This is a genomic window from Streptomyces sp. NPDC057682 (genome assembly GCF_042799575.1).
Taxonomy (GTDB): Bacteria; Actinomycetota; Actinomycetes; order Streptomycetales; family Streptomycetaceae; genus Streptomyces.
In genome coordinates this window covers 1-54,253 of the sequence record NZ_JBHVIN010000023.1, presented here as the reverse complement: position 1 = coordinate 54,253, position 54,253 = coordinate 1, and the positions used below count along the sequence as shown (strand labels likewise).

At 72.3% G+C, this 54,253-nt stretch carries 57 protein-coding genes (1 of these 57 cut by a window edge); 35 read left to right on the top strand and 22 right to left on the bottom strand.

The features are described from left to right. The 3 genes from ACFVDM_RS33485 to ACFVDM_RS33475 all read left to right on the top strand — a co-directional run. Nucleotides 1–1,069, top strand: the 3' portion of a protein-coding gene (locus ACFVDM_RS33485) for an ABC-F family ATP-binding cassette domain-containing protein (RefSeq protein ID WP_383649356.1). The gene continues 530 nt to the left of window position 1, outside the view; 1,069 of the gene's 1,599 nt are visible here — the last part of the coding sequence; its start codon lies beyond the left edge, outside the window; it ends in the stop codon at nucleotides 1,067–1,069. A gap of 373 nt (nucleotides 1,070–1,442) precedes the next feature. Continuing rightward, complete coding sequence (locus ACFVDM_RS33480) at nucleotides 1,443–1,664, top strand: helix-turn-helix domain-containing protein (RefSeq protein ID WP_018518904.1); 222 nt, start codon at nucleotides 1,443–1,445, stop codon at nucleotides 1,662–1,664. 161 nt (nucleotides 1,665–1,825) lie between these two features. Continuing rightward, nucleotides 1,826–2,617, top strand: coding sequence for an enoyl-CoA hydratase/isomerase family protein (locus ACFVDM_RS33475; RefSeq protein WP_383649352.1), 792 nt, complete (start codon nucleotides 1,826–1,828; stop codon nucleotides 2,615–2,617). Between the two features lie 147 nt (nucleotides 2,618–2,764). Here the strand turns inward: ACFVDM_RS33475 and ACFVDM_RS33470 are convergent, their stop codons facing one another. After that, complete coding sequence (locus ACFVDM_RS33470; RefSeq protein ID WP_383649350.1) at nucleotides 2,765–3,490, bottom strand: hypothetical protein; 726 nt, start codon at nucleotides 3,488–3,490, stop codon at nucleotides 2,765–2,767. A 93-nt stretch (nucleotides 3,491–3,583) separates the two neighbouring features. Here ACFVDM_RS33470 and ACFVDM_RS33465 point away from each other — a divergent pair, with 93 nt between their 5' ends. From ACFVDM_RS33465 to amaP, 5 genes are read left to right on the top strand one after another with little or no spacing between them, the layout of a single operon-like run. After that, entirely contained in the window at nucleotides 3,584–4,072 is a 489-nt protein-coding gene (locus ACFVDM_RS33465; RefSeq protein ID WP_383649347.1) for an Asp23/Gls24 family envelope stress response protein, read from the top strand. A 52-nt stretch (nucleotides 4,073–4,124) separates the two neighbouring features. Next, nucleotides 4,125–4,316 carry a hypothetical protein gene (locus tag ACFVDM_RS33460; RefSeq protein WP_383649344.1) on the top strand — a complete coding sequence of 64 codons (192 nt, stop codon included), beginning with the start codon at nucleotides 4,125–4,127 and terminating at the stop codon, nucleotides 4,314–4,316. A gap of 5 nt (nucleotides 4,317–4,321) precedes the next feature. Continuing rightward, nucleotides 4,322–4,675: an Asp23/Gls24 family envelope stress response protein gene (locus ACFVDM_RS33455; RefSeq protein ID WP_383649341.1), complete on the top strand. Its 354-nt coding sequence runs from the start codon at nucleotides 4,322–4,324 to the stop codon at nucleotides 4,673–4,675. Next, nucleotides 4,672–5,358, top strand: a complete 687-nt coding sequence (locus ACFVDM_RS33450; protein ID WP_383649338.1) for a DUF6286 domain-containing protein — start codon at nucleotides 4,672–4,674, stop codon at nucleotides 5,356–5,358. Before ACFVDM_RS33455 ends, ACFVDM_RS33450 begins: the two co-directional genes overlap by 4 nt. Further along, nucleotides 5,355–5,942, top strand: coding sequence for an alkaline shock response membrane anchor protein AmaP (gene amaP, locus ACFVDM_RS33445; protein WP_383649335.1), 588 nt, complete (start codon nucleotides 5,355–5,357; stop codon nucleotides 5,940–5,942). The genes ACFVDM_RS33450 and amaP overlap by 4 nt, the downstream gene beginning before the upstream one ends. 112 nt (nucleotides 5,943–6,054) lie before the next feature. Here amaP and ACFVDM_RS33440 read toward each other — a convergent pair whose 3' ends face one another. The 6 genes from ACFVDM_RS33440 to ACFVDM_RS33415 all read right to left on the bottom strand — a co-directional run bounded on the left by ACFVDM_RS33440 (nucleotide 6,055) and on the right by ACFVDM_RS33415 (nucleotide 11,615). Next, on the bottom strand, nucleotides 6,055–6,810 hold the full coding sequence (locus tag ACFVDM_RS33440; RefSeq protein WP_383649333.1) for an SDR family oxidoreductase: 756 nt from the start codon (nucleotides 6,808–6,810) through the stop codon (nucleotides 6,055–6,057). 4 nt (nucleotides 6,811–6,814) lie between these two features. Beyond that, nucleotides 6,815–8,626, bottom strand: a complete 1,812-nt coding sequence (locus ACFVDM_RS33435; protein WP_383649329.1) for a glycoside hydrolase family 15 protein — start codon at nucleotides 8,624–8,626, stop codon at nucleotides 6,815–6,817. Nucleotides 8,627–8,719: 93 nt separating this feature from the next. Then, a complete protein-coding gene (locus ACFVDM_RS33430) occupies nucleotides 8,720–9,523 on the bottom strand; it encodes an SURF1 family protein (protein ID WP_383649327.1) in 804 nt (267 codons plus the stop codon). A 92-nt stretch (nucleotides 9,524–9,615) separates the two neighbouring features. After that, on the bottom strand, nucleotides 9,616–9,849 hold the full coding sequence (locus tag ACFVDM_RS33425) for a hypothetical protein (protein ID WP_383649324.1): 234 nt from the start codon (nucleotides 9,847–9,849) through the stop codon (nucleotides 9,616–9,618). A gap of 63 nt (nucleotides 9,850–9,912) precedes the next feature. Continuing rightward, nucleotides 9,913–10,917 carry a DEDDh family exonuclease gene (locus ACFVDM_RS33420; RefSeq protein WP_383649321.1) on the bottom strand — a complete coding sequence of 335 codons (1,005 nt, stop codon included), beginning with the start codon at nucleotides 10,915–10,917 and terminating at the stop codon, nucleotides 9,913–9,915. A 29-nt stretch (nucleotides 10,918–10,946) separates the two neighbouring features. After that, complete coding sequence (locus ACFVDM_RS33415) at nucleotides 10,947–11,615, bottom strand: TetR/AcrR family transcriptional regulator (RefSeq protein WP_383649318.1); 669 nt, start codon at nucleotides 11,613–11,615, stop codon at nucleotides 10,947–10,949. 112 nt (nucleotides 11,616–11,727) lie between these two features. On the opposite strand from ACFVDM_RS33415, the gene ACFVDM_RS33410 reads away from it, so the two are divergent. The 5 genes from ACFVDM_RS33410 (at nucleotide 11,728) to ACFVDM_RS33390 (ending at nucleotide 16,730) form a co-directional block, all read left to right on the top strand. After that, nucleotides 11,728–12,528, top strand: coding sequence for an acetoacetate decarboxylase family protein (locus tag ACFVDM_RS33410; RefSeq protein WP_383649315.1), 801 nt, complete (start codon nucleotides 11,728–11,730; stop codon nucleotides 12,526–12,528). Next, nucleotides 12,525–13,409, top strand: coding sequence for an SDR family NAD(P)-dependent oxidoreductase (locus ACFVDM_RS33405; protein WP_383649312.1), 885 nt, complete (start codon nucleotides 12,525–12,527; stop codon nucleotides 13,407–13,409). Before ACFVDM_RS33410 ends, ACFVDM_RS33405 begins: the two co-directional genes overlap by 4 nt. A 78-nt stretch (nucleotides 13,410–13,487) precedes the next feature. Next, nucleotides 13,488–14,768: an amidohydrolase family protein gene (locus ACFVDM_RS33400; RefSeq protein WP_383649310.1), complete on the top strand. Its 1,281-nt coding sequence runs from the start codon at nucleotides 13,488–13,490 to the stop codon at nucleotides 14,766–14,768. Next, complete coding sequence (locus ACFVDM_RS33395; RefSeq protein ID WP_383649307.1) at nucleotides 14,765–15,991, top strand: amidohydrolase family protein; 1,227 nt, start codon at nucleotides 14,765–14,767, stop codon at nucleotides 15,989–15,991. The genes ACFVDM_RS33400 and ACFVDM_RS33395 overlap by 4 nt, the downstream gene beginning before the upstream one ends. Nucleotides 15,992–16,016: 25 nt before the next feature. Further along, the gene (locus ACFVDM_RS33390) at nucleotides 16,017–16,730 is read left to right on the top strand and encodes a VIT family protein (RefSeq protein WP_383649303.1); all 714 of its coding nucleotides are present in this window, start codon (nucleotides 16,017–16,019) and stop codon (nucleotides 16,728–16,730) included. Nucleotides 16,731–16,744: 14 nt separating this feature from the next. On the opposite strand, the gene ACFVDM_RS33385 is transcribed toward ACFVDM_RS33390, so the two are convergent. Then, nucleotides 16,745–19,846: an NACHT domain-containing protein gene (locus ACFVDM_RS33385; protein ID WP_383649300.1), complete on the bottom strand. Its 3,102-nt coding sequence runs from the start codon at nucleotides 19,844–19,846 to the stop codon at nucleotides 16,745–16,747. A gap of 147 nt (nucleotides 19,847–19,993) precedes the next feature. Between ACFVDM_RS33385 and ACFVDM_RS33380 the strand changes: the two genes are divergently transcribed. Genes ACFVDM_RS33380 through ACFVDM_RS33370 form a run of 3 tightly spaced genes read left to right on the top strand, consistent with a single transcriptional unit; the run spans nucleotide 19,994 to nucleotide 22,632 of the window. Continuing rightward, nucleotides 19,994–20,878, top strand: a complete 885-nt coding sequence (locus ACFVDM_RS33380; RefSeq protein WP_383649298.1) for a sterol desaturase family protein — start codon at nucleotides 19,994–19,996, stop codon at nucleotides 20,876–20,878. Then, entirely contained in the window at nucleotides 20,875–21,567 is a 693-nt protein-coding gene (locus tag ACFVDM_RS33375; RefSeq protein ID WP_383649295.1) for a lysoplasmalogenase, read from the top strand. The genes ACFVDM_RS33380 and ACFVDM_RS33375 overlap by 4 nt, the downstream gene beginning before the upstream one ends. 21 nt (nucleotides 21,568–21,588) lie before the next feature. Continuing rightward, the gene (locus tag ACFVDM_RS33370; protein ID WP_383649293.1) at nucleotides 21,589–22,632 is read left to right on the top strand and encodes a zinc-dependent alcohol dehydrogenase family protein; all 1,044 of its coding nucleotides are present in this window, start codon (nucleotides 21,589–21,591) and stop codon (nucleotides 22,630–22,632) included. A gap of 57 nt (nucleotides 22,633–22,689) precedes the next feature. Here the strand turns inward: ACFVDM_RS33370 and ACFVDM_RS33365 are convergent, their stop codons facing one another. After that, complete coding sequence (locus tag ACFVDM_RS33365) at nucleotides 22,690–24,225, bottom strand: S8 family serine peptidase (protein WP_383649290.1); 1,536 nt, start codon at nucleotides 24,223–24,225, stop codon at nucleotides 22,690–22,692. Between the two features lie 287 nt (nucleotides 24,226–24,512). Here ACFVDM_RS33365 and ACFVDM_RS33360 point away from each other — a divergent pair, with 287 nt between their 5' ends. From ACFVDM_RS33360 to moaA, 3 genes are all read left to right on the top strand, one after another. Beyond that, nucleotides 24,513–24,878: a DUF485 domain-containing protein gene (locus ACFVDM_RS33360; RefSeq protein ID WP_383649287.1), complete on the top strand. Its 366-nt coding sequence runs from the start codon at nucleotides 24,513–24,515 to the stop codon at nucleotides 24,876–24,878. After that, the gene (locus tag ACFVDM_RS33355) at nucleotides 24,875–26,515 is read left to right on the top strand and encodes a cation acetate symporter (RefSeq protein WP_383649284.1); all 1,641 of its coding nucleotides are present in this window, start codon (nucleotides 24,875–24,877) and stop codon (nucleotides 26,513–26,515) included. Before ACFVDM_RS33360 ends, ACFVDM_RS33355 begins: the two co-directional genes overlap by 4 nt. A gap of 169 nt (nucleotides 26,516–26,684) precedes the next feature. Further along, complete coding sequence (moaA, locus tag ACFVDM_RS33350) at nucleotides 26,685–27,674, top strand: GTP 3',8-cyclase MoaA (protein WP_383649282.1); 990 nt, start codon at nucleotides 26,685–26,687, stop codon at nucleotides 27,672–27,674. A 21-nt stretch (nucleotides 27,675–27,695) separates the two neighbouring features. Here the strand turns inward: moaA and ACFVDM_RS33345 are convergent, their stop codons facing one another. Together ACFVDM_RS33345 and ACFVDM_RS33340 are read right to left on the bottom strand one after the other, a co-directional pair. Further along, the gene (locus tag ACFVDM_RS33345) at nucleotides 27,696–27,944 is read right to left on the bottom strand and encodes a hypothetical protein (RefSeq protein WP_383649279.1); all 249 of its coding nucleotides are present in this window, start codon (nucleotides 27,942–27,944) and stop codon (nucleotides 27,696–27,698) included. Between the two features lie 294 nt (nucleotides 27,945–28,238). Continuing rightward, entirely contained in the window at nucleotides 28,239–28,595 is a 357-nt protein-coding gene (locus ACFVDM_RS33340; protein ID WP_383649277.1) for a DUF3099 domain-containing protein, read from the bottom strand. A gap of 200 nt (nucleotides 28,596–28,795) precedes the next feature. On the opposite strand from ACFVDM_RS33340, the gene ACFVDM_RS33335 reads away from it, so the two are divergent. Beyond that, the gene (locus ACFVDM_RS33335; protein WP_383649274.1) at nucleotides 28,796–29,071 is read left to right on the top strand and encodes a GlsB/YeaQ/YmgE family stress response membrane protein; all 276 of its coding nucleotides are present in this window, start codon (nucleotides 28,796–28,798) and stop codon (nucleotides 29,069–29,071) included. Between the two features lie 90 nt (nucleotides 29,072–29,161). Here the strand turns inward: ACFVDM_RS33335 and tyrS are convergent, their stop codons facing one another. The 3 genes from tyrS to ACFVDM_RS33320 are packed head-to-tail and all read right to left on the bottom strand — an operon-like array spanning nucleotide 29,162 to nucleotide 33,402. Next, nucleotides 29,162–30,430, bottom strand: a complete 1,269-nt coding sequence (gene tyrS / locus ACFVDM_RS33330; RefSeq protein WP_383649271.1) for a tyrosine--tRNA ligase — start codon at nucleotides 30,428–30,430, stop codon at nucleotides 29,162–29,164. A 57-nt stretch (nucleotides 30,431–30,487) separates the two neighbouring features. Then, nucleotides 30,488–31,882, bottom strand: a complete 1,395-nt coding sequence (locus tag ACFVDM_RS33325) for a metallopeptidase TldD-related protein (RefSeq protein WP_383649268.1) — start codon at nucleotides 31,880–31,882, stop codon at nucleotides 30,488–30,490. After that, complete coding sequence (locus ACFVDM_RS33320) at nucleotides 31,879–33,402, bottom strand: TldD/PmbA family protein (protein WP_383649265.1); 1,524 nt, start codon at nucleotides 33,400–33,402, stop codon at nucleotides 31,879–31,881. The genes ACFVDM_RS33325 and ACFVDM_RS33320 overlap by 4 nt, the downstream gene beginning before the upstream one ends. A gap of 228 nt (nucleotides 33,403–33,630) precedes the next feature. Between ACFVDM_RS33320 and fabG the strand changes: the two genes are divergently transcribed. From fabG to ACFVDM_RS33305, 3 genes are all read left to right on the top strand, one after another. Further along, nucleotides 33,631–34,350, top strand: a complete 720-nt coding sequence (gene fabG, locus ACFVDM_RS33315; RefSeq protein WP_383649263.1) for a 3-oxoacyl-[acyl-carrier-protein] reductase — start codon at nucleotides 33,631–33,633, stop codon at nucleotides 34,348–34,350. Between the two features lie 5 nt (nucleotides 34,351–34,355). Beyond that, nucleotides 34,356–35,123, top strand: a complete 768-nt coding sequence (fabI, locus tag ACFVDM_RS33310; protein WP_383649259.1) for an enoyl-ACP reductase FabI — start codon at nucleotides 34,356–34,358, stop codon at nucleotides 35,121–35,123. Between the two features lie 187 nt (nucleotides 35,124–35,310). Further along, nucleotides 35,311–35,688, top strand: coding sequence for a hypothetical protein (locus ACFVDM_RS33305; protein WP_383649255.1), 378 nt, complete (start codon nucleotides 35,311–35,313; stop codon nucleotides 35,686–35,688). Between the two features lie 17 nt (nucleotides 35,689–35,705). Here ACFVDM_RS33305 and ACFVDM_RS33300 read toward each other — a convergent pair whose 3' ends face one another. Beyond that, complete coding sequence (locus tag ACFVDM_RS33300; protein ID WP_383649252.1) at nucleotides 35,706–36,380, bottom strand: FadR/GntR family transcriptional regulator; 675 nt, start codon at nucleotides 36,378–36,380, stop codon at nucleotides 35,706–35,708. A 115-nt stretch (nucleotides 36,381–36,495) separates the two neighbouring features. Between ACFVDM_RS33300 and ACFVDM_RS33295 the strand changes: the two genes are divergently transcribed. From ACFVDM_RS33295 to ACFVDM_RS33280, 4 genes are all read left to right on the top strand, one after another. Further along, a complete protein-coding gene (locus ACFVDM_RS33295) occupies nucleotides 36,496–37,779 on the top strand; it encodes a CynX/NimT family MFS transporter (protein WP_383649250.1) in 1,284 nt (427 codons plus the stop codon). A 26-nt stretch (nucleotides 37,780–37,805) separates the two neighbouring features. Next, a complete protein-coding gene (locus tag ACFVDM_RS33290) occupies nucleotides 37,806–37,916 on the top strand; it encodes an SGM_5486 family transporter-associated protein (RefSeq protein ID WP_383649690.1) in 111 nt (36 codons plus the stop codon). Between the two features lie 140 nt (nucleotides 37,917–38,056). Beyond that, nucleotides 38,057–38,263, top strand: a complete 207-nt coding sequence (locus tag ACFVDM_RS33285; RefSeq protein ID WP_383649247.1) for a hypothetical protein — start codon at nucleotides 38,057–38,059, stop codon at nucleotides 38,261–38,263. A 74-nt stretch (nucleotides 38,264–38,337) separates the two neighbouring features. Then, on the top strand, nucleotides 38,338–38,856 hold the full coding sequence (locus ACFVDM_RS33280; RefSeq protein ID WP_383649243.1) for a SixA phosphatase family protein: 519 nt from the start codon (nucleotides 38,338–38,340) through the stop codon (nucleotides 38,854–38,856). A gap of 70 nt (nucleotides 38,857–38,926) precedes the next feature. Here ACFVDM_RS33280 and serB read toward each other — a convergent pair whose 3' ends face one another. After that, a complete protein-coding gene (gene serB, locus ACFVDM_RS33275; protein WP_383649240.1) occupies nucleotides 38,927–40,180 on the bottom strand; it encodes a phosphoserine phosphatase SerB in 1,254 nt (417 codons plus the stop codon). A gap of 306 nt (nucleotides 40,181–40,486) precedes the next feature. On the opposite strand from serB, the gene ACFVDM_RS33270 reads away from it, so the two are divergent. Beyond that, nucleotides 40,487–43,021, top strand: coding sequence for an FHA domain-containing protein (locus ACFVDM_RS33270; RefSeq protein WP_383649237.1), 2,535 nt, complete (start codon nucleotides 40,487–40,489; stop codon nucleotides 43,019–43,021). Nucleotides 43,022–43,096: 75 nt separating this feature from the next. On the opposite strand, the gene ACFVDM_RS33265 is transcribed toward ACFVDM_RS33270, so the two are convergent. The 3 genes from ACFVDM_RS33265 to ACFVDM_RS33255 form a co-directional block, all read right to left on the bottom strand. After that, nucleotides 43,097–43,867: a transglycosylase SLT domain-containing protein gene (locus ACFVDM_RS33265; protein WP_383649234.1), complete on the bottom strand. Its 771-nt coding sequence runs from the start codon at nucleotides 43,865–43,867 to the stop codon at nucleotides 43,097–43,099. 293 nt (nucleotides 43,868–44,160) lie between these two features. After that, nucleotides 44,161–45,267: an S-adenosylmethionine:tRNA ribosyltransferase-isomerase gene (locus ACFVDM_RS33260; RefSeq protein ID WP_383649230.1), complete on the bottom strand. Its 1,107-nt coding sequence runs from the start codon at nucleotides 45,265–45,267 to the stop codon at nucleotides 44,161–44,163. Then, the gene (locus tag ACFVDM_RS33255; RefSeq protein ID WP_383649228.1) at nucleotides 45,267–45,974 is read right to left on the bottom strand and encodes an SDR family NAD(P)-dependent oxidoreductase; all 708 of its coding nucleotides are present in this window, start codon (nucleotides 45,972–45,974) and stop codon (nucleotides 45,267–45,269) included. The genes ACFVDM_RS33260 and ACFVDM_RS33255 overlap by 1 nt, the downstream gene beginning before the upstream one ends. 197 nt (nucleotides 45,975–46,171) lie before the next feature. Between ACFVDM_RS33255 and ACFVDM_RS33250 the strand changes: the two genes are divergently transcribed. The 3 genes from ACFVDM_RS33250 (at nucleotide 46,172) to ACFVDM_RS33240 (ending at nucleotide 48,353) form a co-directional block, all read left to right on the top strand. After that, complete coding sequence (locus ACFVDM_RS33250) at nucleotides 46,172–47,317, top strand: GAF domain-containing sensor histidine kinase (RefSeq protein ID WP_383649225.1); 1,146 nt, start codon at nucleotides 46,172–46,174, stop codon at nucleotides 47,315–47,317. Further along, a complete protein-coding gene (locus ACFVDM_RS33245) occupies nucleotides 47,310–47,954 on the top strand; it encodes a response regulator (protein WP_383649223.1) in 645 nt (214 codons plus the stop codon). Before ACFVDM_RS33250 ends, ACFVDM_RS33245 begins: the two co-directional genes overlap by 8 nt. A 147-nt stretch (nucleotides 47,955–48,101) precedes the next feature. Then, a complete protein-coding gene (locus ACFVDM_RS33240; protein ID WP_383649221.1) occupies nucleotides 48,102–48,353 on the top strand; it encodes a chaplin family protein in 252 nt (83 codons plus the stop codon). Between the two features lie 168 nt (nucleotides 48,354–48,521). On the opposite strand, the gene ACFVDM_RS33235 is transcribed toward ACFVDM_RS33240, so the two are convergent. Continuing rightward, entirely contained in the window at nucleotides 48,522–49,295 is a 774-nt protein-coding gene (locus ACFVDM_RS33235) for a hypothetical protein (protein WP_383649219.1), read from the bottom strand. Nucleotides 49,296–49,503: 208 nt separating this feature from the next. Here ACFVDM_RS33235 and ACFVDM_RS33230 point away from each other — a divergent pair, with 208 nt between their 5' ends. The 4 genes from ACFVDM_RS33230 to ACFVDM_RS33215 all read left to right on the top strand — a co-directional run bounded on the left by ACFVDM_RS33230 (nucleotide 49,504) and on the right by ACFVDM_RS33215 (nucleotide 52,634). Further along, nucleotides 49,504–50,301, top strand: a complete 798-nt coding sequence (locus tag ACFVDM_RS33230) for an ABC transporter ATP-binding protein (RefSeq protein WP_383649217.1) — start codon at nucleotides 49,504–49,506, stop codon at nucleotides 50,299–50,301. 67 nt (nucleotides 50,302–50,368) lie between these two features. After that, complete coding sequence (locus ACFVDM_RS33225; protein ID WP_383649214.1) at nucleotides 50,369–50,800, top strand: NfeD family protein; 432 nt, start codon at nucleotides 50,369–50,371, stop codon at nucleotides 50,798–50,800. Between the two features lie 74 nt (nucleotides 50,801–50,874). Continuing rightward, nucleotides 50,875–51,804, top strand: a complete 930-nt coding sequence (locus ACFVDM_RS33220) for an SPFH domain-containing protein (RefSeq protein ID WP_383649210.1) — start codon at nucleotides 50,875–50,877, stop codon at nucleotides 51,802–51,804. A gap of 62 nt (nucleotides 51,805–51,866) precedes the next feature. After that, nucleotides 51,867–52,634, top strand: coding sequence for a sulfite exporter TauE/SafE family protein (locus ACFVDM_RS33215; protein ID WP_383649207.1), 768 nt, complete (start codon nucleotides 51,867–51,869; stop codon nucleotides 52,632–52,634). A gap of 60 nt (nucleotides 52,635–52,694) precedes the next feature. Here ACFVDM_RS33215 and ACFVDM_RS33210 read toward each other — a convergent pair whose 3' ends face one another. Then, complete coding sequence (locus ACFVDM_RS33210; protein ID WP_383649204.1) at nucleotides 52,695–53,201, bottom strand: HNH endonuclease; 507 nt, start codon at nucleotides 53,199–53,201, stop codon at nucleotides 52,695–52,697. Between the two features lie 147 nt (nucleotides 53,202–53,348). Further along, a complete protein-coding gene (locus ACFVDM_RS33205; protein ID WP_383649200.1) occupies nucleotides 53,349–53,888 on the bottom strand; it encodes a YbhB/YbcL family Raf kinase inhibitor-like protein in 540 nt (179 codons plus the stop codon). Nucleotides 53,889–54,253 lie beyond the last annotated feature (365 nt).

Below are 54,253 nucleotides of genomic sequence, written 5' to 3'. Positions count from 1 at the left end.
CGACACGCTCCTGCTCGACGAGCCCACCAACCACCTCGACGCCGACTCGATCGTCTGGCTGCGCGACTACCTGAAGACCTACCGGGGCGGCTTCGTCGTCATCTCCCACGACGTCGAGCTGGTCGAGACGGTCGTCAACAAGGTCTTCTACCTCGACGCCAACCGCTCCCAGATCGACATCTACAACATGGGCTGGAAGCTCTACCAGCAGCAGCGCGAGGCCGACGAGAAGCGCCGCAAGCGCGAGCGCCAGAACGCCGAGAAGAAGGCGGCCACGCTCAACGCCCAGGCCGACAAGATGCGCGCCAAGGCCACCAAGACCGTCGCCGCGCAGAACATGGCCAAGCGCGCCGACCGGCTGCTCGCCGGGCTGGAGGCCGTCCGGGTCTCCGACAAGGTCGCCAAGCTGCGCTTCCCCGACCCCTCGCCGTGCGGCAAGACCCCGCTCATGGCCGAGGGCCTCTCCAAGTCCTACGGCTCGCTGGAGATCTTCACCGACGTCGACCTCGCGATCGACAAGGGCTCCCGCGTCGTCATCCTCGGCCTCAACGGCGCCGGCAAGACCACGCTGCTCCGGCTGCTCGGCGGCGCCGAGAAGCCCGACACCGGCGAGGTCATCCAGGGCCACGGCCTCAAGCTCGGCTACTACGCCCAGGAGCACGAGACCCTCGACCCGGACCGCACGGTCCTGGAGAACATGCGCTCCGCCGCGCCCGACCTCGACCTGGTCGCGGTGCGCAAGACGCTCGGTTCGTTCCTGTTCTCCGGGGACGACGTGGACAAGCCCGCCGGGGTGCTCTCCGGCGGCGAGAAGACCCGGCTCGCCCTGGCGACGCTGGTCGTCTCCTCGGCCAATGTGCTCCTGCTCGACGAGCCCACCAACAACCTCGACCCCGCCAGCCGCGAGGAGATCCTCGGCGCGCTGCGCACGTACAAGGGCGCGGTCGTCCTCGTCACCCACGACGAGGGCGCGGTCGAGGCGCTCCAGCCCGAGCGCATCATCCTGCTGCCCGACGGCGTCGAGGACCTGTGGGGCGCGGACTACCGGGACCTGGTGGCCCTGGCCTGACCCGGCCGGCCTCCTCCGCGGACGCGTGTTCGCGGTGTCCCCGGGCCGAATGATCCACTCGCACTGGATCATTCGGCCTACGCGTGATCCTTCATCTGTGTGAGGAGGTCTCGTACCCCGGGGCGGCGCCCGGAGCGGGACCCGACAGGGGGCGCGCGCGGGCGCTCGATCCCCGTGCGGCCCTGACCTGGGCGTTCGTTCGGGCCTGTGTGCGGACCGCCTCCCCGGCCTCTCGGAATGGTGAGTTCCGGTCGTGTCGATGCCTTCAGGGGGCGTCTATCCGCTTGCACCGACCTTGCCGAATGGGTGGCCAGGACGGCCCCGAGGGGTGATCATGAGAAGTCCAGAGCGCACTTCCCATGAGGAGGCACGGGTGGCCGAGACTCTGAAGAAGGGCAGCCGGGTGACCGGCGCCGCGCGCGACAAGCTCGCGGCAGACCTGAAGAAGAAGTACGACTCCGGTGCGAGCATCCGGGCGCTGGCCGAGGAAACGGGCCGCTCCTACGGGTTCGTCCACCGGATGCTCAGCGAGTCCGGAGTGACGCTGCGCGGACGCGGCGGCGCGACACGAGGCAAGAAGGCCGCGACGGCCTGACGGCCCCGGGCGGATCGGGGCAGGTCGTGCGGCCTGTCCCGGGGCTCACCGGTTCTAGGTGGTGGCCACCCGGTCGATCGTGCGGTCGATCGGGTGGTTACTGTTCAGTCACTTAGCTCTGTGCTGACTGCACTGACCGCACCCCGATCCGGAGGCGCCCCATGACCTCGCCCGACTCCGTGCTCGACCAGGACGGCGTACGACTCACCGTCGACGACGCGGTTGCCACGGTGACCCTCACCCATCCGGCCAAGCGCAACGCCCAGTCCCCCGCTCTGTGGCGGGCGTTGACGGAGGCCGGCCGGGCCCTGCCCGGCAGTGTGCGGGTCGTCGTGCTCCGTGCCGAAGGCGTGTCGTTCTCCGCCGGGCTCGACCGGCAGGCGTTCACGCCCGAGGGCTTCGACGGCGAACCGTCGTTCCTCGACATGGGGCGCGGCCCGCAGGAGGAGCTCGACGCCCTGATCGCCGGGTACCAGGAGGCGTTCACCTGGTGGCGCCGCCACGACATCGTGACGATCGCCGCCGTCCAGGGGCACGCCATCGGCGCGGGCTTCCAGCTCGCCCTCGCCTGCGATCTGCGGATCGTGGCCGACGACGTGCAGTTCGCCATGCGCGAGACCAGCCTCGGCCTCGTCCCCGACCTCACCGGCACGCACCCCCTGGTGCACCTGGTGGGGTACGCACGCGCGCTCGAAATCTGCGCCACCGGCCGCTTCGTGCACGCCGAGGAGGCCGAGCGCACCGGCCTCGCCAACCTCGTGGTGCCCGCCGCCGAGCTGGAGGCCGCCGCGCGGGATCTGGCCGGCGCCCTGATCGCCGCACCGCGCGACGCCGTCATCGAGACCAAGGCGCTGCTGAGCGGTGCCGTCTCCCGGGGGTACGAGGAGCAGCGCGCCGCCGAGCGCGCCGCCCAGGGCCGCCGGCTGCGGGACCTCGCGGGCGCCGGCGACTGACTCCTCGCCGTCACCGCCGATACGGCACCGCACGGACGCACCCCGGCGTCGTGGCGGCGGTGACGACGGCTCCCCGGTCCGCGTTCTCCGTGTCCCCGCGAGCGGCCGGCCCCTCACGAGGACCCGCAGGGTGGTCGACGCGGACCTTCAGACAGGCCCCGGACCCCCGGTGTCCGCTCCCGGTGCCACCGCCGTGACCAGCACCGCGACCGGGGGAGCCCCGTCCACCGCCGCGCCCACCGCGGCCCGCACCGCGCGGGTCACGTCGAGCGTGCGCCCGCCGCCCTCCACCGCCAGCTCGACCCGGACGGACCCGCCGCCGGTGTGCACGGCCGGGCCGAGCACACCGGTCAGCGCCGCCACCCCCGTCACTCCGGCGGCCGCACGCTCCGCCGCGCTCCGCGCCGGGACCCCGCGCACCTCCACCGGCTCCGGCGCGACCCGCCCCGGCGCCTCGTCCAGCAGCTCCGTCACCCGCAGGTCCACCTCGGCCACTCGCAGCCCCAGCCGCTCCCGGGCCGCCGTCAGCAGGGCCGCGCGCAGGGCGTCGGCCGAGGCGGGAAGCGGCCGGTCGGCCGGTGCCGCCAGTGTGCCCTCGATCCGCAGCGGGCCCGGGGGCAGCGCGCTCGGCGGCGGCTCCACACCCGGCGCGGGCGCCGCCTCCGGATCGGCCACCGAGAGCCGCAGCTCCCCGAGCACCGGCGCCGGCCAGGCCCCCGCCACCGCCTCGCGCAGCACGGCGACCGCGGCCCGTTCCGCGATCCACGCCCCGTCGTCCGGACCGCCCAGCGGCAGCAGCCGGCCGAGCCGCACCCGCCGCCGGACCGCCGCCGTCCAACCCTCGGCCCGCTGCGAGCCGTCCGCCGTGTCCATGTCCCCACCCTGCCGCATCCACGGCGCGAGACGGGGCAAGCGGACCTAATGTGGGCAAGGAAGTCCCCATCTGCCCCGAAGGGAAGAACGGCGATGACCGAGACTCCACAGCGGAACCGGCCCGAGAACCCCGACAAGGACGCCTCGGGCGGCGACAGCAGGAGCACGTTGACCAAGCGCGGCGGGGGAGCCCCGGCGACCCGCGGCCGGACCACCATCGCGGACGGCGTCGTCGAGAAGATCGCCGGAATGGCGGCACGCGACGTGGTCGGTGTGCACGCGATGGGCAGCGGGCTCTCGCGGACCTTCGGAGCGGTGCGCGACCGGGTGCCCGGCGGCTCGAAGTCCGTCACCCGGGGCGTGAAGGCGGAGGTGGGCGAGTCCCAGACCGCCCTCGACCTGGAGATCGTCGTCGACTACGGCGTGTCGATCGCCGATGTGGCCCGCGATGTGCGGGAGAACGTGGTCGCGGCCGTCGAGCGGATGACGGGCCTAGAAGTCGTCGAGGTCAACATCGCGGTGAGCGATGTGAAGCTCCCCGACGACGACGATGACGACGAACCCGAGCCGCGTCTCCAGTAGTTCTTCCCGTCCCGCAGTTCTCCTTCGTCCACGGCAGTTGAGGAGCGCACAGATGAGCATGGCGGTGGTCGGCATGGTGGCCGGCATGGCGCTCGGGTTCGCCGGGTACTTCGGCGGATTCGGGGCGTTCCTGCTGGTCGCCGCGTTGGGAGCGGTCGGCTTCGTGGCCGGCCGCTTCCTGGAGGGCGATCTGGAGTTCGGCGACTTCTTCCGGAGTCGCGAGCGCGGCGACCGACGGCGGTGACGGGCATGCCGGGGGCCGGCGGCCGGGTGGCCGCGGCGGAGCGCGGCGAGACCCGGATCGCCGACCGGGTCGTGGCGAAGATCGCCGCGCAGGCGGCGAAGGAGGCCGTCGACGCGCCGGCGAAGGAGGCCGCGGCGCCGCGTGCCACGGTCACGGTGCACCGTGACACCGCCCGCGTCCGGGTGAGCCTGGAGCTGGCGTATCCCAGCGACATCGGACGCCAGTGCGGTGCGGTGCGTCGCCGGGTCGCGGAGCGGGTAGAGGCGTTGGCGGGGATGGAGGTGCCCGAAGTGGCCGTACAGGTCGAGCGCCTGCACCCCTCAGGAGCGAGCCTCGCGGCGCAGGGGAGGATCCGATGACCGAACCCCGCAGTCCCGGCCACGACGGCCAGGGACCGCCCACCACCGCACCGCGCGAGCACGGCGGCGTGCTCGAACTGGACCAGTCCGCGTCCTCCGCGGCCTACGACCCGGTCCCGGCCAAGGACCGCCCGGACGGCCCGGCGGGCCGCTTCTGGTCCGCCCGCCGCGTCCCTGCCGGTCTCACGGCCCTGGTGATCCTGGGCGGTGCCGGGCTGCTCCTCTACGACGTCGCGGCGGTCCGCGCCGACCACCCGGCGATGAGCTGGCGCCGCTCGCTGGCCGACCAGCTCGCCGAACGCCGCCTGGACGACGTGTGGGTGCTGACCGGCGCCGGGGTCGCCGTCGCCCTCGGCCTCTGGCTGATCGTCCTCGCGCTCACCCCCGGACTGCGCGATCTGCTCCCGATGCGCCGCGACCGGCCGGACGTACGGGCCGCCCTGGACCGCACCGCGGCCGCCATGGTGCTGCGCGACCGGGCCGTCGAGGTGGCCGGGGTGCAGTCCGTCCGGGTCCGGATGGGCCGGAGCAAGGTGGGGGTGCGGGCCGTCTCGCACTTCCGCGAACTCGACGACGTACGGGCCGATCTGGACACCGTGCTCTCCACCGGCATCAAGGACCTGGGGCTGTCCCGGCCTCCGAGTCTCTCCGTCCATGTCCGCCGGCCGGCGCGGAAGGGGTGAGCGGCGTGCTCAGAACCGTCAACCGGGTGCTTCTGGGGCTCGTCGGACTGGTCCTGGTCTGCGTGGGCGGCGGGGTGCTGGCCGCCGGCCTCGGACTCTCCGTGCCGTCCTGGTGGCCCTGGTACGGGAAGAAGGACGTGCTGCTCAGCGACGCCGACCGGGAGCGCTGGCGCTCCGAGGGCTGGTGGTGGCCGGTCGTGATCGCCGTGCTCGCGGTCGTCGTGGTGCTCGCCCTGTGGTGGCTGCTGGCCCAGCTGCGCCGGGCCCGGCTCTCCGAGGTCCTGGTGGACAGCGGCGACGGCGAGGGCGCGCTGCTGCGCGGACGCGCGCTGGAGGGGGTGCTCGCGGGAGAGGCGGGCGCCCTGGACGGCGTGGCCCGCGCCCAGGCCGTGCTGACCGGCCGGCGCAGTACGCCCGAGGCCCGGATCCGGCTCCTGATGGAACCGCACGCCGCCCCCGACGAGGCGCTGGGCCGGCTCAGCGACGAGGCCATCGCCCACGCCCGGGACTCGGCCGGACTGGCCCGGCTGCCCGCCGAGGTGCGGCTCAAGGCCGTCAAGCACCGCGCGGAACGCGTGAGCTGAGACACGGCGGCGCGACGCGCCGGAGGGGCCGGACGACGACATCGCCCGGCCCCTCCGCCGTACCGGATCCCGGCCCCAGGCCGTGGCCGCCCTCGCCGTACCGGATCTTGGATCAGAAACCGTGCCCGGCCCCGCCGTCGATCGGCAGCATGATGCCCGTCAGGTACGAGGCGGCCGGGGAGAGCAGGAACGCGGTGGTGCGGCCGAACTCCTCAGGGGTGCCGTAGCGGCGCAGCGGGATGGCCGCCTCGTTGGCCGTACGGGAGGCCTCCGCGTCGCCGGAGAGCGCGTCCAGCTCCCGGACCCGGTCCGTGTCGATGCGCGACGGCAGGACGCCCACGACCCGGATGCCGCGCGGGCCCAGTTCGTCGGCGAGCGACTTGGCGAAACCGGCCAGCCCCGGGCGCAGCCCGTTGGAGATGGTCAGCCCGGCGATCGGCTCGTGGACGGAGGCGGAGAGCACGAAACCGATGACGCCGCCCTCGCCCAGGGCGGCGGCCGCCGCGCGGGCCAGGCGCACCGCGCCCAGGAACACCGAGGCGAAGGCCGACTGCCACTGCTCGTCGGTGTTGTCCGCGAGGAAGCCCGGCGGCGGGCCGCCGACGCTGACGAGGATGCCGTCGAGCCGGCCGAAGCCCTCCTGCGCGGCTTCCACGAGGCGCTGCGCCACCTCCGGGTCGGCGTTGTCGGCGGCGAGCCCGACCGCGTCGGGGCCCAGTTCGTCGGCGGCCTCCCGCACGCTTTTCTCGTCGCGGCCGGTGATGATCACGCGTGCCCCGTCCGCGACCAGCGCGCGGGCCGTGGCGTTGCCCAGCCCACGGGTGGCGCCGGTGACGATGTACACGCGGTCCTTCAGTCCAAGATCCATGGTCCTATCCTGCCGTCTCCTCGCGGGCCGCGTCCTCGGCGGCCCGTGACCGGGCGAGCGCGACCGCCGTGCCGACGAGCCCGATGTGGCTGAAGGCCTGGGGGAAGTTGCCGAGCTGCCGGCCGCCGGCGGTGTCGTACTCCTCGGCCAGCAGCCCCACGTCGTTGCGGAGGGACAGCAGGCGTTCGAAGAGTTCGGCGGCCTCCCGGGGGCGGTCCGTCAGCAGCAGCGCGTCCGCCAGCCAGAACGAGCAGGCCAGGAACGCGCCCTCGCCGCCGGGCAGTCCGTCGATGGAGGCGCCGTCGGTGCTGTAGCGGCGCACCAGTCCTCCGCTGCCCAGCTCCTCGCGGACCGCGTCGACCGTGCCGATCACCCGGGGGTCGTCGGGCGGCAGGAAGCCGGTGCGGGCGATGAGCAGGGTGGCGGCGTCCAGGTCCCGTGATCCGTACGACTGGGTGAAGGTGTTGCGGACGGGGTCGTAGCCCTTCTCGCAGACCTCCTTGTGGACGGCGTCGCGCATCGCCCGCCAGCGCTCGGCGTCCCCGGAGAGCGAGGGGTCCTCCTCCAGGCTGCGGACGGCGCGGTCGGCGGCCACCCAGGCCATCACCTTGGAGTGCACGAAGTGGCGGCGCTGGCCGCGGATCTCCCACAGCCCCTCGTCGGGTTCGCGCCAGGTGGACTCCAGGAAGCCCAGCAGGCTGAGCTGGAGGCTCCAGGCGTGCGGTTTGTCGCTCAGCCCGGCGTCCCGGGCCAGCCGGAGCGAGTCGATGACCTCGCCGTACACATCGAGCTGGCGCTGGCGGACGGCGGCGTTGCCGATCCGGACCGGGGCGGAGTTCTCGTAGCCGCGCAGCCACGGCAGTTCCGATTCGGGCAGCCGGCGCTCCCCGGCCAGCCCGTACATGATCTGCAGGTCGGCCGGGTCCCCGGCGACCGCGCGCAGCAGCCAGTCCCGCCAGGCGGCCGCCTCCTCCAGATAGCCGGCCGAGACCAGCGCGCCGAGGGTCAGTGTGGAGTCGCGCAGCCAGCAGAAGCGGTAGTCCCAGTTCCGTACGCCGCCGATCTCCTCCGGCAGCGAGGCCGTGGGGGCGGCGACGATGCCGCCGGTGGGGCCGAAGGTGAGCGCCTTGAGGGTGATCAGCGAACGGATCACCGCCTCCCGGTAGGGCCCCTCGTACGTGCAGCGGGCGGACCACTCCGCCCAGTCGGCCAGGGTGTTCTCCAGCGCCTCGAAGGGGTCCACCAGATCGGGGCGCGGCGAGTGCGAGGGGTGCCAGGTCAGGACGAAGGCCACCCGTTCGCCCTCGGCGACGGTGAACGAGGAGCAGGTGGAGAACTGCTGGCCCCAGGTCTTCACCGGCGGCTCGCTGCGCAGCCAGGCGGAGTCGGGTCCGGCGACGGCCACCCGGTGCCCGTCGGCCCGGCGCATCCACGGCACGACCGAGCCGAAGTCGAAGCGCAGCCGGATCACGGAGGCCATGTCCACGGTGCCGCTGACGCCCTCGACGATCCGCATCAGATCCGGTTCGTGGTCGCGCTGCGGCATGAAGTCGATGACCTTGACCGTGCCGGTGCGGGTCTCCCAGTAGGTCTCCAGGACGAGGGAGTCGCCCGCGTACGCGCGCCGGGTGCAGGTCTCGGCGCCCTTGGGGGCGATCCGCCAGTGCCCGTTCTCCTCGTTGCCCACCAGCGCGGCGAAACAGGCGCCCGAGTCGAAACGGGGCAGGCAGAGCCAGTCCACAGAACCGTTTTTGCCGACCAGGGCCGCGGTCTGGAGATCGCCGATCAGGGCGTAGTCCTCGATACGTGGAGTCACGTTCAGGCGTGTTCCCGAACCTGGCCTCCGCTAAGCAGGGACGGTACGAGGAGAACCGGGAGTCACCCCGGCGGAGGCCGGGCGGAGGAGGGGTCAGGCCTGGGCCGGCTCGGGTTCGGCCGTCTCGGACGGGGCCGCGGCCTCGGCGGCGGCCGCCGTCCGGTCGCGCTTCTCCCGCCGGGCCAGCACCACGAAGCCGACCGGCACACCGGCCGCGAACAGCCACCACTGCACGGCGTACGCCATGTGCGGGCCGATCGAGCTGTCGTCCGGGGCCTCGATCAGCTCGGGGCGGTCGGCCTCGGGCTCCGGCGCGGTCTGCTCGATGTAGCCGCCCAGCACCGGACGGGAGAGCAGCTTCGCCTGCTGGACGCTGTTGATCAGCATCACCTGGCGGTCCGGCAGGTCCGCGAGGTCCTTGATGCCGCTGCTGCCCGTCGTCTCGTCGGCCTTGAGCCGTCCGGTGACGGTCACCTCGCCCGCGGGCACCGGCGGCACCGCGGGGAAGGCGTGCTGGTCGGAGGCGGCCGGCACCCAGCCGCGGTTGATCATGACCGTGCCGCCGCCCCTGAGGTCGAAGGGGATCAGCACATGGACGCCGATGCTGCCGTCCGTCGCCGTCCTGCGGCGCACCACGACCTGGTGCTTCGTGTCGTACGTCCCGGTGGCCGTCACCGTGCGCCAGTAGTCCGCGCGCGGCACGGTGTGGCCGGGGGAGGTGAGCGAGGAGACCGGCACCGGCGGCGCCTTGAGGTTCCGTGTGATCAGCGCGTTCTGCGCGACCTTGTGCTCATGCCGGTGCAGCTGCCAGAAACCCAGCTCGACCATGGTGGGGATCAGCACGAGGGCGATCAGGGCCAGGATCAGCCACTGCCGGGTCAACAGGAAGCGGTACACCCCATGACCGTACAACTGCGGCATGGGGTGCATCGCGGAGGGGTGGGGGAAGGGGAGTGGATGAAGGGGGAACGCGGCCGGACGGCCGGTGCTCAGACTTTGTCGACGATGCCCGCCTTCCCCTCGGCGCGGGCGCAGTGACCGCCGCAGAACCAGTGCCCGTCGACCTCGACGCCCTGGCCGATGATCTGGACCCGGCAGTGCTCACAGATGGGTGCCATGCGGTGGATGGCGCAGGAGAAGCAGTCGAAGACATGAATCGCGCCCTGCGCGTGCACCTCGAAGGACATCCCGTAGTCGTTTCCGCAAACCTCACAACGTGCCATGCGCCACAGGGTGGGACGCGCGGGGGCGGCGGGCGAGCGGCGGGCGGGCGCGTCGCCCCCGGTTCACTCCGATGACGGCGTCGGTCCCGGCACCTTCGGCGCCGGGACCACGTCCCGCAGCAGATGGGTGAAGGCGCTCTCGTCGAGGATCGGGGTGCCGAAGGACTTGGCCTTCACCGTCTTGGACGTCGCCGCGTCGGGGTCGTTGGTCACCAGCAGGCTCGTCAGCCGGGAGACGCTGGTCGCCACGTGCAGTCCCGCCTCGACGGCCCGGTCCTCCAGCAGTTCGCGGTCGACGGAGGTGTCTCCGGAGAACGCCACCCGCATGCCCTGCATCAGGGGCTTGTCCTTCTCGTACCGCCCCGGATTCGGATAGGGGCAGGCCGGGCGCTTGCGCGCGGGGCGCCAGCTGGTGCGCGCGCCGTACGCCGGCTGGTAGCCGACCTTCGGGGTGACGGGGGAGTCGGACCACTCGGTCAGCGGGCGGCACTCCAGCAGCGGCAGCCGCACTCCGCCGCGCGCCGCCGCGTGCAGGCTCGGGCGGAACGCCTCGGCCAGCACCCGGGCGTCGTCCAGCGCGTGGTGCGCGTGCTGCTGGACCACGCCGAAGTGCGCGGCCAGCGACTCCAGCTTGTGGTTGGGCAGCGGCAGCCGCAGCTCCTTGGAGAGCGCGATGGTGCACAGCCGCTGGCGCACCGGGGCGACCACCGCCGCGCGCGCGTACTCCCGGGCGAGCATCGACCAGTCGAAGGCGGCGTTGTGCGCGACGAGCACCCGGTCCGCCAGCCGCTCGGACAGTTCGGCGGCGATCTCCGGGAAGAGCGGGGCGCCTTCCAGGACGTCGCTGGTCAGCCCGTGGATCCAGACCGGGCCGGGATCGCGCTCCGGGTTGACCAGGGTGTACCAGTGGTCCTCGACGTCGCCCTGGGCGTCCAGGCGGTAGACCGCGGCGGACACTATCCGGTCGTCCCGGGCGAGTCCGGTGGTCTCCACGTCGACGACCGCGTACCCCTGCGGGTAGGCGGTCGGCCACGGTGCTGCGGTCTGGCGGTCGTCGAGCATGGTCACAGAGAATACGGGCCGCCACCGACACTCCCCTATTCGGCCGTCGCCCCCGCCCCCGGCCCGGACGGCCCGGCCGCCTCCGGCGCACCGGCCAGCAGCCCCTCCACCAGGGCCCGCAGGGAGGCCGTGAACAGCCGGTCCGGGTCGGCCGGGCGGGCCAGGGCGCGGGCCAGCGCCGGGTCTCCGTCCGCCGACGAGGCCCCCCACAGCGCGCCCTCGTCCGGGGACTGGACGGGGGACCGCTCCCGGTTGCGCTCCACCAGCAGGAAGCCCACGGTGTGGAACTGCACCGCCCGGACGGCCTGGGCCGCCCGCGCGCCGCGCAGCCCCGCGGCATGCGTCTCGTGGACGAGCGCCCGCTGGGCCGGCAGGAACATCCGTTCCGTCAGTCCCCGTTCGTGGACCATCGCGATCAGATGCGGACGGGCGCGCAGCTCGCGGCGGAGCGCTCGGGCCACCGACACGATCCGGGCGGCCGGGGTGCGGCCGGCCGGGCGCAGGGTGCCCAGCTCCCGCACGGTCCGTTCGACCAGCGCGTCCAGCAGCGACTCCCGGTTGCCCACGTGCCAGTAGATCGAGGTCACCGCCGTGCCCAGTTCGGACGCCAGCCCGCGCATGGTGAGTGCCTGCGGACCGCCGCGCCGCACCAGGTCCGACGCGGCGGCCAGCACCTCCTCACGGGTCAGTGACGATCGCCCCACGGTCTCTCCTGTCCTTCGAAGTCCATTGCGCGCACGGCTCTTTACCCTTCACGGACTCCGGTGTAACTGTGTTACAGAACCCGGTACGGACAACCGAGAAGGGTGGCACCGCATGGCACGTGTACGGTACGGCGCGCGCACCGAGGCCGAGATCGCGGCGGCCCGCGAGGCCCGGTCCGCGCTGCCCGACATCTGGTCGACCGGTGTCACCGCCGTCTGGGAGAGCGACCCCGACGCCGTGGCGGCCGTCCTCCCGCCGCCGCTGAAACCCTCCGGCCGCCCGCTCGTCCGGGCGAGCATCAGCAAGGTCGACCTGCCCGGCTACCCCCTCGGCGCCGGATCCGTCTCCGTCGCCGCCGTGCACGACGGGCAGGAGGGCTGGTATCCGCTGGTCATGCCGATGACCCACGAACGGGCCCTGACCGGCGGGCGCGAGGTCTTCGGCGAACCGAAGAAGCTCGGCCGGGTGGAGGTCGAGCGCGACGGCCTCGTCGTCCGCGCCGTGCTCGGCCGCCACGGCATCGACTTCGTCGAGGTGCGCGGCGCCGTCGGCGAGCCCCTGCCGCTGCCCGGACCCACCGTCAAGCTCGACTTCTACTTCAAGTTCCTGCCCGCGGTGGACGGCGACGGCTTCGAGTCCGACCCCGTCCTCGTCCACTGCACCCGCCACGAGAAGGTCCGCCGGCTGGAGCGGATCAGCGGCGACGTGGTGCTGCGCGACTCGGTGTACGACCCGGTCGCCGACCTCCCCGTGCACCGCGTCGTCGCCCTCACCCTCGGCGAGAAGACCAGCGACCAGCGCGGCCGCGCCGTGGAGCGGGTCGCCGCCGAGGCGCTGCTGCCGTACGTCCACCAGCGCTACGACGACCCCCAGCAGATCCACGACGGCCCGCCGCGAGGGAGTGTCCGATGAGGCTCGAAGCCGGACAGACCGCCGTCGTCACCGGCGCCGCGAGCGGGATCGGCCTCGCGATGGCCCGGCGGTTCGCCGCCGAGGGGCTCTCCGTCGTCCTCGCCGACGTCGAGGAGGGCGCCCTGCGCAAGGCCGCCGACGCCCTGGGTGCCGAGGGCGCCCGAGTGCTGGCCCACCCGACGGACGTCGGGGAACGCGACTCCGTCACCGCCCTCGCCGACGCCGCGTACGACGCCTTCGGCGCCGTGCACGTGCTCTGCAACAACGCGGGCGTCGGCTCCGGGGCCGAGGGCCGGATCTGGGAGCACGAACCCAACGACTGGAAGTGGGCGTTCGCCGTCAACGTCTGGGGCGTCTTCCACGGCGTCCAGGCCTTCGTCCCGCGCATGCTGGCTGGCGGCGGCCCCGGACACGTCGTCAACACCTCCTCCGGCGACGGCGGGATCGCCCCGCTGCCCACCGCCTCCGTCTACGCGGTCACCAAGTCCGCCGTCGTCACCCTGACCGAATCGCTCTACGCCCATCTGCGGGCGGAGGACGCCCCCGTCGGCGCCTCGGTCCTCTTCCCCGGCCCGCACATGCTGCGCACCGGCCTGTGGGAGTCGTACCGCAACCGCCCCGAGCGCTACGCCAAGGAGCGCCCGCGCCGCACCCCGTACCGCAGCCTCGACCAGTGGGAGACCGCCATGCGCGCGGCGGGCCACGAGGTCGAGTTCACCCCCGTGGAGGACGTCGCCCGGACCGTCGTCGACGGGATCCGCGCCGACCGCTTCTGGATGCTGCCGGACAGCGAGCACAGCGACCGGCAGATCCGGGCCAGGTCGCAGTCGATGCTCGACCGGTCGAACCCGTCCTATCTGGAGCGTTTCGTACTCGACTGATCCGAACGAAAGGGCCGGGGGCCGTTCGCCCGGACCGGGCCCGGCCGACCGACCCACCGACCGACCGAGGAGCGTGCGATGAGCGACGACGACCCGTACCTGATCATCTCCTCCGACTGCCACGCCGGACTGCCCACCGAGGAGTACCGGCCCTACCTCGACCGCCGCTTCCACCGCGCCTTCGACGACTTCCTGGCCGGCCGCGACCGCCGCCGCGAGGAGATGACCCGGCTCGGCGTACGCAACGAGGCCTTCGCCGAGAAGTGGTTCCGGGACAACGAGGAAGGGCTCAGGGGCGGCTGGGACAGCGCCCGGCGGATCAAGGAACTCGACGCCGACGGGGTGGCCGCCGAGGTCGTCTTCCCCGACGCGGACGCCGTCGACAGCCGCACCGCCGCCCCCTTCGGCGTCGGTCTCGGCCTCTCCGGCGACCAGGACCCCGAGCTGGGCATGGCCGGCGCGCAGGCCCACAACCGCTGGCTCGCCGAGTTCGTCTCCGCGCACCCCGAGCGCCACTGCGGGGTCGCCCTGCTGCCCGTCACCGGCGAGGTGGACCGGGTCGTCGCCGAGATCCACCGCGCCAAGGAGTCCGGCCTCGGCGCCCTGATGATCCCCTCCATGTGGGTGGACAAGGCCCCCTACCACGACCGCCGTTACGACCCCGTCTGGGCGGCCGCCGCCGAGACCGGCATGCCCGTCGTCACCCATTCCGGCGCCGCGCCCCGCCACGAGTACGGCGACCACCTCGGCATCTACGTCTCCGAGGTCACCTGGTGGCCCTCCCGCCCCCTCTGGTTCCTCCTCTGGTCCGGGGCCTTCGAACGCCACCCCGGGCTGAGGTTCGGCGTCGCCGAGTCCGGCTGCTGGTGGCTGCCGAACCTCCTGTGGTTCATGGACCGCCTCTACCTCGGCGCCCACGGCGGCAAGAAGCTCTCCCCGTTCGCCGAACTGAAGCGACCGCCCCACGAGTACCTGGACCGCCAGGTGTTCGTCTGCGCCACCAACACCAAACGCCGCGAACTCGCCCAGCGCTACGAGATCGGCGTCCGCAACATCCTCTGGGGCAGCGACTTCCCGCACCCCGAGGGCACCTGGCCGCACACCGCGACCTGGCTGCGCGACACCTTCCACGACATCCCCGTCGCCGAGACCCGGCAGATGCTGGGCCTGGCCGCCGCCGAGGTCTTCGGCTTCGACACCGACCGGCTCGCCCCGCTGGCCGCCCGGATCGGCCCCACCCCCGCCGACCTCGGCCAGAGCCCCGACCAGAGCGCCGTCGAGGCCTCCTGGGCCCGCTCCCGCGAGACCGGCCGGCACTGGCTGACCGGCCACGACTTCCCCGTCCTGGGGGCGTCATGACCGCCCGGTACACCGTCATCTCCGCCGACTGCCACGCCGGCGCCGACCTCCTCGACTACCGGTCCTACCTGGAGTCCGCGTACCACGACGACTTCGACGCCTGGGCCGCCACCTACGTCAACCCGTACGAGGACCTGGTCGCCGACACGGCCGACCGCAACTGGAACTCCGCCCGCCGCCTCGCCGAACTGGAGGCCGACGGCATCGTCGCCGAGGTCGTCTTCCCCAACACCATCCCGCCCTTCTTCCCCTCCGCCTCGCTGATGGCCCCCGCCCCCACCCGGCAGGAGTACGCACAGCGCTGGGCCGGACTGCGCGCCCACAACCGCTGGCTCGCCGACTTCTGCGCGGACGCGCCCGGCCGCCGGGCCGGAGTCGCCCAGATCCTCCTCAACGACCCGGCGGAGGCGGCCCGCGAGATCCGCCGCACCCGGAAGGCCGGCCTCACCGGAGGCATCCTGCTCCCCGGCGCCCCGCCCGGCTCCGGCCTGCCCGAACTGCACTCCCCGGTCTACGACCCCATCTGGGCGGCCTGCGCGGAACTGGACGTCCCCGTCAACCACCACGGCGGCTCCGCCTCCCCGCCGCTCGGCGACGAACCGGCGGCCCGCGCCGTCTTCATGGTGGAGACCACCTGGTTCTCCCACCGCGCCCTGTGGCACCTGGTCTTCGGCGGGGCGTTCCGCCGCCACCCCGGGCTCAGGCTCGTCCTCACCGAACAGGGCTCCGGCTGGATCCCCGGCGTCGTCGAGATGCTGGACTACTACCACGGACGCCTCGTCGCGGCCGCCTCCCGAACGGCCACCGCCGAAGCGAAGTTCGGTGCGGGCCTCGCCGGTTCCATGGGCGCCCGCCCCAGCGAGGTCTGGCGCGAGCACTGCTTCGTCGGCGCCAGCTTCATGCGCCCCCACGAGGTCCCGCTGCGCGACCGCATCGGCCTCGACAAGATCATGTGGGGCAGCGACTACCCCCACGACGAGGGCACCGCCCCCCACACCCGCGAGGCCCTGCGGATCGCCTACGCCGGACTCCCGCCCGAGGAGATCGCCGCCATGACCGGCGGCAACGCCGCCCGCGTCTACGGCTTCGACCTCACCGCCCTCGACCGGATCGCCGCCCGCGTCGGCCCCACCGTCGAGGAGATCGCCCAGCCCCTGAAGGAGATCCCGGCCGGCGCGACCAGCCCCGCCTTCGCTCCGGGTGGGTCGGTGCGTGTCTGGTGACCGGGGTGGGTGAGACCATCCCCGGGTGACTCAGACCCGCGACCACGACGAACCGCACGGCAACGAGCTGGGCGTACGCCTGAACTGGCTGCGCGCCGCCGTTCTCGGGGCCAACGACGGTGTCGTCTCCACCGCCGGCCTCGTCGTCGGCGTCGCCGGGGCCACCGGCGACCGGGGAGCCCTGCTGACCGCCGGGCTCGCCGGGCTGCTGGCCGGTTCCATGTCCATGGCGGCGGGGGAGTACGTCTCCGTCTCCACCCAGCGCGATTCGGAGAAGGCCGCCCTCGCGACGGAGAAACGGGAACTCCAGGAGACCCCCGAGGCGGAACTCGCCGAACTCACCGGTCTGCTCCAGGGCAAGGGCCTCAGCCACGACGTGGCCCGCGAGGCCGCCCTCCAGCTCACCGAGCGCGACGCGCTGCGCGCCCACGCCGAGGTCGAACTCGGCATCGACCCCGACGACCTCACCAACCCCTGGCACGCCGCCGGCGCCAGCTTCCTCGCCTTCACGGTGGGCGCCCTGCTCCCCCTCCTGGCGATCGTCCTCCCGCCCTCCTCCCTGCGCCTCCTGATCACCGTCCTCTCCGTCCTCGCCGCCCTCGCCCTCACCGGCTGGTGGAGCGCCCGCCTCGGCGAGGCCAAGGCCGGCCCGGCGGTGCTGCGGAACATGGGCGGGGGAGCGGTGGCGATGGCGGTGACGTACGCGGCGGGGGAGTTGCTGGGGGCGGCGGGGGTGTAGGAGGCGACCGGCGCTCAGTGCAGGCGGGTGAGGCGTTCGGGCGGGAAGAGCTCGTCCCCGACGGTCCGGGTGTCGCGGCCGATGGTGAGGGTGAGGTGGTCGAGGCCGGCCAGGGGCGTCAGGTCCTGGGGGGCCTCCGAACGGCTGTAGAGGGTCAGCTCCGTGAGCGCGGGCAGATCCTTCAGGGCGGCCAGACCGCCGGACGCCGGGCAGTTGTAGAGGCGCAGCTCGCGCACCGTGGGCAGCGCGCCGAGCCAGGAGAGGTCCAGGGTGTCGAGCCCGTCGAGGGAGAGCCGGCGGAGGCGGGGGAGTGACTCGTTCCTGCACACGTACCGCAGCTGCGAGGTGGTCTCGACCCGGAACTCCTCCAGCCCCGTCCACTCCTCGATCCCCTCCAGGCTCATCTCCCCGGCCGGACCGATCACGTAGAGCAGGTCGAGAGCGCGGCTGAGCGGCAGCTCACCGAGGGACGCGACGGGGAAGCGGTGCCCGAGGACCATCTCGCGCAGTTCGGTGAACGGCGCCAGCTGCTCCTGCGGCAGTCCCGGATGGAGCCGGTTCAGGGAGAGCCAGGTCAGCGGGAGGCCGTGCAGGGGGCTCACATCACGGACCCCGGGGCACAGACTGAGCCCCACCTCCGTGAGCGAGCGCGCGGAGGCGAGCGGGGAGACGTCGGTGAGCGTCCCGTTGTCGAAGGTGAAGAACCGCCGCACCTCCCGGCGGCCGGGCAGCCAGGACAGATCGGCATGGTCGCCCTGGAGGCGGATCGCGCGCGCCCCGGGCACGTACCGCAGGGCCTCCACCTGTTCGGGGCTCTCCGCGGAGACGTACGACCGGTCCCAGGTCCTCCCCGCGAGCACGTCACGGGCGTAGGCGTCCGTGTCGAACGCGCACCACGCGTGGCACAACTGCGAGCCCACCCAGGAGCGTTCGTCCCCCCGGTACCTCCGGATCACCTCGTAGGCGGCGGCGCCCCCCACCAGCCCCGCCGTCATCACCACATAGCCCGCCTCGGACTCGCCCGCGACGTCCTCCGGCCCCGGCAGCAGTTCCAGCACCAGTTCGCCGACGCCGGCCAGTTCCTCCGCCTCCTCGCGGCTGCGCGGCGGCAGCAGCTCCTCCGTGCGCCGCCGGACCTCCGCCCGGACCTCCGCGTCCAGCTCCGGGGCCTGTTCGACGCTCGCGGCGGCGAGGAGGACGAGCCGGTTGCGGTAGGTGGGGGTGCGGTCGGCGCGCTTGAGGAGCTGCCGCAGGAGCCGGTCGCGTTCGTCGCGGCGGGCGTGGCCCACGGCCATCTGGACGACGTCGTGCCACTGGTCGTCGTGGGCGTGCTTGACGAGCACGCCGAAGTCGCGGGCCTCCACGGCCGCCTTCGAGCCCAGGTAGTCCTGGAAGGTGCGGTGCACGAACCCGACGGAACCGGGGGCGGGTTCGCGCAGGAGACCGCTGCGGATGAGGAGGTGCGAGAAGACCTCCTGGGGGCTCTCGCGGACCTGGGACATGGCCGACAGCCACTCCGTGACCATCTCCAGGGCCTCGTCGCGGTCGGCCTCCGCCTGGCCGTTGCGGATCAGCCAGTACGCGAGCCGCTGGAGCAGGGCCGTCTGCTCCTCGCGGGTCAGGTCGACGCCCTCGACGCCGACGATGTCGCGCTCGGTGTCGCGGCGGACCAGGAGCATGTCGAGCGCGGCGTCGTACAGCTCCTTGCGGGCCCGGGGCAGCTGCATGCGGCGGTCGCGGTTCAGCGCGCAGAGCAGGGCGCACATCAGCGGGTTCGTCGCCAGCCGGCCCAGGTCCCGGCGGGTGGTGACGGCGCGGCGCAGCGCCTCCTCGTACGTGTCGAGCCGGGCGCGCTCCTCGTCCGAGGCGCACTCCGACCGGGCGGCGCCGTGCCAGTGCGCGAGGAAGGAGAGGATGTCCTTGTCGTTCATCGCCAGCAGCGAGTGCGCCCGGAATCCGGAGCCGGACAGCCAGCTCTCCGGCACGGCGGACGGCCGGGTCGTCACCACGTAACGGGAGCGGGGGTAGGCGGTGATCAGGTCCTTCAGCCAGCGCTCGGTCCGCTGCCGCAGCCGGGCCGGGACCTCGTCGACGCCGTCCACCAGCACCAGGCCGCGCCCTTGGCTGAGCACCCGGTCCGCCCAGCCGGCGGGCGCCGCGCCGTGCAGCGGGACGCCCGTCGCGCGCAGGAAGTCCTCCGGGCCGGGCGGCGCCCCGTCGGAGGTGAAGGCGCGCAGCCGCAGGACGAAGGGGACGCAGCGGTTCCAGTCCGCCAGTTCGGGACCGAAGGACTGCCGGGCCGCGTTCACCGCCAGCCACTGGACCAGCGTGCTTTTGCCCGAACCGGCCGGCCCCCGCAGCAGCAGCCGTTCCGACCCGGCCAGGGCCTGCTCGGCCCGGACGGTCGTCCGCTCCGGAGCCGACTGCTCCCACCACTCGGGGGCGCTGTCGTGCGAGCTGACCGACAGGCTCAGATAGGCCGTCTCCAGCGGCCAGTCGCCCGCCGACCTCCCCAGCGTCAGCCCGAACAGCTCGACCCGGCCGTGCGCCCGCGCCACGAAGTCCGCGTACCGCTCCTCGAACTCCAGCGCCGCCGCGTCCGGGCGCGGGCCGAGCCGGTCCCGTACGTCCTCCACCAGCGCCCGGGTCCGGCCCGCCGTCCGGGTCTGCTCCACCGCCGCCCGCGCCGCGAACGACGGTTCGGCGGTCAGCTGCTCCACGACATGCGCGCAGCACCGGACCAGCAGCTCCGCGTACAGCTCCGCCGCCCGCCGCGAGAGTCCGGCGGCCTCGGGCGGCGGGAAGCCGGCGGCCAGCGCCTCCGGGTCCAGGCCGCTGGCGAACAGCCGCTCCGGGGTCAGCTCGCCCGCCGCCGCGAACGTGTCCTGTACGGCGGCGACGGCGGCCAGCCGTTCGTGCTCCGGCAGCTCGGCGTACGCCTCCTCCAGCCGGCCGCCGAGCACCTTCGCCAGCCGGTCCGGTTTCGCCGGGCGGGGGAGCGGGCGGACGGGATCCGGGACCAGACCGGCCCCCGGCTTCGGTGCGAGCAGCGACCTGGCCACCGTGCCCAGCACCGTCGTGGCCAGCCGGACGAGCGCAACTTCCAGACCCTGCACCGCAGTTCCTCCCCCGTTCTGGACCGTCAACGGATCGTACGACGCCCCGGCCTGTCGGAAGGTGCCAAAGACCGCTGACACCCTGTCTCGCATACTTGTTGGTAACAACGTCTGGTCCCGGCCGACCAGCGGCTCTACCGTGCAGTCATGCCGACGAACCTGCCCGATGTAGTGCTCTGGTCCATACCGGCCTTCGTCCTGCTCACGCTCGTGGAAATGGCGCTCCACCACTTCCACCCCGACGAGGAGGCCGCCGGTTACGAGGCGAAGGACGCCGCCACCAGCATCACCATGGGCCTGGGGAGCCTGGGCTTCGACCTGATGTGGAAAGTGCCCGTCGTGGCGGTCTACACCGCCGTGTACGAGCTGACGCCGCTGCGCGTGCCCGTGCTGTGGTGGACGGTCCTGCTGATGCTGCTGGCCCAGGACTTCTTCTACTACTGGTCGCACCGGGGGCACCACGTCGTCCGGATCCTCTGGGCCTGCCACGTGGTCCACCACTCCAGCCGGAAGTTCAACCTCTCCACCGCGCTGCGCCAGCCCTGGACCTCGCTGACCTCCTGGCCGTTCTACCTCCCGATGATCGCCTGCGGCGTCCACCCGGCGGCGCTCGCCTTCTGCTCGTCGGCCAACCTCGTCTACCAGTTCTGGGTGCACACCGAGCGCATCGACAAGCTGCCCCGGCCCTTCGAGTACGTCCTGAACACGCCCTCCCACCACCGGGTGCACCACGCCTCCCAGGGCGGCTACCTCGACCGGAACTTCGGCGGCATCCTGATCGTGTGGGACCGCTGGTTCGGCTCCTTCGCCGCGGAGCGGGAACGGCCCGTGTTCGGGCTCACCAAGAACATCGACACCTACAACCCGCTGCGCGTCGCCACCCACGAGTACGCCGCCATCGCCCGCGACGTCCGGGCGGCCGGCAGCTGGGGCGAACGGGCCGGACGGATCTTCCGCGGCCCCGGCTGGCAGCCCGCCCCCTCGCCCGCCGCGGCCGCGTCCGCCGTCCCCGCCCCGGAGCACGCCCCATGAGCACCGCCACCCCGCCCCCCGGCCGCCGGGAGCGCTGGGCGCGCCCGCTGCTCGCCGCCTTCCTCGTCGCCTGCGCCGCCGACCTCGTCGGGGTCCTCGCCGGCGTCGACGTCCTCCACCTCGTCGCCAAACCGCTGCTGATGCCGCTGCTCGCCGGATACGCCTTCGCGCGGCGCGGGCCCCGGCTGCTGATCGCGGCACTGCTCTGCGGCTGGGCCGGCGACGTGTTCCTGCTGGTGGACGCCGATCCGGCCTTCCTCGTCGGCATGGGCGCCTTCGCCGCCGGTCACGTCTGCTACCTGGTCCTCTTCGGCCGGGCGCGGGGCCCGCTGCTGCCCGCGCTCGTCTACGCGGCCGTGCTGGCCGGGTTCCTCGCCCTGCTCTGGGGCGGGCTCCCGGCCGGGCTGCGGATCCCGATGGCCGCGTACAGCCTGCTTCTGACCTCCGTCGCCTACCGCTCCGGCGTGTACGGCCGGTACGCGGCGGTGGGCGGCGGGCTCTTCCTGCTCTCCGACGCCCTGATCGCCACCGGGATCGCCGACCGCCCCGAGCCGCCCGCACCCGCCTTCTGGGTCATGCTCACCTACGTGGCGGCCCAGCTCCTGCTCACCCTGGGGATCCTCGGCCCGGGGGCGCGGGACGCCGTGCCGGCGCGCGGGGCGTACCGTGAACGGAGTACCACCATCTGAGACCGGCAAGGACCCCCACGCATGCGCGCCACCGTCATCCAGGCCCCCCACGACATCCGGGTGCGGGAGGTGCCCGACCCGGTCATCCAGCAGCCCACCGACGTGGTCCTGCGGGTTCTGCGCGCCTGTATCTGCGGCAGCGACCTGTGGGCCTACCGGGGCGAGTCCGCCCGGCAGCCGGGCCAGCGCATCGGCCACGAGTTCCTCGGGATCGTCGAGGAGACCGGCTCCGAGGTCAACGGCTTCACGGCCGGTGACCTCGTCGTCGCCCCCTTCGTCTGGTCCGACGGCAGCTGCGCCTACTGCGCCGAGGGACTGACGACCTCCTGCCCGCAGGGCGGCTTCTGGGGCTCGGTGGGCTCCGACGGCGGGCAGGGCGAGGCCGTCAGGGTCCCCTTCGCCGACGGCACCCTGGTCAAGCTGCCCGCCGCCGCGGCCTCCGACGACCGGCTGCTCACCGCGCTCCTGGCCCTGTCCGACGTCCTCGGCACCGGGCACCACGCCGCCGTCGGCGCCGGGGTGAAGCCCGGCTCCACCGTCGCCGTCGTCGGGGACGGGGCCGTCGGGCTGTGCGGCGTCATGGCCGCCAAGCGGCTCGGCGCCGAGCGGATCGTCGCGCTCGGCCGCCACGAGGCCCGGACCGACATCGCCCGCGCCTTCGGTGCCACCGACGTCGTCGCCGAACGCGGCGAGGCCGCCGTCGCCGCCGTGCGCGAGCTGCTCGGCGGCGAGGGCGCCCACGCGGTGATCGAGGCCGTCGGCACCGAGCAGTCGATGCGCACCGCCGTCGGCATCGCCCGGGACGGCGGGGCCGTCGGCTACGTCGGCGTGCCGCACGGCAGCGGCACCGGACTGGACCTCGGCATCATGTTCGACCGGAACATCGCCCTGCGCGGCGGCGTCGCCCCCGTCCGCACGTACATCCCGGAACTGCTCCCGGACGTGCTCTCCGGCACCATCGACCCCTCGCCGGTCTTCGACATGACCGTCGGGCTCGACGAGGTGCCCGACGGCTACAAGGCGATGGACGGGCGCACCGCCCTGAAGGTCCTCATCAAGCCGTGAGACGAGCGGTCCGGGGCACCGGCGCCGGGCGCCGGCCCCCGGACCGCGAACGGGTGACTACCAGCGCACCGCGTTCAGCGCGTTGACCACACCGGCCCCGTAGAAGCCGTTGTACCTCTTGCCGCCCTCGCAGACCGCGTCGATGGTGCCGTCGCCGTCGATGTCGTACGGCTCACCGCACGCGGTGGCGTCGGCCTCCGCGACCAGCAGAGCCTTCACCGCGGCGGCCGAGGCGTACGGGTGCTTCGACTTGATCAGCGCCACGACCCCCGCGACATGCGGCGAGGCCATCGACGTACCGGCCTTGTAGCCGAACTTGCCGCCCGGCAGCGTCGACAGGATCAGACCGCTGGTGGCCGGCGGGGCGGGCGTCTGGTAGACCGTCGAGTCGCCGCCCGGCGCCGCGACGTCGATGACGCCGTTGCCGTAGTTCGAGTACGAGGCCTTCAGCCCCTTGGCACCGGTCGCCGAGACCGTCACCACGCCCGGCAGCATCGTCGGGATGTCGAGGCACTGCTTCGGGTCGATGGTGCGGTCGACCGTCTCGGTGTCGTTCGGGCTGGTCGAGTCCTCGATGGTGTCGGCCGCCAGGTCCTCGGCGGAGTTGCCCGCCGCCGCGACGTTGACCGTGCCCCGGCTCTCCGCGTACCGCGAGGCCCGGGTGACGGCCTCGACGAGCGCCGCCTGGTCCGGGTCGTTCTTGCAGTTGTACATCCACGGGTCGGTGTAATAGCTGTTGTTGGTGACGTCCACCCCGTGCTCGGCCGCCCAGACGAAACCGCAGACGACGGACTCGGTGTAGAAGAACCCGGACGGGTTCGCCACCTTGATCCCGGCGACCTTCACACCCGGCGCCACACCCGTGACCCCGACCCCGTTCTTCGCGGCGGCGATGGTCCCGGCGACATGCGTCCCGTGGTCGCTCTCGCCCGCAGCGGGCCGCCAGGAGCCCTCCGTGGTGTCCGGAGCGCCCGAGACGCAGTTCGCCGAGGCCGAACGGTCGAAGTTCGGCGCCAGGTCCGGATGGGTGTCGTCGACCCCCGTGTCGATGACCGCGACGGTCACCTTCGAACTGCCCAGCGTCTTCTTGTGCGCCTCGTCCGCCTTGATGGCCGACAGGTCCCACTGCAGGGGCTCCAGCGGGTCCTGGCCGTCGGCCGCCTCGGCCGCCGCGGCCCGCTCCTGCGCCGCCGTCAGCGGCTGCTCCACCCCGATGTCCTTGGTGGCCTGCGGCACGATCGGGTTGGTGCGGGTGGCCCCCGCGGAATCGACGCCCTTGACCTTCCGGATCGTCCGGGCGAACTCCGGGTTCTGGGAATGGGCGACGATGACCCCGATGCGGTCGTAGGCGATCACCACCGTGCCGCCGGCCCGCTCGACCGCCTTGACGACCTGCTTCACCTGGCCGCGATTGGCCCGGGTGTTGATCACGTACGACAGCTTCGGGCCGTCCGCCGACGCGGTCGCCGAGGGCGAACCGTCCGCCGGCGCGGCGGAGGCGATGCTCGTCGGCAGGAAGCCGAGCGATGCGGTCAGGGCCAGTCCGACGGGCAGCGTCAGTGCGCGCGTCCGTCTGCTTCCCAGATGAGCCATGGGGTCTCCACTTCATCCGTGCCGTGGGCCGGACACGTCGTGTGCCCGGTCGCGTACATGACCAGTGAAGCTACCGGCGATCATCCCCGCTGATCAACGGGTTCGTCCGAACCCGTTCCCGCCGGAGCGCCCGAAGGGGTGATCCGGAGAAGTGGCGATCCCGGGTGAACCGCTTCGGCACGCGCCGCGTGCCGTTGTCTGGGGAGGCGCACCATCCCTCCCCGACATCGAGGTCCCCAGTGAAATCGACCGTCCCCACCACCGCACCCGCGTCGCGAGGAGATTCCGTGGCTACCGATGCACCGCCGCCCGAGGGCGGAACGGCGACCGGCCCCGCCCAGCCCACGACCGAGGCGTTCATCGCGGAGCAGGAAAGCGCGGAATTCGGCGAACTCCGCCGCTCCTACCGCTCGTTCGCCTTCCCGCTCACCGTCGCCTTCGTCCTCTGGTACCTGCTGTACGTGCTGCTCTCGAACTACGCGGGCGGCTTCATGGGCACCAAGGTCTTCAGCAACATCAACGTGGCCTTCGTCTTCGGCCTCGCCCAGTTCCTGACCACCTTCCTCATCGCCTGGTTCTACTCGCGGCACGCCAACGCGAAGCTCGACCCCAAGGCCGAGGCCATCAAGTCCCGTATGGAGGCCGACGCATGAGCGCCGCGTACCACTCCCACACCGCCGTGACGCTGGCCGCCTCGTCCACCAGCGAGCACCGGCCGCTGATCATCACCCTTTTCGCGGTCTTCGTCGCCGCCACCCTCGGGATCACCGTCTGGGCCGGCCGCCAGACCAGGAGCGCCAGCGACTTCTACGCGGGCGGCCGCCAGTTCACCGCCTTCCAGAACGGCCTCGCGGTCTCCGGCGACTACATGTCCGCCGCCTCGTTCCTCGGCATCGCCGGAGCCATCGCGCTCTTCGGCTACGACGGCTTCCTCTACTCCATCGGCTTCCTCGTCGCCTGGCTGGTCGCCCTGCTCCTGGTCGCCGAGCCGCTGCGCAACTCCGGCCGCTACACCATGGGCGACGTCCTCGCCTACCGGATGCGCCAGCGCCCGGTCCGCACCGCCGCGGGCGTCTCCACCATCATCGTCTCCATCTTCTACCTGCTGGCCCAGATGGCGGGCGCGGGCGTCCTCGTCTCGCTGCTCCTCGGCATCACCAGCGACACCGGAAAGATCCTCATCGTTGCGCTGGTCGGCGTACTGATGATCGTCTACGTCACCATCGGCGGCATGAAGGGCACCACCTGGGTGCAGATGGTCAAGGCCGTCCTGCTCATCGCGGGCGCCATCCTGATGACCCTCATGGTGCTGTGGAAGTTCGACTTCAACGTCTCCGACCTGCTGGGCACCGCCGCCGAGAAGAGCGGCCACGGCTCCGCGTTCCTGGAGCCCGGCCTCAAGTACGGCGCGACCGGCACCTCCAAGCTCGACTTCCTCTCCCTCGGCATCGCCCTGGTGCTCGGCACCGCGGGCCTGCCGCACATCCTGATCCGCTTCTACACGGTGCCGACCGCCAAGGCCGCCCGTAAGTCCGTCAACTGGGCCATCGGCATCATCGGCGCCTTCTACCTGATGACGATCGCCCTGGGCTTCGGCGCCGCCGCCCTCATCGGCCCGGACGAGATCAAGGCGAAGAACCCGGCGGGCAACGCCGCCGCCCCGCAGCTCGCCGAATACCTCGGCGGGGTCGGCTCCACCGGCGGCGCCGTGCTCCTCGCCGTCATCTCCGCCGTCGCCTTCGCCACCATCCTCGCGGTCGTCGCCGGACTGACCCTGGCCTCCTCGTCGTCGTTCGCCCACGACATCTACGCCAACGTCATCCGCAAGGGAGAGGCCACCGAGAAGGAGGAGATGAAGGCCGCCCGCTGGTCCACCGTCTTCATCGGCGCCGCCGCCATCGTCCTGGGCGTCTTCGCCCGCGACATGAACGTCGCCGGCCTGGTCGCCCTGGCCTTCGCCGTCGCCGCCTCCGCCAACCTGCCCACCATCCTCTACAGCCTCTTCTGGAAGCGCTTCACCACCCAGGGCGCGCTGTGGTCGATCTACGGCGGGCTGGCCTCCTCCGTCCTCCTGGTGCTGTTCTCGCCGGTCGTCTCCGGCAACGAGAAGACCTCGATGTTCAAGGGCGTCGACTTCGCCTGGTTCCCGCTGGAGAACCCCGGCCTCATCTCCATCCCGCTCGGCTTCCTGCTCGGCTGGGTCGGCTCCCTCCTCTCCAAGGAGGAGCCGGACAAGGGCAAGTACGCCGAACTGGAGGTCAAGTCCCTCACCGGCATCGGTGCCCACTGAGGCATCCCACCGGGGCGGGAGCCCCGCATCCGCGGCCGCGTCGTAGAGTCCTACGACGCGGCCGCACCGCTCCCGTGCCAAACGGGCCCCGCCCGCGACCCCGTCCTCGCGTAGGCTCGACAGCGACAGATTCCGCGACCGGAGGAACCGCCGGGGGACGGGGCCCACCATGCTCATCGACACCTACGACCGGGTCGCCACCGACCTGCGCGTCTCGCTCACCGACCGCTGCAACCTCCGCTGCACCTACTGCATGCCGGAGGAAGGCCTCCAGTGGCTGGCCAAGCCCGACCTCCTCACCGACGAGGAGATCGTCCGGCTCGTCCGGCTCGCCGTCACCCGCCTCGGCATCACCGAGGTCCGCTTCACCGGCGGCGAACCGCTGCTGCGCCCCGGACTCGTCGGCATCGTCCAGGAGTGCGCCGCCCTGGAACCCCGCCCCCAGCTCTCCCTCACCACCAACGGCATCGGCCTGGAGCGGACCGCCGCCGCACTCCGGGACGCCGGCCTCGACCGGGTCAACGTCTCGCTCGACACCCTGCGCCCCGAGGTCTTCAAGACGCTCACCCGCCGCAACCGCCACCACGACGTCCTGGCCGGACTCGAAGCCGCCCGCGACGCCGGACTCACCCCCGTCAAGGTCAACAGCGTCCTGATGCCCGGCCTCAACGAGGACGAGGCCCCCGACCTGCTGGCCTGGGCCGTCGCGCACGACTACGAACTGCGCTTCATCGAGCAGATGCCCCTCGACGCCCAGCACGGCTGGAAGCGCGACGGCATGATCACCGCGGGCGACATCCTCGCCTCGCTGCGCACCCGCTTCGCCCTCACCCCCGAGGGCGAGACCACCCGGGGCTCCGCCCCCGCCGAGCGCTGGCTCGTCGACGGCGGCCCCCACCGGGTCGGCGTCATCGCCTCCGTCACCCGGCCCTTCTGCCGGGCCTGCGACCGCACCCGGCTCACCGCCGACGGACAGGTCCGCACCTGCCTCTTCGCCCGCGAGGAGACCGATCTGCGCGGCGCGCTGCGCTCCGGCGCACCCGACGAGGAGATCGCCGCGATCTGGCAGCGGGCGATGTGGGGCAAGAAGGCCGGATCAGGCCTCGACGACCCCTCGTTCCTCCAGCCCGACCGCCCCATGTCCGCGATCGGCGGCTGACCGGCCCCGGGCGAAGGGGTCCTAGGAGGAAGGCGCTTCCCACTCCGCCAACGTCACCACGTCCTTGAGGAAGCCCCGCACCCCGAGGAACGACGACAGGTGCTCCCGGTGCTCCTCACAGGCCAGCCAGGTCTTGCGGCGCTCCGGGGTGTGCAGCTTCGGGTTGTTCCACGCGAGCACCCACACGGCATCGGCGCGGCAGCCCTTGGCCGAACAGACGGGGGCCGCGAGCGCGTTCTCGGCCGCGGAGGCGGTGTCAGGGGAGTTCACACCCTCAACCCTAGAGCCTGCCCCGTACGCCCTGCTCCGCGGCATCCCCGCCGGAGAAATGGCGACGCCGGGCAGCCACGGGGGGAGCTGCCCGGCGTCGGTCCGTCGCTCCGACGGGGGATGCGGAGCGCTCTCGAAGTATGTCACGCACACCCCGGTGCGGTGCACTGGAACTTCATGATTGATCTGAGCTTTTCTTGAGCTTCCGCGCGCACCGCGCCCCCTCCGTCCTCCCTGCGGACCGGGAGTCCGGAATCCGGATGACCGGCCGGAATCAGCGGCGGGAAGGGCGGCTCACGCCCCGGGCGCGGCCCGCCCGGACCCGTCGGACGGCTCCGCCGGACCGGCCACCGGAGCCGGGTCCAGCGCGGGCCGCACCGGAGCCGGTACGAACGTCGAGGGCAGCGCCGGACTCGTCTCCCGGCCCGCGTTGGCGATGACGACGGCGACGTAGGGGAGCAGCACCCCCAGCGCGAGCGCCACCATCGCGACCACGCGTTCCACGTTCCACAGGGTCGCCGCCGCGACCACCGACACCGTGCGCACGGACATCGAGATCACATAGCGCCGCTGCCGGCCGCGCACGTCGTCCGCGAGCCCCTGCCGGGCCCCCGTGATCCGGAAGACCTCACCGCTCCGCTTCCGCGACACCGCTCCACCCACCTTCCCCGGGTCCACGACGGACCGGAAACACGGTACGCCCGCGCTCCGGCCGCTTCGATGGCGGGGCGCGCCGTATGCGTGCATTGCGCCGCCCCGTCGCGCGTACGGACCCGTCCGACATGCGGCGTACCGCCCCAGGGCCGAAACTGGGCGGGCATGTGCGACACCGCGTCGTACGAGGAGGCGGCATGGGCTGGCTGTGGGCAATCATCGTGGGGTTCGTGCTCGGTCTGATCGCCAAGGCGATCCTGCCGGGCAAGCAGGAGATCCCCCTCTGGCTGACGACCATCTTCGGCATCATCGGCAGTGTGCTCGGCAACTCCGTCGCCACCTGGATCGGGGTCAACGACACCCGCGGCATCGACTGGACCCGCCATGTGCTCCAGCTGATCGGGGCCGTCGTGGTGGTCGGCGTCGGCGACATGCTCTGGACCACCTACCGGGGCAGCCGCCGCAAGGCCTGACCCGGGGCGGAGCACGCACAGCGGCGGCCGGACACGCGCGATGCGTGTCCGGCCGCCGCTGTCTGTCCTCCAGGGCCGGTCCGGTACGGCTCAGCCTGCCGTGACCTCGACCGCCGCGAGGTTCTTCTTGCCCCGGCGCAGCACCAGCCAGCGCCCGTGCAGCAGCTCCTCGCGGGAGGGCGCCGCCTCGCCGTCGACGGCCTTCACGTTGTTCACGTAGGCACCGCCCTCCTTGACCGTGCGGCGGGCACCCGACTTGCTCGGGGCCAGACCGACCTCCACCAGCAGGTCGACCAGCGGGCCCAGCTCCGTGACCCGGGCGTGCGGAACCTCGGACAGCGCGGCGCTCAGCGTCGCCTCGTCCAGCTCCGCCAGCTCGCCCTGGCCGAACAGCGCCTTCGACGCGGCGACGACGGCGGCGCACTGGTCCGCGCCGTGCACCAGCGTCGTCAGCTCCTCGGCCAGCGCCCGCTGCGCGGTCCGGGCCTGCGGACGCTCCTCGGTGACCTTCTCCATCTCCTCCAGCTCCGCCGGGGAGCGGAAGCTGAGGATGCGCATGTAGCGCGAGACGTCGCGGTCGTCCACGTTCAGCCAGAACTGGTAGAACGCGTACGGCGTGGTCATCTCCGGGTCGAGCCAGACCGCGCCGCTCTCCGACTTGCCGAACTTGGTGCCGTCCGCCTTCGTCATCAGCGGCGTCGCCAGCGCGTGCACCTCGGCGCCCGGCTCCAGCCGGTGGATCAGGTCGAGACCCGCGGTGAGGTTGCCCCACTGGTCGCTGCCGCCCTGCTGGAGGGTGCAGCCGTGGCGCCGGTACAGCTCCAGGAAGTCCATGCTCTGGAGCAGCTGGTAGCTGAACTCGGTGTAGCTGATGCCCTCGTCGGACTCCAGCCGCCGGGCGATGGACTCCTTGGTCAGCATCTTGTTGACCCGGAAGTGCTTGCCGATGTCCCGGAGGAACTCGATCGCGGACAGGCCCGCGGTCCAGTCCAGGTTGTTCACCATGACCGCCGCGTTCTCGCCCTCGAAGGACAGGAACGGCTCGATCTGGGAGCGCAGCCGCGCCACCCAGGCCGCGATCGTCTCCGGGTCGTTCAGCGTGCGCTCGGCGGTGGGGCGCGGGTCACCGATCTGGCCGGTGGCCCCGCCCACCAGGGCGAGCGGCTTCAGCCCCGCGCGCTGGAGCCGGCGCATGGTGAGCACCTGCACCAGATGGCCCACGTGGAGACTGGCCGCCGTCGGGTCGTAACCGCAATAGAAGGTGACGGGACCGTCCGCGAGCGCCTTGCGCAATGCGTCCTCGTCGGTGGACTGGGCGAACAGCCCGCGCCACTTCAGCTCGTCGACGATGTCCGTCACGGTTCCATGCTCCTTAAGAGACCGGTCAAGTGCGATGTGTCAGTCAGTCTAGGCCGGTCAGACCCCCGGACTGACCGAGCTCATGTTGAAGTCCGGGACGCGCATCGCCGGCATCGCCGCCCGGGTGAACCAGTCGCCCCACTCGCGCGGCAGCGTCCGCTCGGTGCGCCCGGCCTCGGTGGCCCGGGACAGCAGGTCCACCGGCGACTCGTTGAACCGGAAGTTGTTCACCTCGCCGACGACCTCGCCGTCCTCCACCAGGTACACCCCGTCGCGGGTCAGCCCGGTCAGCAGCAGCGTCGCCGGATCGACCTCCCGGATGTACCAGAGGCTGGTCAGCAGCAGGGCCCGGCCGGTCGTCGCCGCGACCATCTCCTCCAGCGAGCGGTCACCGCCGCCCTCCAGCAGCAGGTTGTCGATCGCCGGGGCGACCGGCAGCCCGGTCAGGCCCGCCGTGTGCCGGGTCGTCGTCAGCCGCTCCAGCCGGCCGCCGCCGATCCAGTCGGTCCGGCCGAGCGGCAGCCCGTTGTCGAAGACGGAGGCGCCGTCCCCGGAGCTGTGCGCCAGGACGAACGGGGCGGACTCCAGGCCCGGCGCGTGCGGATCGCTGTACAGGGTCAGCGGCAGCGGCGACAGGGTCTCGCCCAGCCGGGTGCCGCCCCCGGGCTTGGAGAACACCGTCCGGCCCTCCGCGGCGTCCCGCGCGGTCGCCGACCACAGCTGGTAGACCAGCAGGTCCGCCACGGCCGTCGGCGGCAGCAGCGTCTCGTAGCGCCCGGCGGGCAGCTCGATGCGGCGCTCCGCCCAGGCCAGCCGGCGGGCCAGCGCGGCGTCCGTCTCCACCGGGTCGACGTCCTTGAAGTCCCGGGTCGAGTGCCCCGCCCAGGCCGAGCGCGTGCGGTCCGGCGACTTGGCGTTCACCTCCAGCGTCCCGTTCGGCTGGTCGTGGCGCAGCCGCAGCCCCGTGGACGTGCCCAGGTAGCTCGACGTCATCTCGTGGTTCGCGAAGCCGTACAGCTCACGGCCGCCGGACCGGGCCCGCGCGAAGGCCTCGCCGAGGGCCGGGGCGAACGCCGCGAAGACGTCCGAGTCCGTCTCGGCCGGCGCGTCGGTGAAGTCGGGCGACTGCGGCACCCCGGTGACCAGCGGCTGGGCGTCCTCCGCCGGACCGGCCGCCCGCGCGGCGGCCTCGGCGGCCCGGACCAGCGGCTCCAGGTCGTCGGCGGTGACCGCGGCCCGCGACACCACGCCGGAGGCGGCCCCCTCGCCGCCGTCGACCGTGGCGATCACGGTCACGGTCCGGCCCCGTGTCACCCCGTTCGTGGTGAGCGCGTTCCCGGCCCAGCGCAGATTGGCCGACGACTCCTCGTCGGCGATGACCACACAGCCGTCGGCGGTGGACAGGCCGAGCGCGCGCTCGACGATCTCGTGCGGCTTGCTCACGCGGCTCATCGCCCGGCCTCCTGCGTCGTATTGAGGATGTTCACGCCCCGGAAGAGGGCGGAGGGGCAGCCGTGGGAGACGGCCGCGACCTGGCCGGGCTGGGCCTTGCCGCAGTTGAAGGCGCCGCCCAGCACGTAGGTCTGGGGGCCGCCCACCTTCTCCATCGAGCCCCAGAAGTCCGTGGTGGTCGCCTGGTAGGCGACATCGCGCAGCTGACCGGCCAGCCGGCCGTTCTCGATGCGGAAGAAGCGCTGCCCGGTGAACTGGAAGTTGTACCGCTGCATGTCGATGGACCACGACCGGTCCCCGACGACATAGATCCCGCGCTCCACCCCGCCGATCAGATCCTCCGTGGAGAGCCCGCCGGGATCCGGCCGCAGCGACACATTGGCCATGCGCTGGACGGGGACACGGCCGGGCGAGTCCGCGAAGGCGCAGCCGTTGGAGCGGCCGAGGCCGGTGAGCCGGGCCATCCGGCGGTCCAGCTGGTAGCCGACCAGCGTGCCGTCCTTCACCAGGTCCCAGGACTGCGCCTCGACGCCCTCGTCGTCGTAGCCGATCGTCGCGAGCCCGTGCTCCACCGTGCGGTCGCCGGTCACGTTCATCACGGGCGAGCCGTACGCCAGCTTGCCCAGTTGGTCGAAGGTGGCGAAGGAGGTCCCGGCGTAGGCCGCCTCGTAGCCGAGCGCCCGGTCCAGCTCCGTGGCGTGGCCGATCGACTCGTGGATGGTCAGCCAGAGGTTCGACGGGTCGACGACCAGGTCGTACCGCCCGGCCTCGACGCTCGGGGCCCGCATCTTCTCGGCGAGCAGGCCCGGGACGGACTCCAATTCCGCGTCCCAGTCCCAGCCGGTCCCGGTCAGGTACTCCCAGCCGCGCCCGGCCGGCGGGGCGATGGTGCGCATCGAGTCGAACTCGCCGGTCGCCGCGTCCACCGCGACCGCGGTGAACTGCGGATGGATCCGGACCCGCTGCTGCGTGGTGACGGTGCCCGCCGTGTCCGCGTAGAACTTGTTCTCGTGGACGGTCATCAGGGAGGCGTCCACGTGCGCGACGCCGTCCGCCGCGAGGAGCCGGCCGCTCCACTCGGCGAGGAGCCCCGCCTTCTCCTCGGCGGGGACGGAGAAGGGGTCGGTCTCGTACGAGGAGATCCAGGTCCGCTCGCCGTGGACCGGCTCGTCGGCCAGCTCCACCACCTCGCCGGAGCCCGCCGCCGCGGTCACCTTCGCCGACAGCTTCGCCAGGGCGACGGCCTGCGAGGCCACCTTGGCCGCGGCGTCCATCGTCAGATCGACCCCGGAGGCGAAGCCCCAGGCCCCGCCGTGCACGACCCGCACCGCGTATCCGAGGTCGGTGGTGTCCGAGGACCCGGCCGGGCGCGCGTCCCGCAGCCGCCAGGTGGCACTGCGCACCCGCTCCAGCCGGAAGTCGGCGTGGGTGGCCCCGAGCGCGCGGGCACGGGCCAGCGCGGCGTCCGCGAGGGCCCGTAGCGGAAGGTTCAGGAACGACGGATCTACCTCATGGGGCACGGGTGGCCACTCCTCTGTGTCACATACCCATGGATCGGTTACGAGGCAGTGAAGCACGGCCGCGGCGGCCCCGCGGCCGAATTCCCCGGGCACCGGACGGGCCGGGCGGTCCGACTGTAGGAACCCCACAGTGCCCGGGGGGAGGCCCTGTCAGGGGCCGATTGCTCGCGGGGCGGACGGTACCGATAGGTTTTCGACGTACCAGACCGCTAGGGAAAGGGTGATCCGTTGAGCCGCTCGGTTCTCGTCACCGGAGGAAACCGGGGCATCGGCCTCGCCATCGCCCGCGCTTTCGCCGACAACGGCGACAAGGTCGCGGTCACCTACCGTTCCGGCGAGCCGCCCGCCGAGCTCACCGAGGCCGGGGTTCTCGCGGTCCGATGCGACATCACCGACCCCGAGCAGGTGGAGCAGGCCTACAAGGAGATCGAGGAGAAGCACGGCAATGTGGAGGTGCTGGTCGCCAACGCCGGTATCACCAAAGACCAGTTGCTGATGCGGATGTCCGAGGACGACTTCACCTCGGTCCTCGACACCAACCTCACCGGCACCTTCCGCGTCGTCAAGCGCGCCAACCGCGGCATGCTGCGGGCCAAGAAGGGCCGCGTCGTCCTCATCTCCTCCGTCGTCGGCCTCCTCGGCTCGGCCGGACAGGCCAACTACGCCGCGTCCAAGGCCGGTCTGGTCGGTTTCGCCAGGTCCCTGGCGCGCGAGCTCGGCTCGCGGAACATCACGTTCAACGTCGTCGCGCCCGGCTTCGTCGACACCGACATGACGCAGGTCCTCACCGAGGAACAGCGCAAGGGCATCGTCGCCCAGGTCCCGCTCGCGCGTTACGCGCAGCCGGAGGAGATCGCCGCCGCGGTGCGCTTCCTGGCCTCCGACGACGCTTCGTACATCACTGGAGCCGTCATCCCCGTTGACGGCGGATTGGGCATGGGTCACTGATCACCATGAGCGGAATTCTCGACGGCAAGCGCATCCTCATCACCGGGGTGCTGATGGAGTCGTCCATCGCGTTCCACGCCGCCAAGGTGGCCCAGGAGCAGGGTGCCGAGGTCATCCTGACCGCGTTCCCGCGGCCCACGCTCACCGAGCGCATCGCCAAGAAGCTGCCCAAGCCCGCCAAGGTCATCGAGCTGGACGTGACCAACGACGAGCACCTGGACCGGCTGGCCGGTCTGGTCCGTGACGAGCTGGGCTCGCTCGACGGCGTCGTCCACTCCATCGGCTTCGCGCCGCAGGACGCGCTCGGCGGCAACTTCCTCAACACCCCCTTCGAGTCGGTCGCCACCGCGATGCACGTCTCGGCGTTCTCGCTGAAGTCGCTCGCCATGGCCTGCAAGCCGCTGATGAGCGAGGGCGGCTCGATCGTCGGCCTGACCTTCGACGCGCAGTTCGCCTGGCCGCAGTACGACTGGATGGGCCCGGCCAAGGCCGCGCTGGAGGCCACCTCCCGCTACCTCGCCCGCGACCTGGGCCCGGACGGCATCCGCTGCAACCTGATCTCGGCCGGACCGCTGGGCTCCATGGCCGCCAAGTCCATCCCGGGCTTCGACGGGCTCGCCGACGTGTGGAACACCCGCGCGCCGCTGGCCTGGGACATGACCGACCCCGAGCCGGCCGGCCGCGGCATCGTCGCGCTGCTCTCGGACTTCTTCCCGCGCACCACGGGCGAGATCATCCACGTCGACAGTGGCGTGCACATGATGGGCGCCTGACCCCGACCCCGTACGCACCGGCCGCGCACCGTCTCCCCGGAGGCGGTGCGCGGCCGTGTGCCGGGGGTCCTCCGGGCCCCTTCCCTTGTCCCGCACGGCCTCCCGCCGCTCAGGTCGAAAAGCCGGACGATCCACCGCAGAATGTGGAGGAACCGGACTTCTGGTCAGGCGAGGGGAGGAGATCGCTGTGCGACGTACACCTCACCGAACCAAGGCCCTGCTGGCGTCCGGCGCCGTCGTCGTCGGACTCCTCGTCCCGGCCGGGCTGTACGCCGCCGGGCACGTCGGCGCCACCGGCGCCGCCGCGCCCCCGGCCCCCAGCCCCGAACCCTCGGGCGCCGAATGCCGTACGTCGGTGAAGGGCTCCCGGGTCGTCGCCTACTGCCACAACCCGTACCCCTCCACCGACCGCGTCCAGCTGCACACCGAGTGCGCCCAGTGGTGGGACATCGACGCCGACGGCCGCGCCGTCGACGTGCCGCCGGGCCGGACCGTGCGTCTGGACGACCGCTGCTGGAAGGACGTCGCCTCGGCGTGGGTCACCCACGCCACGGCCCGGACCTGAGCCTTCCGGCCCCCGCCTCAGACCGGGTCGGCCAGACAGGTCAGCGCGTGGCTCGCGGCCTCCGTCGCCGCCGTCTCCGCGTCGCCCGCCCGGATCGCCTCGACCAGCCGGCCGTGGTCCATGTGGTTCTCCGGCCGCAGCTCGGCGCCCACGTCGCCCCGCAGATAGTCCCGCAGCAGATCGCCGAGGTCGGCGTAGAGGCCGGTCAGCACGTCGTTGTGGGAGGCCGCCACCACCGCCAGGTGCAGCGTCGCGTCCGCCGCCACGAACGCCTCCACGTCCCCGGCCGCCCAGGTCTCCTCGCGCCGCCGCATCAGCGTGTCCAGCTGCTTCAGGTCCCGGTCGGTGCGCCGGACGGCCGCCAGCCGCGCCGCGGACGACTCCAGGGTCGAGCGCAGCTCCGCCACATGGCGCGGATCGGCCGAGGCGAACCTGCGGTGCATCACCCCCGCCAGCTCGCTGGTGGCCACGACATAGGTGCCCGAGCCCTGGCGGATGTCGAGCAGTCCGTTGTGCGCCAGGGCGCGCACCGCCTCGCGCACCGTGTTGCGCGCCACCCCCAGCTGCTCGACCAGCTCGGGCTCGGTGGGGATGCGCGATCCCACGGGCCACTCGCCGGACGTGATCTGGTTCCTCAGCTGGGCAATCACCTGGTCGGCGAGAGCCGAACGCCGCGGGGTCGTCAGCGTCATGGTGCTCCTTGCTCGGGTGGGCGGCGGACGGCGGGCGGGCCGTCGTCTCGCGGAGGTGTCCGCATCTTCTCAGAGGATTGGACAACCAATCATCCCATGATTCTATGATGGCCCCATGCGTGACGACGAGACCCCGACCGGCACCCCCGCCGGGACCCTGAACCCCGCCGCCCCGGCGGCCCCCCGCACCGAGGCCCCCACCCGGTCCGGGGCCCCCTCCGCGTGGACCCTGCGGCTGGTCGCCGTGGGGCTCGTCCTCACCGCGCTCAACCTCCGCCCGGCCATCACCAGCCTCGGCGCCCTCCTGGAGGAGGTGCGCGACGGACTCCACATGAGCGGCAGCGTCGCCGGGGTCCTCACCTCGGTGCCCCCGCTCTGCTTCGCGGTCTTCGGCGTCATGGCGCCGCGCCTGGCCCGCCGCTTCGGACCCGGCGCGGTCGTCTGCGCGGGCATGGCCGCCATCACCGCGGGCCTGGTCCTCCGGCCGCTCGTCGGCGGCACCGCCGGCTTCCTCGCGGCGAGCGCCCTGGCCCTCATGGGCATCGCCGTCAGCAACGTCCTGATGCCGGTGATCGTCAAGCGCTGGTTCCCCGACCGCGTCGGCACCATGACCGGCCTCTACTCCATGGCCCTGGCGCTGGGCACCGCCCTGGCCGCCGCCGTCACCGTGCCGCTGACCGACGCGCTCGGCGGCGGCTGGCGGGCCGGCCTCGGCATCTGGGCGGTCCTCGCCGCCGCCGCGATCCTGCCCTGGCTCCCGCTGGTGCGGGGCGGCGGCACCGCCGGACAGCCCGCGGCCGCCCAGGCCCCCGCCCCCGAGCTGCGGATCACCCGCAGCCGCACCGCCTGGGGCCTCGCCTGCTTCTTCGGCCTCCAGGCCACCGCCGCCTACATCACCATGGGCTGGATGCCGCAGATCTTCCGCGACGCCGGGGTCTCGGCCGGCACCGCGGGCGTGCTGCTCGCCGTCACCATGGCCATGGGCGTCCCGCTCGCCTTCGTCATCCCCCGGGTCGCCGGCCGGATGCGGAACCAGGGCCCGATCGTCCTCTTCCTCGGCTCCTGCGGCCTCATCGGCTACGCCGGGCTCTTCCTCGCCCCGGCCGGCGGGGCCTGGGCCTGGGCGGTGCTCCTGGGCATCTCGAACTGCTCCTTCCCGCTCGCCCTCACCATGATCGGCATGCGCGCCCGCAGCGGCGCCGGCGTCGTCCGGCTCTCCGCGTTCGCCCAGTCCACCGGCTACCTCATCTCCATCCCCGGCCCGCTCCTGGTCGGCGTCCTCTACCAGCACAGCGGCGGCTGGGGCGTGCCGATCGCGCTGATGGCGGCCCTGATGGTGCCCCAGATGGCGGCGGGCTTCCTCGCCGGCCGGGACCGGACGATCGAGGACGAATGCTGAGATGCGAGACTGGGGCCATGTCTCCTGTGCTCGACCCCCATCCCCAGAACGGTCAGAAGAAGCTGCTCCTCGTCCTCGGGGCCATGCTGCTGATCACGGTCGTCATCGGCGTGATCGCCTCGGTCTTCTCGCCCTGAGGCCCGCCGATGGTGGGGCTGGCCCCACCATCCCCTAGGGGGCCAGGGGCAGGGTGAAGTGGGTGGGTCACCGGATGGGACCGGCGCCGCCGCATCCGTAGGTTCGTGGGTGTCGAGAACCAGCACCCACGGAGGCGGTCATGCAGGCCCGTACGGACATCCGCTCCACCCGCCCGGACACGGCCGGCGTCGAGGTCCGGCTGCCGTGGTGGGCCGTCGTGCTGCCCTCCCTCGCCTTCGCCGCGCTCCTGCTGCTCGTCGTCGGACCCGGCGAGGCGCACGCCGCCTCCGGCGATCCGGCGATCGGCCGGCTGCTGGGGCACCTCGTCGCGCTCCTGGGCCGCTGACGTCCGGCGAACGGGGCGCGGGAGCCCGTCAACACCCTGCGCCGGGCCGCGCGTTTCATGCGAAGCTGAGGTGTATGAGCGTCGATACACCTCGCAGGATCGTCCTTCTCAGGCATGCCAAGGCGGAATGGTCGAACGACTCCGACCACGAGCGTCCGCTCGCGGAACGGGGGAACAACGAGGCCCGGGTGGCCGGCCGCAAGCTCGCCGACACCGGCATCGCCTTCGACCTGGCCCTCTGCTCCACCGCCGCCCGGACGCGGGAGACCTGGAAGCTGGCCGTGCACGAGATGCCGGAACGCCCCAGGACCGTGTACGAGGAGCGGATCTACGAGGCCTCGACCGGCGAGCTGATCGCCCTGCTCGACGAGACCCCCGACGAGGTCCGCGATCTGCTCGTGATCGGCCACAATCCCGGGATGCACGCCGTCGCCGACGCCCTCTCCGGCGCCGCCGAGGGCGACGCCCTGGCCCGGATGAGCCGCGGCGGCTTCCCGACCGCCGCCTTCGCCGTGGTCGCGTTCACCGGCGGCTGGAAGTCCGTGGAGCACGGCGTCGGCACGCTCGTCGAGTACTGGACCCCGAACGACTGACCCCCCGCCCGGCACACCCGAGGGCCCCGGTACGCGATGTGCGTACCGGGGCCCTCGGGCGTACGCGGGCCTACTCGACGAGACCGTCGGCGGCCTCGACCTCCTCGCGCGTGATGCCCAGCAGATAGAGCACGGTGTCCAGGAACGGCACGTTCACCGCCGTGTGCGCGGCCTCGCGCACCACCGGCTTGGCGTTGAAGGCGACCCCGAGCCCCGCCGTGTTCAGCATGTCCAGATCGTTCGCCCCGTCGCCGATCGCCACCGTCTGCGCCAGCGGCACCCCGGCCTCCTCGGCGAACCGGCGCAGCAGCCGGGCCTTGCCCGCCCGGTCCACGATCTCCCCGGTCACCCGTCCGGTGAGCTTCCCGTCGACGATCTCCAGCGTGTTGGCGGAGGCGAAATCGAGCCCCAGCCGCTCCTTGAGATCGTCCGTCACCTGCGTGAAGCCCCCGGAGACGACGCCCACTTGGTAGCCGAGCCGCTTGAGCGTACGGATCAGGGTGCGGGCCCCCGGCGTCAGCCGCACATCGGCGCGGACCTTCTCCACCACCGAGGCGTCCAGCCCGGCCAGCAGCGCCACCCGGGCGTGCAGCGACTGCTCGAAGTCGAGCTCGCCGCGCATCGCCCGCTCGGTCACCTCCGCGACCTGGGCCTCGCAGCCGGCGTGGGCCGCGAAGAGCTCGATCACCTCGTCCTGGATGAGCGTCGAGTCGACGTCCATCACCACCAGCCGCTGCGCCCGGCGGCTCAGCCCGGCCGAGACCACGGCCACGTCCACCCCGATCTTGGTGGACTGGGTGGCCAGCGCGGTGCGCAGCGCCTCCGTACCCGTACCGGACACCGCGAACTCCACGGCCGTCACCGGATACTTCGCCAGCCGGAAGATACGGTCGATGTTCCCGCCGGTCGACGTGATGCTGGCCGCTATGGCGGCGGTCGACTCCGCCGTCAGCGGGTGCCCCAGCACCGTCACATGGGAACGGCCGTCGCCGCGCGGGCGGTTGTCGCCCGTGCCGGAGATGATCTCGGCCTGGAGTTTCAGCGACTCGGCCCAGCTGTGCACGGTGGCGCGCAGATCGCCCTCCGTGGTCCCGCCCGCGGTCGGCGCGGTGACCAGGGCGCACAGGACGATCCGGCCCCGCGTGACGACCTGCTCGATGTCGACGACGTCCACGGAGTAGGCGGCGAGGGTGTCGAAGAGCCCGGCCGTGATGCCGGGCCGGTCCTTCCCGAAGATCTTCACGAGAAGCGTCGGGGTGGCGGAGCCCGGTGACGCGGGGGGCTCGGGAGACAGGGCGGGCTGCGGGGGCTGAGGTGCGCTCATGGTGCTCCCACCGTATCGGTCCCGGCCGTGCGCCCGACGGCCCGTCCCGAGGACCGGACAGCGCGTCCGATGTCCGTGATCATGCTCTTGGAAGCGTTCCGCCCCGGTGTGCGGGGGGCTGCCGGGAAGCATGAGGTTTGCCCCGGAGCGGTCGCAACAGCGCGGTCTCGGTTCGGTCACCGTCCCGCCCGGCTTTGGCATCGCCCTCCGCCCGGCTTTCGTATCCGGGACTGCTCCTGGAATAGTTCCCCACGATGTTCAGCATCCCTAGACTCCCTGCAACGGGGGTAACTCGGGGGACAACTAGTGGGGCGCGGAGTGCCGGAACTCGTACTGGAATTGAATGGCAGGACCTGGACGCTCGATCCGTCCAGGTCGTACACCCTCGGACGTGATCCGCAGGGCGACATGACGATCGACGACGCCAGGGTGTCGTGGCGGCACGCCACGATCAGCTGGAACGGCCGCGCCTGGTCCATCGAGGACCACGGCAGCACCAACGGCACGTACGTGCAGGGGCAGCGGATCCAGCAGATGGAGATCGGCCCCGGATCCACGGTGAACCTGGGCAACGCCACCGACGGCCCCCGGCTCGGCCTCAGCGCCGCCGGGGTGTACAGCGGCCAGGCCGCCGCGGGGGCGCAGGCCCCCGCCCCGCAGCAGCACGCCCCTGCGCCGCAGCAGCCGGGACCCGGCATGCCGCACCAGCAGGCCCCGCAGCAGCACGCCCCGCAGCAGGGCTGGCAGCAGCAGGCCCCGCAGCAGCAGCCCCGGGTGCCGCAGCAGGGCATGGGCGCCGGCGGTCCGGCGGGCGGCCCGCCCGTCTACGGCGACCGGAGCCCGACCACGTTCCACCAGCTGGCCCTCGACCGTGTGATGCGGATCGGCCGTGCGCTGGAGAACGAACTGGTCGTCTCCGACCTCCAGGTCTCGCGCCACCACGCCGAGTTCCACGCGACGCCCGACGGCCGCTTCTCGATCCGCGACCTGGGCTCCCACAACGGCACGTACGTCAACGGCCAGCCGCTCTCCAAGTCCGGCTCGGCGCTGATCGGCCCGAACGACATCGTCGGCGTCGGTCACTCGACCTTCCGGCTGGTCGGCGACCGTCTCGAGGAGTTCGTCGACACCGGTGAGGTCTCCTTCGCCGCCCGCCACCTCACGGTGACCGTGGACGGCGGGAAGCAGATCCTCAAGGACGTCTCCTTCGGTGTCCCGGAGAAGTCGCTCATCGGCGTCATCGGCCCGTCCGGATCCGGTAAGTCCACCCTGCTCAAGGCGCTGACCGGCTACCGGCCCGCCGACCAGGGCGACGTCCTGTACGACAACCGGAACCTGTACAAGCAGTTCGCCGAGCTGCGGCAGCGCATCGGTCTGGTCCCGCAGGACGACATCCTGCACAAGGAACTGACCGTCGCCCGCGCCCTCAAGTACGCGGCCAAGCTCCGCTTCCCCGCGGACACCACGGAGCACGAGCGCCAGGCGCGGATACACGAGGTCCTCGCCGAGCTGAAGCTCGACATCCACAAGGACAAGAAGGTCACCTCGCTCTCCGGCGGCCAGCGCAAGCGCGTCTCGGTGGCCCTGGAGCTGCTGACCAAGCCGTCGCTGATCTTCCTGGACGAGCCGACCTCCGGTCTCGACCCGGGCATGGACCGCGATGTGATGCAGCTGCTGCGCGGACTGGCCGACGACGGACGCACCGTCCTGGTCGTCACCCACTCCGTCGCCGAGCTGGCCATCTGCGACAAGCTCCTGGTCATGGCGCCGGGCGGCTCGGTGGCCTACTTCGGTCCGCCGGACGAGGCGCTGAACTTCTTCGGCTACAGCACCTGGGCCGATGTCTTCTCGGCGTTCGAGAACTACCGCGACTACGACTGGTCGGGCCGCTGGCGCGGTTCGCAGCACTACCAGCTGTACGCGGCCGACATCGACGCGGTCGCCGCGCAGTCCGTCCACATGCCGCCGCCGCAGCAGATGCGCCCGCCGAAGCCGCAGGGCTGGTCGGCGCAGCTGTGGACGCTGATGCGCCGCTATGTGTCGGTGATCGCGTCCGACAAGGGCTTCATGGGGCTGATGGTGATCCTGCCCGCGGTGCTGGGCGTGGTCAGCGTGGTCATCCCCGCCGACTTCGGACTGGCACCGCCCAAGCCGCCGTCCCGGTTCAACGGGGACGCCGGAACGATCATGCTGATCCTGGTGATCGGCATGACCTTCTCGGCCGCCGCCAACTCCGTACGAGAACTGATCAAGGAACGGGTCATCTACGAACGGGAACGGGCCACCGGCCTCTCCCGCTCGGCCTATCTGATGTCCAAGGTGATCGTGCTCGGCGTGATCACGGCCATCCAGGGCGTCATCATCTGCGGGATCGGCTTCGCGACCCGCGATCTGCCCGAGGAGGGGCTGATCATGCCGCCGGCCGTGGAGCTGTGCGTCACGATCATCGCCCTCGGCTTCACCTCGATGATGTTCGGCCTGGTGATCTCCTCGCTGGTGAAGACCGCCGAGAAGACCATGCCGCTGCTGGTCATGTTCGCCATCGTCCAGGTCGTCTTCACCGGCATCCTCTTCCAGGTCTACGGTTCGCCCGGCCTGGAGCAGTTCGCCTGGCTGATGCCCTCGCGCTGGGCCATCGCCGGCGCCGGTTCCACGCTCGACCTGGCCCACCTGATGCCGCCGTGGGACGCCAAGAACCCCACGGACCTGGACCCGCTGTGGGAGCACTCGGCCGGCCAGTGGGGCGTCAACATCACCGTGCTGCTGGTCCTCGGGATCATCTGCGGAGTGGCCGTCGCCCGGCTGCTGCGCCGCCACGAGCCCGAGGTCATGCGCAAGTAGCGCCGAAGCGCGCCACCGTACGACGCCGGAGGGCGGCACCCCGTGGGGTGCCGCCCTCCGGCGTGTTCACAGCCGTCAGTACGCGCTGTTGACGTTGTCGATCGAGCCGTACTTGTCGGCGGCGTAGTTGGCCGACGCGGTGATGTTGGCGACCGGGTCGTACTGCGTGTGCGGGGTGCCGGACACGTGGTAGTAGTCGAAGGTCGGCTTGATGATCTGGAGCAGACCGATCGAGGGCACACCGTTCTGGGCGTTGATGTCCCAGTCGTTGATGGCGTTCGGGTTGCCGCTGGACTCGCGGATGATGTTGCGGTGCAGCCCCTCGTACGTACCGGGGATGCCCTTCTCCTTCATGATCGCGAGCGACTCCTTGATCCAGCCGTCCAGGTTGTTCGCGTAGACGGGGGTGCGGGACTCGGAGCGGCTGGACTTGTGGTGTCCGCCGCGCTCGGAGGCGGCCTTCTTGGCCTTCGCCTTCTTGACCTTGGCCTTGACCTGCGCCTCGCTCTTGACCTTCTCGGCCTTCGCGACGGCCTCGATCTTCGACTTCTCGGCCTTCGCGGCGGCGGCCTTCTCGGCCTTGGCGGCGTCGACGGCCTTGACCAGCTGCTCGGCGGAGGCGTGCTGCTCCAGCAGGCTGTTCTGGATGGTCCTGGCCTGCGGGGCGGTCGAGTCGAAGACGACGGGGGACGCGGAGAGGGCCTGCGGCTCGGTCTCGGCCGCGGCGTTACCGGGCACCAGGGACAAGGAGAGTGCAGCGGCGGCGACGGCGGAGACACCGGCGGCGGAGAGCTTCTGGGTCTTGTTCAGGTTACGGAGACGGGCGGGAATGCGGGACGCGGACATACAGGCATTACCTCTTCGAATCGCGGGAGTCCTCACGGAGGACGAAGACGGGAGCGACTGCGCATCTCCGTCGGGGACAACAGCAATTCTTAGCGGCGGCAAAATGGCCTGGCAAAGGTGTGACGTACGAAGCCGGATAGTGGAACACGGGGTTGTTTGTCCGTTATGGCCCACACGTGACGCCGAGCAAATCGCCCTTTTCCACCCACTAGGGAACTTCGTAAGTGACCTGGGCCCTATGCCCGGCCTCACACCGCACCCCGTCCCGTTTCACCATCCGTTGCTCCTGCAACTCATAGCGTGAGGCTCTGGAGCCCCTCCCGGGGCGCCGGACCGGACCCGGACCCCCGCTCCCCGGGCAGCAGCAGGTGCACATCCCCGAACTCGTGCCACAGGTACCGGTGCTCCAGCGCCTGCGCGTACCCCCGGCCCAGCGCCGCGCCGCCCGCGACGGCCTCCAGCATCAGCAGATGGGAGGCGCGCGGCTCGTGCAGCCCGGTCAGCAGCCCGTCCACCGCCCGCACCCCGCGCCGAGGCGTCACCACCAGATCCGTCCACCCCGACGCGGCCCGCACCACCCCGTCCGGCCCCGCCGACGACTCCAGCGCCCGCACCGCCGTCGTCCCCACCGCGATCACCCGCCCGCCGCCCGCACGCGCGGCGTTCACCAGCCACGCCGTCGACGCCGGCACCGCGAAGCGCTCCGGGTACGGCGGCTCGTGCACCTCCGCCGAGGCCACCCCCGTGTGCAGGGTCAGCGGCGCGAACTGCACGCCCCGGCTCACCAGCGCCGCCACCAGCCCCGCAGTGAACGGCCGGGCCGCGCTCGGCATCTCCGCCGACCCGCTCCCGTCGGCCGACGGCAGCGCGAACACCGTCTGATAGGCGGACAGCGGCTGGTCCCGCTCCGTGTACCCGTAGCGGATCGGCCGCCCGTACCGCCGCAGCAGCTCCGGCACCCCCTCCGGCACCCGCGCCCACCACAGCCGCGCCCCCGGGCCCCCGCCGGCCACCGGCTCCGCCAGGACCAGCTCCGCACCGCCCGGCAGCCGCACCACCGCGCCCGCCGGCCCGCCCGGACGCGGCACCGTCGCACCCGCCCCGTCCGGCCGCCGCAGCTCCACCGCCCAGCGGCCGTCCTCGCCCCGGGTCGAGAAGTGCACCACCACCCGCTCCCCGCCGGCCCGCCCGTTCACCGCGGCGGCCAGCGTCGGGGAGGTGTTCACCACCAGCACGTCACCGGCCCGCAGCTGCTCCGGCAACTCCCGGAACGCGTGGTGCGACACCGCCGTCCCCCGCGAGACCAGCAGCCGTACGTCGTCCCGCCCCGCACCCCGCTGCTCGGCGGGCACCCGCGCCAGCAGCTCGTCGGGCACCCGCAGCGCGTCCAGCGCCGTCATCACCGCTCACCCGCCCCGGACAGCAGGGCCCCGGCCGTCCACCGCCCGCTCGCCGGACGCCGGTCCAGCAGCTCCAGGAACGCGGGCACCACGCTCTCCGGACGCGGCCGCGGGGCGAGGTCCTCCGGCACCGCCGCCGCGTACAGCTCCGTCCCCAGGTCGCCCGGATCCACCGACCACACCCGCAGCCCCGGCTCCTCCACCCCCAGCACCGCGGCCAGCTGGTCGAGCGCCGCCTTCGACGCCCCGTAACCGCCCCAGTTCGCGTACGGCTCCACCGCAGCATCGGAACTCACCACCACGACCGAGCCCGCCGCCGAGGCCCGCAGCGACGGCAGGGTCTCCCGCACCAGCCCCAGCGCCGCCACCACATTCGTCTCCAGCGCCCGCCGCAGCCCCTCCTCGGGCAGCTCCGCCAGGCGTACGAGCGGCTCGGCGCCCAGCGCACTGGCATTGCTCACCAGCAGATCGAGCCCGCCGAGCTCCCGTGCGGCGGCGGCCAGCTCCGCCCGGTGCCCGGCCTTCGCGACATCACCGGCGACGGCGGTCACCCGGACCCCGAACCGGCTCCGCAGCTCCCCGGCGGCCTCCCGCAGGGGACCGTCCGACCTGGCGTCCAGCACCAGGTCCCAGCCCCGTTCCGCGAGTCCGGCGGCCAGCGCCCGGCCCAGCCCCTTCGACCCGCCCGTGATCAGTGCGACAGACATGACAGACGTCCCCTCGGCAGTCGGTCCCGGACCGGCAGGAGACCGGTCCGGACGCCTCCACCGTAGGAACGGGCCCCCGTCCCACGCCTCGGCCCGCGGGCGGGCCCGCAGGGCACTTCGCCCTAGTTCCCACGGCCTAGTCCGCGGCCGTCCACAGGCCGATACGGGACCGTCGGGCCGCCGGTACCGTGAGCCCCATGAGCCACCGCCCCGCCTCGGGTCTCGCCGCCGTGAGCGCCGCTCTGCTCGCCATGAGCAGGCACCTCGAAATGCGCGACGTCCTCAAGACGATCGTCGCCTCGGCCCGCGACCTGCTGAACGCGCAGTACGCGGCGCTCGGCGTCCCGGACGACCACGGGGGCTTCGCCCAGTTCGTCGTGGACGGCGTGAGCGACGAGCAGTGGAAGGCCATCGGCCCGCTCCCGCGCCAGCACGGCATCCTCGCCGCGATGCTCCACGAGGCGAAGCCCGAGCGCCTGGCCGACGTCCGCAAGGACCCCCGCTTCGAGGGCTGGCCGGCCGCCCACCCCGACATGTCCGACTTCCTCGGCCTGCCGATCCGGGACGGCGACGACGTCATCGGCGCCCTCTTCCTCGCCAACAAGCTCTGCCCGAAGCCCGAGGGCAGCTGCGGATTCACCGCCGAGGACGAGGAACTGCTGTCGATCCTCGCCCAGCACGCGGCGATCGCCCTCACCAACGCCCGGCTCTACGAACGCAGCCGCGAGCTGACGATCGCCGAGGAGCGCTCCCGGCTCGCCCACGAACTGCACGACGCGGTCAGCCAGAAGCTCTTCTCGCTCCGCCTCACCGCCCAGGCCGCCGCCGCCCTCGTCGACCGCGACCCCGCCCGCGCCAAGGGCGAGCTGCACCAGGTCGCCGCCCTGGCGGCCGAGGCCGCCGACGAACTGCGCGCCGCCGTCGTCGAACTGCGCCCCGCCGCCCTGGACGAGGACGGCCTCGTCGCCACCCTCCGCACCCAGATCCAGGTCATGGACCGGGCCCACACGGCCCGGGTCACCTTCACCAGCGCCGGAGTCCGGGCGCTGCCCGCCTCCCAGGAGGAGGCCCTGCTGCGGGTCTCCCAGGAGGCCCTGCACAACGCCCTGCGCCACTCGGACGCGGACCACGTCGACGTCACCCTCGCCCGCCGCGACGGCGGCACCGTGCTCCGCGTCACCGACGACGGCCGCGGTTTCGAACCGGCGGCCACCCGGCGGGCCGGACGCCATCTGGGCCTGGTCTCCATGCGGGACCGCGCCGCCGGGGTCGGCGGCACACTCAGCGTTGAATCGGCGCCCGGCAAGGGCACCACGATCGAGATGGAGGTGCCCTGTGGCTGACGGGACCATCAAGGTGCTGCTGGTCGACGACCACCAGGTGGTCCGCAGGGGCCTGCGCACCTTCCTGGAGATCCAGGACGACATAGAGGTCGTCGGCGAGGCGTCGGACGGCGCCGAGGGCGTGGCCAGGGCCGAGGAGCTGCGGCCCGACGTGGTGCTGATGGACATCAAGATGCCCGGCACCGACGGCATAGAGGCCCTGCGCCGCCTGCGCGAGCTGGAGAACCCCGCGAAGGTCCTCATCGTCACCAGCTTCACCGAACAGCGCACGGTGGTCCCCGCCCTGCGCGCCGGAGCCTCCGGTTACGTGTACAAGGACGTCGACCCCGACGCCCTGGCCGGTGCCATCCGCTCGGTCCACGCGGGCCACGTCCTCCTCCAGCCCGAGGTGGCCGGGGCGCTGCTCGCCCAGGACGAGCCCGGTGCGGGGACGGGCCGGGGGAGCACCCTGACCGAACGGGAGCGCGAGGTCCTCGGCCTGATCGCCGACGGCCGCTCCAACCGGGAGATCGCGCGGGCCCTCGTCCTGTCCGAGAAGACCGTCAAGACACACGTCTCGAACATCCTGATGAAGCTCGACCTGGCGGACCGCACCCAGGCCGCCCTGTGGGCCGTGCGGCACGGGGCCGCGGGCTGATCAGGCCTCCGCCCCGGCGTCAGCCGCGATCCAGAGATTCACCCTCACTGGTATACGTCACCCGAACGGCGCATCCTCTTCCGGCCACGAACGTTCTCCAGGACGTGCCGCGGCGAACCGCCGCGGCGACGCTAGGAGGAACCTGAAGTGAAGAACCTGAAGAAGGCTGCCGCCGTCACCATGATCGCCGGCGGGCTCATCGCGGCCGGAGCCGGCGCGGCGTCCGCCACCGGCCACAGCGGCTCCGGCGCGCACGGCGTCGCAGCCCACTCCCCGGGTGTGATCAGCGGCAACCTCGTCCAGGTCCCGGTCCACGTCCCGGTGAACGTGGTGGGCAACACCGTCAACGTCATCGGCCTCCTGAACCCGGCCTTCGGCAACCTCGGCCTGAACCGCTGACCCGCGCCACTCCCGTACGGCGATGCCGCCGGCCCGTCCTCCGAGGACGGGCCGGCGGCATCGTGCGTCGGGAGGGAACCCACAGGGCGCCCCGCGCCGCCCACCCGGCGGAGCCCCTGCCGGGTGGGGGAGGGGGAGAAGCGCCCGCGGCGTCCGCTGGGACAGGCCCTACCGCGCCCGCTCCTCCACGTACGCGTTGTACGCGGCGACCTGCGCCCGCCGGGCCACTCGCTCCACCGGCCGCAGCGCCTCGCCCCGCGCCGCGATCTCGGAGGAGCTCACCGCACCGCCGTGCCCGTCGTAGGCCAGCGAGACCAGCAGCCCGATCCGCTGCGCGAGCGCGAGCACCCGTGCCGCACGCGGCGGATAGCCGGGCGCCAGGACCTCGCCCCCCGCGGCCCGCGCCCGGTACGCGTCCAGCGCCGCCTCCGCCACCGGCCCGGAGGCCGCCACGTCGAGCCGCGACAGCACCGCCGTCGCCTCCCGCATCGCCTCGGCCAGCTCCCGCTCCGCCTCGCCCAGCGACGGCACGTCCGCCGGGGGCGCCTCGCGCACCGTCAGACAGTGCCAGACGCACTCGACGTGCTGGTCCCCGGTGTGCCCCGCCGCCCGCACCTCGGGCACCAGCCCGTACGGCGCACCGAAGGTGACGACCGCCTCCTCCGCCTCCAGCGCACGGGCGTTGAACTCCGCCGGGCCGCTCAGCCCCAGCGGATGCCCGGGAACCGGCAGCGCCACCCGGAAACCCGTCGCCCCCAGCCGCCGCAGCCGCCCCAGCGCGAGGGTCAGCCCGACCGGCCCGGCCTCGCCCGGCAGTCCCTCGACGCGGTGCACCGCGTCCTCCCCGACGATGGCCGCCGCCGCGTCGTCGGGCGACACGAGCCCGGCCAGCAGCGCGTTGCCCCAGGCGGCCAGCAGCCCTGAACGTGGTTCCGAAAGCATGGGCACAGCCTAAGGGCTGGCCCGCCGTCCCCGGTGGGCGTGCGACGACACCCCTCGGGCCGCCCCGCCGGTCACGGCCGATCCGCGGGACGGGCCCCTCGGCAGCCCCCTGGGACCCCCGCACTCGCGCGGTGGCGTAGGTTTTCCCTGGGAGCTGTGCCCACAGGCACGCGACGATCTCGACACTGCATGGGGAGACAACGCGCTCATGAGCGATGTACTGGAGCTGGTGGACGTATCCGTGGTCCGCGACGGACGCGCTCTGGTGGACGACGTCTCCTGGTCGGTCAAGGAGGGGGAGCGCTGGGTCATCCTCGGCCCGAACGGCGCCGGCAAGACCACCCTCCTCAACATCGCGTCCAGCTACCTCTTCCCGACCAGGGGGACGGTCTCGGTCCTCGGCGAGCGCCTCGGCGGCGTCGGCACCGACGTCTTCGACCTCCGCCCCCGCATCGGCATCGCGGGCGTCGCCATGGCCGAGAAGCTGCCCCGCCGCCAGACCGTCCTGCAGACGGTCCTCACCGCCGCGTACGGCATGACCGCCACCTGGAACGAGGACTACGACCAGGTCGACGAGGACCGCGCCCGCGCCTTCCTCGACCGCCTCGGCATGACCGAGTACCTCGACCGGAAGTTCGGCACCCTCTCCGAGGGCGAGCGCAAGCGCACCCTGATCGCCCGCGCCATGATGACCGACCCCGAGCTGCTCCTCCTCGACGAACCGGCCGCGGGTCTCGACCTCGGCGGCCGCGAGGACCTGGTGCGCCGCCTCGGCCGGCTGGCCCGCGATCCGTACGCCCCCTCCATGATCATGGTGACCCACCACGTCGAGGAGATCGCCCCCGGCTTCACCCATGTCCTGATGATTCGTCAGGGCAAGGTGCTCGCCGCCGGCCCCATGGAGACCGAGCTCACCTCCCGCAACCTCTCCCTCTGCTTCGGCCTGCCCCTCGTCGTCGAGCACCAGGGCGACCGCTACACGGCCCGCGGACTCCCCCTCGGCTAAAGGGTGTTGCCGGTCCTGCCCGGTTGTGCCCTGTCCGTGAGGGCGCCCGCGGTCCTACCATGACCCCGTGGACATCGACGCGTGGGTGTGGTGGCTGATCGGTGCGGTGGGACTGGGCATTCCGCTCGTCCTCACCGCGATGCCCGAATTCGGCATGTTCGCCGTGGGGGCGGTCGCCGCCGCGGTCGTCGCGGCCCTCGGCGGCGGGATCGTCGCCCAGGTCCTCGTCTTCGTCATCGTCTCGGTGGCGCTGACGGCCGTGGTGCGCGTGATCGCCGGCAGGCAGCGCGGGGACCGCGCGCCCCAGCACGCCACCGGCATCGATGCACTGAAGGGCCGTCAGGCCGTCGTCCTGGAACGGGTGGACGGCGCGGGCGGCCGCATCAAGCTGGCCGGCGAGATCTGGTCGGCCCGCTCACTCGACGCCGGACTCAGCTTCGAGCCCGGCCAGCAGGTCGACGTCGTCGACATCGACGGGGCGACGGCCGTCGTCATGTGACCGAACTGCCCCCACGCCAAGGCGCGTTCTGTCAGACTCGGTGACGATCATCAACCGAAGGGCACGAGGAAACGATGCAACCGATCATCATCGTCCTGATCATTCTGGTGGTGCTCGTCTTCATCGCTCTGATCAAGACGATCCAGGTCATTCCCCAGGCCAGCGCCGCCATCGTCGAACGTTTCGGCCGGTACACCCGCACGCTCAACGCGGGCCTGAACATCGTCGTCCCGTTCATCGACTCGATCCGCAACCGGATCGACCTGCGCGAGCAGGTCGTGCCCTTCCCGCCGCAGCCCGTCATCACCCAGGACAACCTGGTCGTCAACATCGACACCGTCATCTACTACCAGGTGACCGACGCCAGGGCCGCGACGTACGAGGTCGCCAGCTACATCCAGGCCATCGAGCAGCTCACCGTCACCACGCTCCGCAACATCATCGGCGGCATGGACCTGGAACGGACCCTGACCTCCCGCGAGGAGATCAACGCCGCCCTGCGCGGCGTCCTCGACGAGGCGACCGGCAAGTGGGGCATCCGCGTCAACCGCGTCGAGCTCAAGGCGATCGAACCGCCCACCTCCATCCAGGACTCGATGGAGAAGCAGATGCGCGCCGACCGTGACAAGCGCGCCGCCATCCTCCAGGCCGAAGGAACCCGGCAGTCCGCGATCCTCACCGCGGAGGGCGAGAAGCAGTCCGCGATCCTGCGGGCCGAGGGCGAGGCCAAGGCCGCCGCCCTGCGCGCGGAGGGCGAGGCCCAGGCGATCCGCACCGTCTTCGAGTCGATCCACGCCGGCGACCCGGACCAGAAGCTCCTCTCGTACCAGTACCTCCAGATGCTCCCGAAGATCGCCGAGGGCGACGCCAACAAGCTCTGGATCGTCCCGAGCGAGATCGGCGACGCTCTCAAGGGCCTCAGCGGCGCCTTCGGCAACATCGGCGGCGGGGTCCCCGGCTTCAACACCGGCGCGGAGCGCCGCGAGGAACCCCCCGTCGACTGACGCCCGCCGCCCCTCGTGCATGATCGGTGCACCAAGCACCGATCATGCACGGGGGATGAGCCATGACCATCTGGGAGATGCTCGCCGTATTCGCGGCGGGGATCAGCGCGGGCACGATCAACACGATCGTCGGATCCGGCACGCTGATCACCTTCCCGGTGCTCCTGGCCGTCGGCCTGCCGCCGGTCACCGCCACCGTCTCCAACGCCCTCGGCCTCATCCCCGGCTCCATCAGCGGCGCCATCGGCTACCGCAAGGAACTGGAGGGCCAGCGCCGCCGGGTCCTCAAACTCGGCGCCGGCGCCCTCGTCGGAGGCCTCACCGGCGCCACCCTGCTCCTCGCGCTGCCCTCCACCGCCTTCGAGACGATCGTCCCGGTGCTGGTCGCCCTGGCCCTCGTCCTCGTCATCCTGCAACCGCGCATCAGCAAAGCCGTCCAGCGCCGCCGCGCCCGGACCGGGGGCGAGGCCCGCCCCGACGGCGGCCCGCTGCTCTTCACCGGCCTGATGCTCGCCAGCGTCTACGGCGGCTACTTCACCGCCGCACAGGGGATCATCTACCTCTCCCTCATGGGCATGCTGCTGGACGACACCATGCAGCGCCTGAACGCCGTGAAGAACGTCCTGGCGGCCGTCGTCAACAGCATCGCCGCGCTCTTCTTCCTCTTCGTCGCCGACTTCGACTGGACCGCCGTCATCCTCATCGCCGTCGGCTCCGCACTCGGCGGCCAGATAGGCGCCACGATCGGCCGCCGGCTCAGCCCCGCCCTGCTGCGCGGTCTCATCGTCACGGTCGGAACGGTCGCCATCGTCCAACTCGTCCTGCGCTGACAAGACGAGGCCCGCCTCCTCACGAGGCGGGCCTCCTTTACCGCAGCGGACGTACGGCGGCTACGCCGCGGACCGCGACAGCCATTCCGGCAGCTCCGACCGGTCCCCGGCCGCCAGCGCCAGCAGCATCGCGTCCGCGGGCGAGGGCACGAAGGGCTGCCGCAGCAGCGGCATCCCCGCCTCCTCCGGCGTACGCGCGGCCTTGCGGTGATTGTCCTCGGCACAGGACGCCACCGTGTTCAGCCAGGTGTCCTGGCCCCCCTGGGCGCGCGGCAGCACATGGTCGACGGTGCTCGCCCGCCGCCCGCAGTACGCGCACCGGTGCTGGTCCCGGATCAGCACCCCCCGCCTGGACCACGGAGCCTGTCTTCGGAACGGCACCCGTACGTACCGGCAGAGCCTGATCACCCGCGGCACCGGGATGTCCACGGCGGCACCACGCATGCGCAGCTCGGGGTGGGACTGCTCGACGACGGCCTTGTCCTGCAGAATCAGCACCACCGCACGGTTCAGCGTCACCGTCGACAGCGGCTCGAAGCTCGCGTTCAGTACCAGCGTGTCCCGCATCTCGCCCACCTCCCGTGTGCCGCCCGCCCCCTGGCAGGCCCGGATCAACTCTGGCCGGGCAGGCCGTGATGGACAACGCAATAAAAAGTGCTCTGCCCTGATCTCTCCAGGACCAGGGCAGGGCAAACGGCGGGGGAACGTCTGGATTCAGGCTCCGGCGGCGGGTTCCGCGTACTCCCCGACCAACTGGGCCCGGCCCAGCGTGTGGAAGCGCAGGTTGAAGCCGACCGCCGCCGGGGACGTGTCGCTGTCCGGGCCGAGCTTCTCGGTGTCCACCGCGTACACGGTGAACACGTAACGGTGGTTCTCGCCGGCCGGCGGAGCGGCGCCGCCGAACTCCTTCGACCCGTAGTCGTTGCGGGCCTGCACGGCGCCCTCGGGAAGCCCCTCGAACGCCCCGCTGCCCGCACCGGCCGGCAGCTCCGTGACCGACGCCGGGATGTCGAAGAGCACCCAGTGCCAGAAACCGCTGCCCGTCGGGGCGTCCGGGTCGAAGCACGTCACGGCGAAACTCTTCGTCTCCGCCGGGAACCCCTCCCACCGCAGCTGCGGCGAGGTGTTCCCCGCTGCGAACACCTGCGCGTCCGCCAGCACCCCGCCCGGGGCCAGATCCTCGCTCACCACGGTGAACGAGGGCACCTCGGGATGGAAGTCGTGCGGAAGCGGGGCCCTCTTCGGCTCGGTCACGTCAGCTCACCTCTCCTGATGGTTCTGCTCCGGGACGGTCTCCGGCTCCCCGAGCCTAGGGCGTGTGGTGAAAGTCCCGCCTGCTCGGCGACGCCTGGCACGCACGCTCGCTGCGTTGTCGGGATCACCCCGATACATCCAGTATCGGGGCGACCCTCCGCCTTGCGATCGCACGCACCAGACGCCGCCGAGCCCGCCCTGCGGGCGGACGGCGCTACTTTCACCACACGCCCTAAAGGTTGTTGCAGAAGGGTGGGTGTGGGCAGGTCAAAGTGGTGTTTGACCTGTTGGTTCAGCCGGTCATGGTGAGGTTGTGCATGGTGGCGACGGCTTGGACGGCGTGGTGGAGGCCGTCTCCTTTCTGG

What these genes read in the sequence shown, in the direction of transcription:
- ACFVDM_RS33475 (WP_383649352.1), top strand. Translation starts at nt 1,826, where the DNA reads ATGACCTCGCCCGACTCCGTGCTCGACCAGGACGGCGTACGACTCACC.
- ACFVDM_RS33470 (WP_383649350.1), bottom strand. Translation starts at nt 3,490, where the DNA reads ATGGACACGGCGGACGGCTCGCAGCGGGCCGAGGGTTGGACGGCGGCG.
- ACFVDM_RS33465 (WP_383649347.1), top strand. Translation starts at nt 3,584, where the DNA reads ATGACCGAGACTCCACAGCGGAACCGGCCCGAGAACCCCGACAAGGAC.
- ACFVDM_RS33460 (WP_383649344.1), top strand. Translation starts at nt 4,125, where the DNA reads ATGAGCATGGCGGTGGTCGGCATGGTGGCCGGCATGGCGCTCGGGTTC.
- ACFVDM_RS33455 (WP_383649341.1), top strand. Translation starts at nt 4,322, where the DNA reads ATGCCGGGGGCCGGCGGCCGGGTGGCCGCGGCGGAGCGCGGCGAGACC.
- ACFVDM_RS33450 (WP_383649338.1), top strand. Translation starts at nt 4,672, where the DNA reads ATGACCGAACCCCGCAGTCCCGGCCACGACGGCCAGGGACCGCCCACC.
- ACFVDM_RS33440 (WP_383649333.1), bottom strand. Translation starts at nt 6,810, where the DNA reads ATGGATCTTGGACTGAAGGACCGCGTGTACATCGTCACCGGCGCCACC.
- ACFVDM_RS33425 (WP_383649324.1), bottom strand. Translation starts at nt 9,849, where the DNA reads ATGGCACGTTGTGAGGTTTGCGGAAACGACTACGGGATGTCCTTCGAG.
- ACFVDM_RS33410 (WP_383649315.1), top strand. Translation starts at nt 11,728, where the DNA reads ATGGCACGTGTACGGTACGGCGCGCGCACCGAGGCCGAGATCGCGGCG.
- ACFVDM_RS33405 (WP_383649312.1), top strand. Translation starts at nt 12,525, where the DNA reads ATGAGGCTCGAAGCCGGACAGACCGCCGTCGTCACCGGCGCCGCGAGC.
- ACFVDM_RS33400 (WP_383649310.1), top strand. Translation starts at nt 13,488, where the DNA reads ATGAGCGACGACGACCCGTACCTGATCATCTCCTCCGACTGCCACGCC.
- ACFVDM_RS33395 (WP_383649307.1), top strand. Translation starts at nt 14,765, where the DNA reads ATGACCGCCCGGTACACCGTCATCTCCGCCGACTGCCACGCCGGCGCC.
- ACFVDM_RS33380 (WP_383649298.1), top strand. Translation starts at nt 19,994, where the DNA reads ATGCCGACGAACCTGCCCGATGTAGTGCTCTGGTCCATACCGGCCTTC.
- ACFVDM_RS33375 (WP_383649295.1), top strand. Translation starts at nt 20,875, where the DNA reads ATGAGCACCGCCACCCCGCCCCCCGGCCGCCGGGAGCGCTGGGCGCGC.
- ACFVDM_RS33370 (WP_383649293.1), top strand. Translation starts at nt 21,589, where the DNA reads ATGCGCGCCACCGTCATCCAGGCCCCCCACGACATCCGGGTGCGGGAG.
- ACFVDM_RS33365 (WP_383649290.1), bottom strand. Translation starts at nt 24,225, where the DNA reads ATGGCTCATCTGGGAAGCAGACGGACGCGCGCACTGACGCTGCCCGTC.
- ACFVDM_RS33355 (WP_383649284.1), top strand. Translation starts at nt 24,875, where the DNA reads ATGAGCGCCGCGTACCACTCCCACACCGCCGTGACGCTGGCCGCCTCG.
- moaA (WP_383649282.1), top strand. Translation starts at nt 26,685, where the DNA reads ATGCTCATCGACACCTACGACCGGGTCGCCACCGACCTGCGCGTCTCG.
- ACFVDM_RS33335 (WP_383649274.1), top strand. Translation starts at nt 28,796, where the DNA reads ATGGGCTGGCTGTGGGCAATCATCGTGGGGTTCGTGCTCGGTCTGATC.
- ACFVDM_RS33325 (WP_383649268.1), bottom strand. Translation starts at nt 31,882, where the DNA reads ATGAGCCGCGTGAGCAAGCCGCACGAGATCGTCGAGCGCGCGCTCGGC.
- fabI (WP_383649259.1), top strand. Translation starts at nt 34,356, where the DNA reads ATGAGCGGAATTCTCGACGGCAAGCGCATCCTCATCACCGGGGTGCTG.
- ACFVDM_RS33300 (WP_383649252.1), bottom strand. Translation starts at nt 36,380, where the DNA reads ATGACGCTGACGACCCCGCGGCGTTCGGCTCTCGCCGACCAGGTGATT.
- ACFVDM_RS33295 (WP_383649250.1), top strand. Translation starts at nt 36,496, where the DNA reads ATGCGTGACGACGAGACCCCGACCGGCACCCCCGCCGGGACCCTGAAC.
- ACFVDM_RS33285 (WP_383649247.1), top strand. Translation starts at nt 38,057, where the DNA reads ATGCAGGCCCGTACGGACATCCGCTCCACCCGCCCGGACACGGCCGGC.
- ACFVDM_RS33280 (WP_383649243.1), top strand. Translation starts at nt 38,338, where the DNA reads ATGAGCGTCGATACACCTCGCAGGATCGTCCTTCTCAGGCATGCCAAG.
- serB (WP_383649240.1), bottom strand. Translation starts at nt 40,180, where the DNA reads ATGAGCGCACCTCAGCCCCCGCAGCCCGCCCTGTCTCCCGAGCCCCCC.
- ACFVDM_RS33265 (WP_383649234.1), bottom strand. Translation starts at nt 43,867, where the DNA reads ATGTCCGCGTCCCGCATTCCCGCCCGTCTCCGTAACCTGAACAAGACC.
- ACFVDM_RS33260 (WP_383649230.1), bottom strand. Translation starts at nt 45,267, where the DNA reads ATGACGGCGCTGGACGCGCTGCGGGTGCCCGACGAGCTGCTGGCGCGG.
- ACFVDM_RS33255 (WP_383649228.1), bottom strand. Translation starts at nt 45,974, where the DNA reads ATGTCTGTCGCACTGATCACGGGCGGGTCGAAGGGGCTGGGCCGGGCG.
- ACFVDM_RS33250 (WP_383649225.1), top strand. Translation starts at nt 46,172, where the DNA reads ATGAGCCACCGCCCCGCCTCGGGTCTCGCCGCCGTGAGCGCCGCTCTG.
- ACFVDM_RS33235 (WP_383649219.1), bottom strand. Translation starts at nt 49,295, where the DNA reads ATGCTTTCGGAACCACGTTCAGGGCTGCTGGCCGCCTGGGGCAACGCG.
- ACFVDM_RS33230 (WP_383649217.1), top strand. Translation starts at nt 49,504, where the DNA reads ATGAGCGATGTACTGGAGCTGGTGGACGTATCCGTGGTCCGCGACGGA.
- ACFVDM_RS33220 (WP_383649210.1), top strand. Translation starts at nt 50,875, where the DNA reads ATGCAACCGATCATCATCGTCCTGATCATTCTGGTGGTGCTCGTCTTC.
- ACFVDM_RS33215 (WP_383649207.1), top strand. Translation starts at nt 51,867, where the DNA reads ATGACCATCTGGGAGATGCTCGCCGTATTCGCGGCGGGGATCAGCGCG.
- ACFVDM_RS33210 (WP_383649204.1), bottom strand. Translation starts at nt 53,201, where the DNA reads ATGCGGGACACGCTGGTACTGAACGCGAGCTTCGAGCCGCTGTCGACG.